This is a genomic window from Tolypothrix sp. FACHB-123 (assembly GCF_014697075.1).
GTDB lineage: Bacteria > Cyanobacteriota > Cyanobacteriia > Cyanobacteriales > Nostocaceae > Aulosira.
Map to the genome: position 1 here is coordinate 1 of NZ_JACJRE010000048.1, position 57,671 is coordinate 57,671.

Here is a 57,671-nt window from a genome sequence, read left to right on the forward strand (position 1 = left end):
CGCTCGGCTTATGGATTTAGAAACTTTGAAAACTTCCGAATTAGATGCTTGTTAAACTGGCATTTTGATTGTTAGTTTAGCATAACAAGTACTAAAGAACCGAAAATGTTTTCACATAAGCGGTTTAAATTCAATCAAAACACATTTAAAACCTTTGCAAATATTGAATTTGTAAATTTAAAATTCCAGGGATTGAGAATCTAGTACGCGCTTCGGGGCATGGCAGTGCCACTGCCCCTACAATTAACGATAATCTGTACCTCAAAAACTGACAATCTGCTGTAAATATTCTATCTATTGCCTGCTTTACTTTTTCACTAATAACTATTAATTTGCGGTCAGTAACCGCCATGAAAATTCTATTAGTTGAAGATGATGAAATTATTGCGGAATCTCTAGCTAAATCCTTGAGAAATCAGCATTATGCTGTTGATATTGCCAAGGATGGGCAAGAAGGTTGGGATTTAGCAGAGTTATTTACTTATGATTTAATTCTGCTGGATGTGATGCTGCCTAAGCTGAACGGAATTAATTTCTGTCAGCGATTGCGTGCTAATGGTAATCAAACACCTGTGCTTTTATTAACTGCCCAAGACAATAGCACAAATAAAATTATGGGTTTGGATGCTGGTGCAGATGATTATGTTGCCAAGCCCTTTGATTTTCAAGAATTGTTAGCGCGGGTTCGTGCTTTATTACGTCGAGGTGGTTCGAGTTTACCGCCGCTATTGGAGTGGAAAAACCTTCAACTCGATCCCAGCACTTGTGAAGTTACCTGTGAGGGTAAATTATTGCACTTAACTCCTAAAGAATACGGTTTATTGGAACTATTTCTGCGCAATACTCACCGCATCTTTAGTTGTAGCGCTTTAATCGATCATTTGTGGTCTTTGGAAGAACCGCCAACAGATGATACAGTGCGATCGCACATGAAAGGGTTACGTCAAAAACTTAAAGCCGCAGGAGTTGCAGACGATCCCATTGAGACGGTTTATGGAATTGGATATAAACTCAAGCCAGCAGCTAGAGAAACTTTAGCTAAGGGAAAATCCAAGTCTTCCCTGACTGACAATAATGGGCGACGGGAAAGCAAAGAGTCACAGCCAACTCAGGAAAATCATGTAATACCCAAGTGGCTGCAACATTATACCCCCGATAATAATGGGAAAAAATCGCCAGCTACTGCGCAAAATCAGGTAACAACGGGGATTAGTAAAGTTTGGCAAGAAGTATCGCAGACACTAGAAGAACGAGTAGCCACAATTGAGCAAGCTTCTACTATGTTAGAACAGGGTAAACTTTCTCAGGAAATGTGGTCAAAAGCGAAGATGGAGGCGCATAAGTTAGCCGGTTCTCTGGGAATGTTTGGTTCTGATGAAGGTTCGCGTTTAGCTAAAGAACTAGAATTATTGTGGGAAAAGGGTACTAAGCTAAAATCACAGACAAAACAGCAAATTTCTCAATTGGTTGGGGCGTTGCGTCAACAATTGCAACAGTTAAACTCTCAGTATCAGCAAGATTTACTTGCAGAAAATCAATTGGTGGATGAACTTCCTTTGCTGTTGATTGTCAACCAAGAGAGAGAATTAGCAACAGTATTGGCGACGGAAACTAATAGTTGGGCGATGCGATCGCAAATTGTTCCCGATGCGATCGCGGCTAGGGAATTCATGGCGGAAAATTCCCCTGATGTTGTCTTACTCGATTTGAGTGCTAGCGACAGCACAGAAAATACTCTCGCTTTCCTCGCCGAACTCAACGCCCGTAATTCGCCAATTCCAGTCATAGTATTAACCGATAAAGACAGTTTACTCGACCGGGTGAAAGTCGCTCGTTTGGGTGGTAGCGGGATTTTACAAAAGCCCGTATCTCCCCACCAAGTGTTAGATACTGTGACGCAAATATTACAGCGTACTCGCTCTACCCAAGCTAAGGTGATGGTAGTAGACGACGATCCCCACATTTTAGCTGCACTCCAAACTTTACTGGTACCTTGGGGATTAAAGGTTTACACCCTAGAGAATCCCCTGCGGTTTTTAGAAGCAATGGCAGTGGCACAACCCGACTTACTAATTTTAGATGTAGAATTACCGGAGGTAAGCGGTATAGAGTTATGCCAAGTTATTAGAAACGATCCGCAATGGAGTGGTTTGCCGATTTTGTTTCTCACAGCTCACAACGATACCAAAACCAGACATCAGGTGTTTCTTGCAGGTGCCGACGACTACATCAGCAAGCCGATTGTCGAACCAGAACTGATGACAAGGATATTGAATCGCCTAGAGCGATCGCGCTGGCTGCGTAATTTAGCCGAACTTGATAGCTTAACTTTAGTTGCTAATCGACGCAAATCTACAGACGATTTAAACCGCTATCTGCAATCGAGCGAACGCCACCAACAACCATTTTGTTTCGCTATTTTAGAGCTAGACAACCTCAAAGAAATTAATCAAAAATACGGACATGCAATAGGCGATCGCGTTTTATCTCGACTCGGTGAACTATTACGCCAGACATTTCACACTCAAGATGTAGTCGGGCGCTGGGGCGGTACAGAATTTGTTGTTGGGATGGCAGGTATGACTAAAACAGATGGCGAGCAACGGCTGTTAGAATTGCTCAAAAGCTTACGTCAAATAGAGTTCACTGCTACCAATGGCGAGAATTTCCATGTCTCCTTAAGTACAGCCGTTGTTGACTATCCCCAAGACGGTGCCAATTTACAAGCACTCTATCAAGCGGCGGATGCAGTTCTAGAAAGGCAGAGGGCAGGGAGCAGGGGGGACAAGGGGGACAAGGGGGACAAGGGGGACAACTTGTACAGACGCGATTAATCGCGTCTCTACCCAATGCCCAATGACGCCAGTTGCTTCAACGCGGGAAACCCGCGCAACGCACTGGCTCCCCAATGCCCAATGCCCCATACTTAATCGGAGGCTACATGTTGGAATTATTACACACATATCTCACTGCCAGCCCCTTTATCCCCCACGGGCATTGTTATCTGTGGAATTCAGGGCTGGTATGGTTACATGTATTATCTGATGCCCTAATTGCCCTGGCATATTATTCGATTCCTTTAACGTTGCTTTATTTCGTCTACAAGCGTAAAAGCTTGGCTTTTAAAGGCATATTACTGTTATTTAGCGCTTTTATAATCGCTTGTGGCACAACTCATCTCATGTCAATTTGGACACTGTGGCATCCAAATTATTGGGTAGCTGGTGTGATCAAAGCGATTACAGCAATCATTTCCGTTTACACAGCTTTCGTGCTAGTGAACTTATTGCCTAAAGTACTAGAAATGCCCACCACAAAGCAGTTAGCAGCAACTAACCAAGAACTGCAACAGCAAATTATTGAACGCCAACACATAGAATCAGAACTAAGGAATATAACAACGCTAAAACGTGCAATTTTAAATAGTGCTAACTACACCATTATTTCCACTACGCCAGAAGGTATCATCCTCACGTTTAATAAAGCGGCGGAACGATGGCTAGGATATGCAGCTAGTGAGGTAATTGGGAAAACAACTCCAGCCATCATCCATGACAAAGATGAAATTGTCAAAGTCGCCCAAGAACTGTCTCAAGAATTGGGTGTGAATATTGAGCCAGGTTTTGAGGTATTTGTGGCGAAGGCGCGACGGGGAGAAATAGATGAGCGGGAATGGACTTACATCCGCAAAGACGGTTCGCGCTTTCCGGTGTTGCTATCAGTCACAGTTTTGCGTGATGCTGACAATCAGATTACAGGCTTTCTGGGCATTGGTAGCGATATTAGCAATCGCAAAGCAACTGAAGAGGCTCTGCGCCAGAGCGAACATCGCTATGTTACCTTAGCCCAAGCCGCACCAGTAGGGATTTTCCTGACTGATGCCTCTGGACAATGTATATTTATGAATCAGCAAGCTTGTGAGATTATTGGAGCTAATGCAGAGGAGTTACTTGGAGAAGGCTGGATAAAATTTTTGCATTTTGAAGATCGTCAGCGCGTGATAGAGCAATGGTATCAAAATGCACAGCAAAATCTCCCTTATAAATCCGAGCATCGTTTTCGTAATCCTCAAGGCAAAACCACTTGGGTGTTAGCTCAGGCAGTAGCGGAACATGGCAGTTTAGGAGAAGTTACAGGCTTTATTGGTACCATCACAGATATTAGCGATCGCGCTTTAGCAGAAGCCGCACTCAACCAAAGCGAAGCCACTCTCCGCAGTTTCTTTGATAGTGCGCCGATGCTGATGGGAGTTGTGGAGGTGCTAGATAATGATATTCTCCATATTTCTGATAATGCCACCGCCGCCAAATTTTATGGAATGACACCAGCGACAATGCAAAATCGCCGAGCTAGCGATATGGGTGCGCCACAAGATTATATTAACCAGTGGATTGAAAATTATCGCGCCGCCGAACGCCGTGATGCGCCAGTTCGCTTTGAATATGCTCACGAAACACCTACGGAAACAAAATGGTTATTGGCGACAGTTTCCGCAATTAAAAGTGATCGCAATCGGCGTCAGCGATTTTGTTATGTAGTCGAAGATATTAGCGATCGACAACAAGCTGAAGAAGAACTGCGTTACCTCAGCCAAGCTTTAGAATGTGCAGTTGAGGGTATTTCCCAGTTAGATACTCAAGGACGTTATCTCAAGATAAATCCCGCCTACGCTAACACTGTTGGTTATCAACCAGAAGATATGATTGGTATGGAATGGGTGTTAACTGTTCACCCAGAAGATTTAGAAAAATTGAATGCAGCCTATCAATTTATGCTCACCAACGGCAAAGTGGAAGTAGAAGCCAGAGGTGTGCGTAAAGATAAATCGATTTTTGATAAGCAAGTGGTGATGGTGAAAGCTTTCAACCGCCAGCGTCAATTCATTGGGCATTATTGCTTTATGAAAGATATCAGCGATCGCCGGGAAATTGAACGCCTCAAAGATGAATTTGTTTCCGTCGTCAGTCACGAATTGCGCACACCGCTAACTTCCATTGCTGGCGCTTTAGATTTATTAGCCGGTGGCGTTCTTCAAGCCGAACCAGAAGAAGCGCAAAGAATGTTAGATATTGCGGCTAGTAATACAGAACGCTTGGTGCGTCTAATTAACGACATCTTAGATATCGAGCGCATCGAGTCAGGTAAAGTGCAAATGACTCAGGAACTGTGCGACGCTGGCGAGTTAATGACGCAATCCATCGAAACTGTCGAAGAAATGGCAGAACAAGCTGGAGTAATATTATCAGTTTCGCCTGTATATGCACCAGTTTGGGCTGATCCTGACCGGATAATTCAAGTTTTCACCAACTTACTCAGCAATGCAATTAAATTTTCCTTGCCAGCTGCAACGATTTGGCTAAGTGCCGAAATTGTAGCAGAAAAAATCCAATTCCAAGTTAAAGACCAAGGTCGAGGTATCCCCCCAGAGAAACTAGAATCTATCTTTGAACGCTTTGGACAAGTTGACGCTTCCGACTCGCGCCAAAAGGGGGGAACAGGGTTAGGGTTAGCAATTTGTCGCAGTATTTTGCAACATCATCAAGGCCAAATCTGGGTGGAAAGTACCTTAGGCGAAGGTAGTACTTTCTTCTTTACGCTGCCCATTCTTTCAGAGGCAAAAACTAGAGAAAAAGACAGAGAAAATCTGGAAAATACTGCCCTATCTTTGTTAATCGCCACTTCTCCCCATTCCCCTTTAGTACTAGAGTGCGATGACGATCCTGGCGTGCGGATTGTCGTGCAAACCATGCTAGAACGCCAAGGTTATCGCGTCATAGTCGCCGCATCCGGACAAGAAGCTGTCGAGCAAGCCAAGTTATACCATCCCGATGCGATTATTCTCAACTTAATGATGCCAGGAATGGATGGTTGGGAAACCTTGGCAATTCTGAAACAGCAGCCACACACCCAAAATATCCCCGTGATCATTCTGAGTGGTTTGTTACCCGATGCGAATAAAATTTTGCCCCACAGTATTAGCGATTGGATTGTCAAACCACCCAATCCGAAGCTGTTGTGTAATGCCTTAGAAAAAGCTACAGTAGCCCAAAATCAAGGTATTAAAGTATTAATTATCGAAGATGACCTCGATTTAGCCCAGGTACTGATAGCTTTATTCAATCGTCACGGTATTACTACCTTTTACGCCCAAACAGGCAAAGAAGCAATCCAAATTAGTCAGAACATTTTACCTGACTTATTGGTACTGGATTTAGGATTGCCAGAAAACGACGGTTTTGCGGTAGTTGATTGGCTGCGTCAACATCAACGTTTGTGTCAAATACCCTTAGTTGTCTACACAGCCCGTGATTTAGATGAGAGCGATCGCGATCGCTTAAAGTTAGGACAAACCCTATTCTTTACTAAAGGACGGATTACTCCCCAAGAATTTGAACAGCGAGTCATAAATTTACTCAACCGCATGATTGGCGATCGCAGCGAAGTCAGCCAGAACTCAATATAATTACTGGTGCTTTTACTCCAGACATGTATGACAGATAACATTCTGCGTGATTTACCGCCTGAGTTTGCACCATTGCGATCGCTCCTAGAAACAAACTTATTACCTTACATCAAAATTATTACTGATGAAGTTGGATACTTAGATTCTGCTGAGGACACAGATCCATTAGAACCTTGGCAAAGTAAAATTGGCGGTCATCCCTATCTTCCCAAAGATACAAGCTATCCTGTCGATGGCGAAACTGGTGAGATGATGATGTTTTTAATGCAGGTAAACTGCGCCGATTTACCAATAATTGACGGATTTGCTCTGCCTCGACAGGGAATTTTACAATTTTACTCCGGCTTAAATGTCCCTATGTGTGAGCTTAGTCCAGAACAACACCACATCCTCTATTTCCCAGAAATCTCCCAAGATAAAAATAACTTAGTCACTGACTTTAGCTTCTTAGCCAGTACCAGCGAGCAATTAGAATGGTATAGAGATATTTATGCTTTAAGATTTGTCTTACAGCAGGATGTGTTTTGGCAAGCTCGCTCTTTATACGATTCCCTGAATATTCCTGAAGAACTCACAGCACTCAGTCGGGAATTTGATGAATGGATTTGGAACTATGAACAGGAAAACAACCTTGTAGAACAACGTGGTAATAAGTTAGGCGGGTATGTAGAGCTGCATTCTTACGTTGACGAAACCATCGAAGGCGCAAAGGGAAGATTACTGTTAGAACTTAATCACCCCTCTGAGGTTGATGACAACTTCTACTTTTTTGTGGAAGACTGTGATTTAATCAACTTGGATTTTAGCAAAGTTGAATCTTATTTCTTTCGTCAATAAGAGATTGATAAGACTCATCTTTTTTGATTCCCTGTTCCCTACATACAGCAGATTGCCAGTGGGTGAGGTACTGATTATCGTTGATTGTAGGGGCACTGGCACTGCCATGCCCCGAAGCGCGTACCTCATTTACCCCAAATATGCTGTAATTCATCAACCCCAATCAAGGCAAGAGTCTCAGCTGTGCAGTTTTTGGAATAATTCATTCTTTCTAGGCAAATTTTCCATGACTACAAAACGGATTCTTATTATTGATGATGAATATGATATCAGGGCAGTAGCTGAACTCGCCTTGAAAACAGTAGGTGCTTGGCAAGTTTCTACCGCTGCTTCTGGTAGTGAAGGAATCGCCAAAGCAGTTGCCGAACAGCCAGATGCTATCCTCTTAGATGTGATGATGCCTGATATGGATGGGATCGCTACCTTTCAAGCCTTACAAGCCCATCCACTCACCCAGTCAATACCCGTGATTTTGCTGACGGCGAAAGCTCAAGCCACGGAAAAACGGCGATTTGCAGAACTCGCAGTTAAAGCCATCATCACCAAGCCTTTTAAAGCGATGAAATTACCTGCGCAAATCGCTGCGGCGCTCAACTGGTAGCTAAGAAAAATTCTTGGCTAATTTCTTTTCATCTGCACAATTTCTGCATTTTTGAGTTTTACAGTTAAAGGCAAGTAGGAAACCACCAACTTGATAACACCTAAATCCAGGGTGGAGTACAAATTCACCTCCACCTTACTTCCTCCCCTTAAACGAGTTGGTTAGATTGATTTGCTGTAACTCATTGGTGCAATTGTATGCAAGACTTAGAACTATTTCACTTCCATCTTGAAAGAGCAATCTACATCTTAAATTTCCAAGATAAAAAATTGGCAGAATGTTGGGTAACTCAGTTACACAGCAGCATGGGTTTGCAATATACAGAGTCTTTTTTAACAGCAGCAGTCCTCGAATTATCTCTTACCAATTTAGATACATTTCATTGGATTTTAGATAATTTATCTGGTTGGAAGCCCTACGCTAATTTGTTAGCAGAAGTTAGGAGATTTGTCCTCAAAAAACTCATTCAAAAAGGCTTTATTCCTAGCCAAGAATTTAGTTTTGATGCAGAAGGTAAGATTCTGCTTCATGAAAGTACAAAAGCTATCGTCATGGAAAATACTTCCGAGTCCGATAGACTCTTAATCGAAAAAGTTTTAGTCACTCCTGCTCAAGTTCTTTCACTCACAACAAAATGATGGCTAGCAAATCCGCTTCGCTTAACTTGCTCCAGCTTCTCCTACAACCAGTTCGCCGCTATCTAGAATCCTTGAAAATAAACAATTATAGATTTGCAAGGTTAATCTGCTCGCTAATTCCCGCCAGTTGCCCGTTTGAACGAGAAATTAAATTTGGCGATGGCACTTTAGTTTACATTCCGCCTCTATGTAAACTCAATCCTTTCTACGAACAGTTTGTTGCAATCCGTTTCAAAGCTTTAAGTTATTTAGCAGATGAGTGCGGTGAAGATGTGACTATCTACTGCTAACACGTTTCCCTGAATTATTTTGTCTGGTTATGCTAATTCTCTAGGAAGCAAAATAAAGAAGGATAAAAACCCCTGAATTGATTTATGGAGAATACCAAGTTTTATCAACATTCATCCCATCAAACAGACTTATCAATTATGTTGCTATAGGCGAATATGGCATTTCGCCAACTAGCTGACAAGGTTCCTCTCAATAAACCTACTATTCCTGTAAACTTTTCCAGAAATTTTGTTTGTCGGCGATATGTTTAGCAATTTGTGCTTGATTCAAAGGTATAACTGTTGTCCCAGGACGAATCGGCTGTAATAGAGAATTTAAAGTGCAAGATCTCATACTAGCTTTTCGATACACGCAACCAAAACTGATACCTGGGATGCGAAAGTAATCACCAATGTGTAATTGTTGGAATCTCATGGCAGTTTCAACCTATGAAGATAACATTTGCAAATAATTCTAGATATTTATCTAATATTTGCTCGGTCATGTCTATAGCTTAGTCAAAATAATTCTTCTCCCACAGGTCTGATTTACTATCTTTATTAGCCATAACGCCTGCTGTATAATCATTATTTTGTTTTTGATGGTGAATTTTGAATTCCTTATATTTGGCAGCCTCTTTAGTTAGATGCGCTTAACTCTGTGGCCAAACCCTCTCCCATACAGTCATAGACCATTCTCTTTTCTAGCTTTATTCTTAGCCCTCGGACTTACCTCTCCCGACAAGAAAAAACAAGATGTGCTAGAATTGTACCAGAATATAGCAATTATTCAAGAGTAAATTAGAATAATTTTGCATTTTGTCAACTATTAGGGCTAAAATCTGCGATTTTTGGAGTTATTTAGGTTATGACAACCTCACAGGAGAGGATTATCCCGACAGATCTGCGGAACGAAATGTCCCGGTCTTATCTGGAATACGCCATGAGTGTGATTGTGGGTCGGGCGCTGCCAGATGCCAGGGATGGTCTGAAACCTGTGCATCGTCGCATCCTCTACGCAATGCACGAGCTAGGTTTAACGCACGATCGCCCGTTCCGCAAATGCGCCCGTGTGGTTGGGGAAGTTCTCGGTAAATATCACCCCCACGGCGATACAGCAGTATATGACGCCTTGGTGCGGATGGCGCAGGATTTTTCCATGCGATCGCCCTTAATCAACGGTCATGGTAACTTCGGTTCCGTCGATAACGATCCCCCAGCAGCAATGCGATACACAGAATGTCGCTTGCAGGCGTTAACAGGCACCGCCTTACTTCATGATATCGAATCGGAAACTGTTGATTTTATCGATAACTTCGACGGTTCCCAACAAGAACCCACAGTTCTCCCCGCGAGAATTCCCCAGTTACTCCTCAATGGTTCCTCTGGGATTGCTGTGGGGATGGCGACGAACATCCCCCCGCACAACTTAGGCGAATTGATTGATGGATTAGTCGCTCTAATTCACAATCCAGAAATCACCAATTTGCAGTTAATGCAGTACATCCCCGGCCCCGACTTCCCTACAGGGGCGCAAGTTTTGGGGACGGCGGCGATTAAAGAAGCTTATACCACCGGGCGCGGTTCTATTACCATGCGCGGTGTCGCGAATATTGAAACCATTGAACAGCGGGGAAGACCGGAACGAGAAGCAATTATCATCACCGAATTGCCTTATCAAACCAACAAAGCAGCATTAATTGAAAAAATTGCCGAGTTGGTGAATGATAAACGCATCGAGGGAATTGCAGATATTCGCGATGAAAGCGATCGCGATGGGATGCGCATCGTCATCGAACTCAAGCGCGATGCCTACCCCAGAGTAGTTTTAAATAACCTTTACAAGCAAACCCCACTGCAAGCCAACTTTGGGGCGAATATGCTGGCCTTGGTAAACGGGGAACCCCAAACCCTGACACTTAAGCAGTTCTTAGAAGTCTTCCTCGATTTCCGCATCGAATCAATTAATCGCCGCACCCGCTACGAACTGCGAAAAGCCGAAGAACGCGACCACATTTTACAAGGTTTATTAATTGCTCTATCACATTTAGACGCCATTATTAACTTGATTCGCCATGCATCCGATGCACCCACAGCCAAAGGCGAACTCATTACTACATACGGCTTATCGGAAGTCCAAGCCGATGCGATTTTACAAATGCAACTGCGACGGCTAACAGCCCTAGAAGCAGATAAGATTCGCCAAGAACACGAAGATTTACAAGCCCAAATTGCCGACTTGCAGGATATTTTGGCACGGCGGGAACGAGTGCTGGCAATCATTGAAGAAGAAATTACCCACATCAAAACTAGCTTCGCCACCCCCCGACGCACGGTAATTACTCATGCTGAAGGTGACATTGATGACCTTGACCTGATAGCTAACGAAAAAGTTCTGATTCTACTAACAGAGCAAGGTTACATCAAACGGATGCCCGTTAGCACCTTTGAAGCCCAAAGCCGCGCCACCAGAGGTAAAGCCGCCGCCAAAGTTAAAGATGATGACACCATCGAACATTTCTTAACTTGCTGCGATCACGACAGCGTTTTATTCTTTAGCGATCGCGGTGTCGTCTACTGCTTAAAAACTTATCAAATTCCTGTGGGTTCCCGTACCAGTCGCGGTACGCCTATTGTGCAACTTTTACCCATTCCCAAGGAAGAAAAAATCACTTCCATTGTCCCAGTGGATGAGTTTAGCAGTGAAGAATTCTTGGTAATGCTCACCAAAGGCGGCAATATCAAGAAAACTGTATTAGAAGCATTTAGTAACATTCGCGCCAACGGTTTAATCGCCATTTCCTTAGAAGAAGGCGATCAACTGCGCTGGGTCAGACGCGCTAGGGTAGAAGATAGCGTCATCGTCGGTTCGCGTCACGGGATGGCGATTCACTTTAGATGTAACCACGAACAACTGCGTCCTTTAGGTAGAGCGACTCGTGGAGTCAAGTCCATGAAACTCAAAGCCGGTGATGAATTAGTCGGGATGGATATTCTCCCGGCGGCGATTCTCGACACCCTCAGTACAGACACAGAAGCCGAAACCGACATCGAAGAGATAGTAGAAATCGAAGACACCGATAATGAAGAAATCACAGAACTACCAGCTAACGGTAGTACTGGGCCTTGGGTGTTGGTAATTACAATGGGTGGATATGGTAAGCGCGTCCCAGTCGCCCAATTCCGCTTGCAAAATCGTGCCGGTCAAGGTTTAATGGCTACCAAATTCAAAAACCGCAAAACCAAAGACAAATTAGCCACCTTACAAATCGTCAACAGCCACGATGAAATTATGATGGTCACCAATCGCGGTATTATTATTCGGCAAGCCGTGAATGCAATTTCCGTCCAATCGCGATCGGCTACAGGCGTCAGAGTACAGCGCCTAGACGAAGATGACGCCATCACCGGAGTAGCCATAGTTCCTCCTGATACTGGCGATACAGGCGAATTAGAAGAAGTAGAATAAACCTAACCAAATCAATAGGTAAGCTATCAAACCGCTTGGATGATGTAGCAGCAAGGGAAACTTAATGCTGAACAACTACCAAGCGGTAATTATTTATTAATTAATACCAATTTAAAACAAGAATGCAGCAGATTGTAGGGGCATGGCAATGCCATGACCTCTAAAATATATAATGTGCCGCAAACACTATTATTTCTAAATTTTGAATTGGTATTCAGCTATGGGAATTGATGAAATACTTAAAGCTCATCGCGAAGAGATTTTACAAATTGCTGCGAGATACGGGGCTTATAATGTGCGAGTTTTTGGTTCAGTTGCTAGAAAAGAAGCAACACCAGATAGTGATGTGGATTTTTTAATAGAACTTGAACCACAACGAACCTTATTAGATCAAATTGCGTTGATGCAATCCTTAGAAGAATTGCTGAAGCGTAAAGTTGATCTAATTGAACCTGACAATTTACATGAATTGATTAGAGAGAAAGTGTTACGGGAAGCCGTGTTTTTATGAGAGACGATCGCTTGTACTTGAGCAATATTAAAGAATGCATTGAACGCATTGAATTTTATACTTGTGATGGTAAAGAAGCATTTTTGTAAACCATAATAATTCAAGATGCAGTAATTAGGAATTTTGAAATTATTGGGGAAGCTACAAAGCGTTTATCTCCAGAAATTAAAGCCGCTAATCCAGATGTACGTTGGCAGCAAATAGCTGGTTTTAAAGATATACTAATTAATGATTATTTAAAGTTAAATTTAAATCGAATTTGGGGTGTGATAGAGCAAAATTTGTCTCAACTCAAAACAACTGTTGAAGCTATTTTGCAAGACTTATGAAGTATCAAATAAAAAAGCTTTTTTCATCTGTTAGCCTTTACATTTTATCCCTCATCAGTGGGGTATTAATGGGGCTGACTGTAGCTCCTGTAGGTGCATGGTTCCTTGCATGGATAGCCCTCGCGCCCCTCTGGGTATTAATTGTTAAACATAGCAATCAATTAGAAGCTAAAAGGCGAAAATTTTTCCTTTTCCCTTTATTTTGGGGTATCGGCTATCACGGATTAGCTTTATTCTGGATTACCGGTATTCATCCAATGGATTGGCTGGGCGTTCCTTGGTTAGCGAGTTTAGCAATTACCAGTTTTTGTTTGACATTCGTTACCCTTTGGGGTGCAGCAATAGTAGTTACTTGGGCAGCTTTAATGGGGCGTTTCGCCACCCAAAAACCACTTTTACGAGTGCTAATTGGCACAGCTATCTGGTGCGCCCTAGAAGGAATATGGAGTGCAGGCGCTTTATGGTGGAGTTCGCTTTCATACACCCAAAGCCCGCACAACTTAGTAATTTTACATCTCGGTCAACTCGCCGGGCCGAGTACCATCACCGCCGCCATCGTTGCCTTCAATGGCTTAATAGCTGAAACATGGATTCATCGCCAAACCTCTTCCTCTGCGTCCTTGGCGTCTTGGCGGTTCATTAATAAATACTTTGCACTAGCGATCGCATTATTCATCAGCCTACACCTAATCGGTTTTAGCTTATACAACATTCCCCTCAGCAAAACCCTAGAACAAGCCTTAAAAATAGGCATCGTGCAAGGTAATATTCCCAACATTATTAAACTAAAACCAGAAGGATTACAAAGAGCGATCGCAGGTTACACCAATGGATATTTAACTCTAGCAGATCGCGGAGTCGATGCTGTCCTCACCCCAGAGGGAGCCTTACCATTTTTCCAGCGTGACTTAAGCCGAACCCCCATCATCGCCGCAGTCAAAGAAAAAGGCGTAGTCGCTTGGATTGGTGCATTTGGAGAACGGGGGCGCAGTTACACCAATAGCTTATTTACCTACACAGCTAAAGGTGAAGCTTTCAGCCGCTACGACAAAACCAAACTAGTACCCCTGGGTGAATATATCCCTTTTGAGGCGATTTTAGGACAAATTATTCAACGCCTCTCACCCCTAGACGAACATCAAGTACCCGGTTCGCCAAATCAAGTATTTGATACCCCATTTGGGCGCGTAATCGCCGGCATTTGTTACGATTCAGCCTTTTCTTATCTCTTCCGCCAGCAAGCAGCAGCCGGAGGACAATTTATTCTCAGTTCCTCCAACGATGCCCATTACACAGCAGCCATGCCCTACCAACATCATGCACAGGATATCATGCGGGCGATAGAAACAGATAGATGGTCAATACGGGCGACAAATACAGGATATTCCGCCTTTATCGACCCTCACGGTAGAACCTTGTGGATATCTGAATATAATACCTATCAAATTCATGCCGAAACCATATATCCCAGAGAAACACAAACCTTATATGTGCGTTGGGGAGATTGGTTAACACCCTTATTATTGGTTTTGAGTTTATTGGGCTGGTTTGTCTTAGGGGCTAGGGGTTAGTGATACCAATTTGAAAAAAGAATACGACAGATGGTAGGGGCATGGCATTGCCATGCCCTCTAGAATATATTGATGTGCCGCAAACATGATTTAAATTGCTATGAGTTTACCTCATCTGCCCTGTATCCAATTTAAATTGGTATGAAATGGTATGAGGAATTATGTTGAGAGAGTGATGGCGATCGCAATTTAGAACAATAAAATCAAAGGGTGAACCAAACTACAGGGATTGTAAGTCATGGAAGACTTTCCACAACGCAAGCTGCTATCTGCCCTCAGTCATGGAGCGATATTTTTTAGCTCAACAATTGTCTCCATTGGCATACCCATCGCTATTTTATTACTCAGCAACGACCCCATTGTCAAAGATAATGCCAGAGAATCCCTAAATTTTCACATCAACCTTTACATTTACGGAATTATCTTTGGCTTGCTAGTTCTCGTCGGCATTGGCATTGTCTTATTAGTTGGTTTATGGGTAGTCAGTATTATCATGCCAATTATTGCCATCGTCCAAATTTTAGGCGATCGCGATATCTCCTACCGCTACCCCTTTATTTTCCGCTTCGTTTAACAAAAAACACCCCCTCGCTCGGTCACTGAGCGCAGTCGAAGTGACCTACCGCCACTCCCCCTGCAACGTAAACGCCGCCCATTCATAGGGACTTCTCCCCTCTTGCCACAACTTCAGCTGCGCCGCACGCAACGCCTCAGCAGGCTTTTTACCTTGCTGCAACATCTGCTTATAAAACTCCTGCATTAATATTGACGTACCTTTGTCGCTAACTTGCCACAGCGACACCCCTACCCGCGCCGCACCAGCATACATCAAGCCGCGTGTCAAGCCTACCAATCCCTCACCATTAATATTTTTACCTAATCCAGTTTCGCAAGCACTCAACACAATTAACTCTGCGGGATAATCTTGGTTAAATAAATCTGCTAACCGCAAATGTCCGCGAATATTATTACCTTTTTTATCCACTAAAGACAGTACAATTCCCGACAACTCCGGTTGGTCTTGATTGACAAAGCCGTGAGTAGCAAAATGTAAAATACGGAATTGATTTAAAGCGCTGTTAGTTGCCCAATTATAATTAGCATCAAAATCTAAAGCTTGAGCCTTACTTTCTGCTGGTATCAGTTTTAAAATTTCTTCAGCTTCTATCGCCGTGTTGATTAACCTAGCCCAACCTTCACGCTTGAGACTTCTGGCGGAACGTTCTAAGGCGGAACGTTCGAGTTCTAATTCTAAACTTGATTGAGATTTGTCTGATTTAGTTGATTTTGTTGATGTCCCTGCCACTCGTGGATCGTTAGCACTGTATACTGGGTCAGCAAGAATAGCTAAAGCTTTAGGTGCAGGCTTGCGGTTAGCGAGTTGTTGGCGTTGAAATGCAATAGTTGATGCCGAAGGTAGACTAATAATTTCATGGTTAGCTAATAGCGGTTGATAATTCCAATTTTGCGGTTTAACTGGCGAACAAACACGAATACCACCAGCATTAGAACATTCAACTTCCTTTGGTTTTTCTGGTTCTGCTTTGGGTGGTGTGGAACTCTGTGGAGAATTTAAATCAGCCAAGGCTGTAAACGGAATATATTGCAAAGCACCATCAGCAACAATAACTAAGCGTTTTTTACTCAGTTTATCTTTTGCGGGTGAGAGAATTAATTGACTGAGTGCTTTAGCAGCAATATTAATTTGCTGAGTTTTAAGATTAGCACAAGGATTTTCTTTATCAGTTGCAGAAGGCGGTTTAGAACTATTTTGACTAATTAAACAAAATAAATTGATCGCGCTTTTTTCTATATCTTGTCGTTTGGGAAGTTCGTAAGTATGAAGAGAATTAGGACTTACCACCCACAAAAAGCTGCGTTCTTCTCCTAAAGAATATTGTAAAAGTAAGGTGTCTTGATCTAGTTGTTGTTGAATTTGCGGTAATTTGAGAATGTCTTTGTCTGGATCTGGGTTTTTTAATTTCGCGTAGGCTGGGTTAGAAGTACGAATTTTTGCTTGGATTTCTTGGTATTGATTGAGGAGATTTTCTATTTCTGTAGTCAGTTTTGCAATTGCGGCTTTGGTGATGGGATCGTTTTTATTGGCTGAATTTTGTAAATTTATGCGCAGGGTATCTTTAGCATCAATTTGCTGACGTAAATCTTGTTCTTGTGCTAATAATTCTGGGTTTGCGCCTTTAATAATTTTGGCGTTGGCTTCGTTTAATAATTCGATGAGGCTGCGGGCGCGGGAGCGTTCGCTGTAGTGTAGAGCTAATGCGTCGTATCCTTGTGATGGGGCTTTTTTGTGCAGTTCCATCAGCAAGTCGATGTAGAATTTGTAGTAACCTTGAACTGTAGCGAAGTAAGATGTACGAAGTTCTTTGCTGTCGATTTTGGTGCGTAAGTCTTCGATAATTTTAATAGCTGCTTCTACATTGGTGCGTGCTGCTTGAAGATTTCCGCGATCGCGCTCTAGGTAGGCGAGGTTGTAAAGAGTAGTTGCTTGCCCTGATTTATCCCCCACCGCAACCCACAGAGGCAGTGTTTTGTTGTAATAATCCAAAGCTATCTGCTTTTCTCCTAAATGAGAGTAAACTAGCCCGATATTATTCAGGATTCTAGCTTCCCCACCCCTATCGCCCACCGCCTGAGAGAGTGGGAGTGCTTTGTTGTGATATGCCAAAGCTTTCTGCTTTTCCCCTAAATCCGCGTAAATTCCCCCGATATTACTGAGGGTTCTAGCTTCTCTTCCCTTGTTGCCTACAGCACGCAGTAATGGGAGTGAATTGTTATAAAATTCCAAAGCTTTCTGCTTTTCCCCTAAATCGGAGTAAACTGCGCCGATATTATTCAAGCTAGTAGCTTCCTCACCCTTGTTGCTCACGGCACGAAACAACGGTAGCGCAGTGTTGAAATATTCCAAAGCTTTCTGCTCTTCCCCTAAAGCGTCGTAAACTAGCCCGATATTATTCAGGATCACAGCTTCTCCATTCTTGTTGCTCATAGCACGAAACAAAGATAGCGCAGTGTTGAAATATTCCAAAGCTTTCTGCCTTTCCGCTAAATTGTCGTAAACTCGCGCGATATTATTTAGGATCGTAGCTTCTCCATTCCTATTGCCTACTTCACGAAACAAAGGTAGTGCAGAACTGTAAAATTCTAAAGCTTTCTGCTTTTGCCCTAAATCCGAGTAAAGTTTCCCTAGATTATTCAGGGTAGCAGCCTCCCCATCCTTGTCACCTACTGCACGATACAACAGAAGTGCAGTGTCGCAAAATTCCAAAGCTTTCTGCTTTTGCCCTAAATCCGAGTAAACTGCGGCAATATTATTCAAGCTAAAAGCTTCCCCACCCTTGTCGTCTAATGCACGATACAACGGGAGTGCAATGTTGTAGTATTCCAAAGCTTTCTGCTTTTGCCCTAAATCCGAGTAAACTGCGCCGATATTAGTCAGGGTAGTAGCTTCCCCACTCTTGTCACCTACCGCACGATACAACGGTAGTGCATTATTGTAAAATTCTAAAGCTTCCTGCTTTTCTCCTAAATCCGAGTAAACCAACCCAATATTATTCAGAGTTCTAGCTTCTCCACCCCTGTCACCTACCGCACGATACAACGGGAGTGCATTGTTGTAAAATTCCAAAGCTTTCTGCTTTTCCCCTAAATAAGAGTAAACATAGCCAATACCAGTTAAGGTAGTAGCTTCCCCACCCCTGTCGCCCACCGCACGATACAGTGGGAGTGCATTGTTGTAATATTCTAAAGCTTTCTGCTTTTGCCCTAAATCCGAGTAAACTGTCCCGATATTATTCAAAGTATTAGCTTCCCATTGTTTATCCCCCGCTTTCTGCCACAATACCAGCGCTTGTTGCCATTTTTCTAACGCCTGTCGTAGTGATTCTGCTGTACCTTGTTCATAAAGTGCCATCCCTTCATCAAAGGCTTTTTCTGCTGCGGCGCGGTTTGCATCTTGCTGTGTTGTGGCTGGCTGCTGGGCGATTTGCGTCTGTTTAAATGTGGCTTTTGCTCCCACTGACTCGGATAATAAAACCACACTCAGCAAGCAAGTTAAAGTGTAAAGCTTAAACATAATTTGTCATTTGTAATTTGTATTTGTAGGGGCGGGTTTATTTGGATCATCGTTAATCAGCAAGGATATCTGTAAACCCGCCCCTACCGTATTTGTAATCAGGAAGGATGAGAAGGTATCCAGGGGTTTGGGTATCAATCTGTCGCTGGATAGGGGATAATTGGGATTATTAAGTTATTTTCAGAATATATACTGAGCTAGATGGGATTTAGTTTAAAGCTTGCATGAACATTGGCTGAGGCTGGTTTCAGTTTTGGCAACAAATGCAAGATAAATTCTTTGCTCATAGGTGTTGTTCCTCGCTTCACTGATATTTACCTCTCAGCAGCGAAGACTTATGCAGTTTTCGCGTTTTGACACCAAACACAGCATATTTCGCGTAAATTATGGATGCGCTTCGGGGGTATGGCATTGCCCATGCCCCTACAATCATATTGTCGGGCGATACATAATTATCACCAGCAAATGCGATCGCCTTCCCCTACGCATAATCTCTAATGTATTAGTATTTTTATTTACCCCATTTGTTTTCACAACCATTTAAAAAACGAATGCGACAAATGGTAGGGGCATGGCACTGCCATGCCCTCTAGAATATATTGATGTACCAAAATCCTAATTTAAATTAGTATCAAAATAAATGCGTAGGCGTAGCCCAACCAAGGGATCGCCAAAAACAACAAAGCCTAGCTACACAGTCGCTTATTGTTGAACATTGCCATTTTTGAGCAAGCAATATACCTTTTCACCTGCGGAAAACACCAAAATGAGTGCGTGATTTACCGAAATGAGAACTCATTAAGGCATTTCACCTGCGGAAAACACTAAAATGAGTGCGTGATTTACCAAAATGAGAACTCGTTAAGGCTTAACGAGAAGGTGAAATGGTATTTCACTTGCGGAAAACACCAAAATGAGAACTTGTTAAGGCTTAACGAGAAGGTGAAATGGCTTTTTGCTTACTAAAAACCTGTAAATGAGTACTTGATTTAGGTAAATGAGAAGGCGATCACCTTTTTTGTTTACACAAAATATATAAATGAGTACTGAATATGTGTAAATGATAAAGCTAGTCCATTTTGCCCCACAAGGAACGATGCATTAATCTAACCAAGCAGGGGTAATTTTTCGCGCAAAAATCTACCCTATCGCCACCAGCTTGGCAGCAACTTTACTTATATACTCAATTGTGGTATGTGTGAGGTTGAAGCGATCGCCTAAATCTGGAAATTACTCAAATCATCCACTAAGAGCAAAATAAGGTATCTCTCGTATCCCTTCCTGTAGTGGGATTAGTACCTTTAGCAGCTTTACATAATTTTTTTTGCTCATCGGGACGTAGCAGCACATCTGTAAAATCTGCGCCATCAATAATCGCGCCATCGAATTTCGCATTCGCCGCAAAAGCACCTTCCAACACCGCATTAGTTAAATTGGCTTTAATGAAGCGAGCCGAATCTAAAGTAGCGTTGGTAAGATTAGCTCCCTTAAAATTAGCTGATTCCAAATTTGCAGCAAAGAAACTTACACCACTCAAATTAGCATTACTAAAGTTGCTCTGTTTGAGATTAGCTTTAGTAAAACTAGAGTCTGTTAAATCTCTACCTGAGAAATCAGATTCTATCAAAATTTCTTTATTGTATTCCAATGCCAAAGCCGTAGGCGCAACACCTATAATTGCTGTGACGCCAACTAATCCCCACAGCAAGACACTGAGTACAGTTGTCCAAATCCGCACAGTTAATTTTTGATTCATCATATTTTTAACCAATGACCAACCCTCCTGCATCTCATTATCCCGACATTGGTCACTTAGGTGAAGACCTAGTAGCACAATGGCTGCAATCTACAGGTTGGTTAATTCTCCACCGTCGCTTTTCTTGCCGATGGGGAGAAATTGATATTATTGCCCAATATGATGATGGCAGAGTCGCTCAAAACTCAACCTTGGCATTTGTCGAAGTTAAAACTCGTAGTCTGGGTAACTGGGATTTTGGCGGGAGAAACGCTATCACCCTCAAAAAGCAAACAAAACTGTGGCGGACTGCGGAAATGTTTTTAGCCACATACCCCGAAAAAGCAGATTACCCCTGTAGATTTGATGTCGCTATTGTCTCCTGTCAATCAGTCGCAAACAATGTCTCTCAAAGAAAAAGTACCCAGAAACCTCTAGCTAGTTCATTAGTCGCTGGTTACGAATTCCAACTCCAAGAATACATTGCCGCTGCTTTCGACTCCATAGCATGACAATATTTATGGGTTCTATGGGTTCGCAAATGGTAGGGCACGGCGTATATAAGATATCTGTATAGACGGGATTCTTGCAAATGCCGTGACCCTACTTGCCGATTAATGTATTTTGTGGTAAAGCCTTATGGCTCGCGAAACTCATGCCAAAGTTTCGGGACAGTAGCCTAATCCACGAACAAACTGTTGGCGGAATGCCTCAATTTCTTCTCGTTCTGGACTACCATGAGAAACTATGGCTACTTGGTAGCGACGCATCACGTCTACAGGACATTGCCCTGCTTCTAAACTCCAAAGTGCCATTTGTACCCGCATTGGTGGCTCGTAGCTAATTCCTAATTCATTCAGGAATGCCCGGAAGTCACCATCAACTTGGGGGGAAACTTGACCTTTAAGTTTGATCCTTACCACCCAGCCATCTATTTGGTGAATCACGGTAACGAAAGAAACAGGCATCTGGGGTCTGCCGTGCAGGTATTGTACGACCCTCAGAGTTAGACTGGCATTTGCCAGGTAATACAAGTATTCCATGTTGGTGCTTGGGATCAAAGCCAATCCTACATATCTATATTCCTCAATAAATCCATGTTTCCGGTAGGGTAAAAGCCCCCGTTTTTAGATAGGGAGGTTTACCCAATTTTTATATTGGGATTTCCGTGTCACGGATTAGTATTAATACTTAATATTTAGGAATGAAATTGAGCAGCTATTCCCTAGAGTTACCTAAATCAGGAAAACTCACTCTCGATTCCAGGAAAGCAGAGTAAATCGCAATGAAGCATCAAGTAACACCAAACAACGTCAACAAACCTTTGACTCCAGAAGTAACAAATGTGGAATTAGACTGTTCATTAGCTGGTTATGATTATGACCTGCCGCCCGAATTGATTGCCCAAAATCCAGTAGTGCCTAGAGATAGCTCTCGCCTACTGGTAATAAATTCCCGAAGTATACACCATATTTTTAGAGATCTGCCAGAAATTTTACAATCCGGGGATTTACTGATAATGAATAACAGTAAAGTGATACCCGCTCGTCTATATGGCCGTAAATCTACGGGTGCAGAAGTAGAGGTTTTACTGCTAGAAGAGCGGCGACATAACTGTTGGTTGGCTTTAGTCAAGCCGGGAAAACGCTTCAAACGCGGATCGCAAATTATTTTTGAACCACATAAAGGTAGAACAGGAGGAGATGGGGAAGCAAAGTTTCCCTCAACCCTGACAGCTACAGTCATAGAAACAGATAAAGCCACTGGCGGAAGGCTATTGCAATTTGAGTTACCAGAGGAAGTTTCTCTGGTGCAAGTTTTGGATGTATTTGGTGAAGTCCCTTTACCGCCCTACATTACCGCCTCGGAAGCTGACGACGAACAGTATCAAACAGTCTATGCCAAACATCCAGGAGCGATCGCGGCACCAACAGCCGGGTTACACTTTACGCCAGAATTACTGGAAAAATTGCGCGATCGCGGGATTAATCAAGCTTTTATTACCTTGCATGTGGGCGTGGGCACATTTCGCCCCGTAGAAGTGGAAGATGTCACCAGCCACCAAATGCATGAAGAATGGATTGAAGTTCCTGCTTCCACAGTCGAGCAGATTCGGGCGACGAAAGCCGCAGGTGGAAGGATTATTGCTGTAGGAACAACAGCAGTACGCGCTTTAGAAGGTGCAGCCCAATCGGGAAGTTTACAACCATTTTGCGGCAAAACTGATTTATTTATCTACCCTGGTTACAAATGGCGCGTAGTAGAGGGACTAATTACTAATTTTCACCTGCCACGCTCTAGTTTGTTAATGTTGGTGAGCGCTTTAATTGGTAGACAAAGATTATTAGACATTTACCAAGAAGCGATCGCATCTCGATATCGTTTTTATTCCTTTGGTGATGCCATGTTAATTTTGCCGGAAGCAGTCATAAATTTAAATTCCTAGAACCGAATTTAAACTTTTTAAATTTGACTGTTAATTTTTCATGTTGTGGTGGGTACTTTAAATTTAAGGATCTAAACAACAAGTAAAGGCCTGCCACTCATGTTTAAACAACATCAACTTCCCCAGTGGTTTCGTAGTTTGTCTCAAGTAGCGCTGCACCGGCAGTTGCTTTCAACTTCTGTGGCATTTTTGGTATTGGCTGCACCAACAATAATTAATTTACCCGGAAGCAAACTCTTGGCTCAGAACGTTGTGAGTAAGGATCTGGATGCAGCCAGTTTTTTCCAGCAAGGAGTCACCCGCTATAACCGCCAAGACTTACAGGGAGCAGAAGACGCTTTCCGCGCAGCTTTGCGGCGCGACTCTAAACTAGCGATCGCCAGAAATTATTTGGGCAATATTCTCTTAGAGCAAAACCGCTTGGATGTTGCGGTACAAGAGTATGCAGAGGCGATTCGCTTAAATCCTAATTATGCTGATGCTCATTACAATCTAGGTTTAGCGTTACATAAACAAGGTCAAAGAGAAGCAGCGATTACAGCTTATCGTCAAAGCTTGGCGATCGATGCCAAAATGGCAGCCGCCCAATATAACTTAGGGTTGGCACTTTACCAACAAGGACAAGTACCAGAAGCGATCGCAGCTTACCAGCAAGCAATTAATCTCGATGGGCAAAATGCCAATGCTTACTTTAATTTAGCGATCGCTCTCCAAAATCAAGGTGAACTTCCAGAAGCGATCGCGGCTTATCAACAAGCTTTGCAACGAGATCCTAGCAATCCCACAACTTACAATAATTTGGGCAGCTTGATGGCCATGAATGGGCAAACAGCTGAGGCGATCGCAGTTTACCAACAAGCTATTCGTCAACATCCCAAAAATGCTGTCGCTTTCTACAATTTAGGCGTGACTTTATATAATCAAGGTCAAATTAAACAAGCCAACAGCGCTTTTAAACGCGCCCGCAAAGAATACGAAGACCAAGGTAACATCGCTCAATCTGAAAAAATTGGCGAGTTAATCGTACAAATTGCCCAGATGTCAGCACCTCAGACAGCCCAAGCTAGTCAAGCATCCACTCCTGCGGCGGTATCAACCTCTACAACTTTACAACAGCCAAATCAACCACAAGTACCGCAAGCAACCCCAGATGTTCCTGTAACTGTACCAATTTCTGCTCAACCACAGCCAACATCAATGAAACTGCGCTAAACCTAGTACACCAGAGGCAAAAGGCAGTTCTCCTTGTAGTTTGTTGATATGAGTTGAGGTTGTCAATAATCAATAGTCAATAGGGTGTTTAACATTGGCTGTGGACTGTTGACAACCCTAACTTGTATCGAAAGTGACGGAAAACTCCACCCCCTTGTGGGTGGAGTTTTTCATTTAACGTGCGCTTCTGTTGAAGAGCACGTTTATTTATTGTGCGGTGGATATTCCAGAAAAGCCACGGCGTAGGAGTTCTCTTGGTGTTCCCCAAGAACAAACCCACGGTCAACATTTCGAGTGAGCTTCAGTGCAGCGCTGTCAACAGTCCTCATAATGGATTATGCAACTTAAAAGCAGAATAGCTTATTTGCCAAAAATTGACTTACTGAAAACTTTATGAAGTAACTATATTCTCAGCTTTGTCTATTAACTATTTGTACTAAATATGTACGTATAAATAAACACAAATGTATAACTTGTGCTGCTCAGTTAGACCATTTAAAATTTAGCACAATTGCTTGAAAGTCTACTGTTTTATGATGGAGCATTGTGTAAATTAACAATCTAATTTACGGAAAATTTAGATTAACAGATTGGGATTTATAATTATTTTATAAAGCTAGAGGAATACTGTTATCTAGCCCTAGGATAAAGATTATTTAAATTTTAGCAATAATGTCTATAATAAATGCACCTAAAAAATATTGAGGTGTACAATATTTTTTATACAGAGATGGTTAGTTGCATCATGTTTTTGTACATAACAGTTTCAAAATGCTTTGAGAGCTAGAGAATTAATGTGGAATTAGGATGTTCCCAATTACCTCCGGTTTAATAAGTAAGTTTAGAACACAACTCTTTTACGGCTTTTTTTCCTAAGACAATGAGGTTACTCATCCCAAAAATCATGGGATAAATTTTTAGTCTCTGCATAAAAACTTAAACCTTTAATACAGAGAAAGATACATTTTTACGAAATTATCAATTCAACATTTGGAGGTGAATAAAGGATTAAATATGTAGATTTAATTCGTGGAGAAAACTAATAAAATTTAACTCACCTAATTGATCGCGAGGTATTAACAGTCTAATGAAGGGAATGAATAAATTTAGTCGAAAAAGTAAAAACTTAAAATACCAAAGTTATGGCAATACAGACATTTTTATTTAGAAGTCTTAACTAATTTTCTCATAGCTAGATGATAGCTAAATCCCTTTCTGATATCGAGAATCAGTTTGTATTGCTGACTTTCTCAGGCGCGATCGCACAGTACATCTCCAACTAAAACACCGTTACCAGAGCAACGTTTAAAAATAATGATTTCCTCAAACTTGAATGTGAGATGTTATGGTATTATGTTTCTTCCAGAGTTTTTTAGGAACTGATTCTCAAGAGTTGCCTATATGCTTTTGTTAAAGAAAAACTTAGGAAATTTCGATTGAGTTAAAAGTATGAACGCCCATTGATTTAAAAAATTTAATCATCAGACTTAGCCAAGTTACTTTTGCCGCTATACCTTCCTTTAACGGCAAGTGTGCGCTATTTGTGCTGTCACAACAGCAACCATTCAATTCTGCCTTTTATATTTTATTGGAAAATGAACAACTTGCGAGAAAACTAGCATTTTTATTACTAATGGCATTCCTTGTTTACTGACACTAATTCTAAGAATATTCTCTTTTTATTCTTTAGTTAGATGTTTCTCATGATGTTAATAGATAGCAAATAGCATGATAATGACAAATAAAAAGTGGGCCGTAAAACGTATAACAGTTAATCTTGCTGCACAGGAAGCTGAAAAATTAGAACAATATTGTCAGCAGACTGGTAGACCTGCAACCGATGTTATTCGGGAACTGATAAGAGGTTTATCCACCTCTGAAGACAATAAATAAGCCAGCAGGATAGGAAGTGTTTGCCAGAAATCCGGAAAATACTTAATATTAACTCAGTATTTTCCGCACAAGTACTGAGTTACTTAATCCCTTGGCTTGAGGGATTGATCAGCTATTACTCATGACTTAGGACTACTAAGCAGTGAGATTGTGTAATCAGACACTTCTATAACCCTAAATGCTAATTAACTGAATCTCAGTAGCAAATTCCGACACCAGGCCAGTTACAATCTGTAAAGAAACTGAAAAGGAACGACGGAATGCGCGTTGCAATCGTAGGTGCGGGGCTAGCAGGGCTAGCAACTGCTGTTGATTTAGCAGATGCTGGCTGTGAAGTAGAGATTTTTGAGTCCCGTCCGTTTGTGGGTGGAAAAGTTGGCAGTTGGGTAGATAGCGATGGTAACCACATAGAAATGGGGTTGCATGTATTTTTTGGCTGCTACTATCAACTGTTTGACTTAATGAAAAAAGTGGGGGCCTTAGATAACTTACGCCTGAAAGAACATAGCCACACTTTTATCAACAAAGGAGGGCGCACAGGTGCTTTAGATTTTCGTTTCTTCACAGGTGCGCCTTTTAATGGGTTAAAAGCATTTTTCACGACTTCCCAACTATCATTACAAGATAAATTACAAAATGCGATCGCCTTAGGTACTAGCCCCATAGTTAGGGGTTTAGTAGACTTTGACGGGGCGATGAAAACCATTCGCGATTTAGATAAAATCAGCTTTGCCGATTGGTTTCGCCGTCACGGTGGTAGTCAAGGTAGCATTAAGCGGATGTGGAACCCCATCGCTTATGCCCTAGGCTTTATTGATTGCGAAAATATTTCTGCGCGTTGTATGTTGACAATCTTTCAGTTCTTTGCTGTGAGAACTGAAGCTTCTATATTGCGGATGCTGGAAGGTTCGCCCCACGAGTACCTGCACAAGCCAATATTGGAATATTTAGCGGCTAGGGGGACTCAAGTTTATACCCGTCGCCAAGTGCGGGAAATTCAGTTTGCGGAATTAGATAAAGAAACCCGTGTCACTGGTATTGTAGTTGCCCAAGGCGAACAAGAGGAAGTAATTACAGCTGACGCTTATGTCTTTGCTTGTGATGTGCCGGGAATTCAGCGTTTAATACCACAAGAATGGAGAAAATGGTCAGAATTTGACAATATTTATAAATTAGATGCAGTACCCGTAGCCACAGTCCAACTCAGGTTTGATGGCTGGGTAACAGAACTCCAAGATGAGGCAAAACGCAAACAGCTAAATCAAGCTGTAGGGATAGATAATTTGCTTTATACTGCTGATGCTGATTTTTCTTGCTTTGCGGATTTAGCACTGACTAGCCCGGCTGACTATTATCGTCAAGGGCAAGGTTCTTTGCTACAGTTGGTACTGACACCTGGAGATCCGTTTATTAAACAAAGCAATGAAGCGATCGCCCAGCATGTACTGCAACAAGTACACGAACTGTTCCCCTCATCGCGCGAGTTAAATATGACTTGGTACAACGTAGTCAAACTGGCGCAATCTCTCTACCGCGAAGCGCCGGGAATGGATCTGTACCGTCCCGACCAAAAGACACCTGTACCTAATTTCTTCTTGGCAGGAAGTTACACCCAGCAAGATTATATCGATAGTATGGAGGGAGCCACAATTTCCGGGAGGCGGGCGGCAAAAGTGATTCTGGAGAATGTGAAAAAGTAACCCACTGCAACAGGCGCTGAGGGCGCAGAGGAAGAAAAATGTCAGACTGGTTAGAGCATAGTGTACAGGTAGAAGTAGAGGCTCCGATAGATTTTGTCTGGAGTCTCTGGTCTGACTTGGAGCAAATGCCAAAATGGATGAAGTGGATTGATTCGGTGAAGATATCGCCAGACGATCCAGATATATCTATTTGGAAGTTGAGTACTGGCGGTCTGGACTTTAGTTGGAAATCCCGGATTCTGAAAATTATTCCCAATCAAATTATTCAGTGGGAATCGATTGATGGCTTACCAAATCAAGGGGCGATTCGCTTTTACGATCGCCACAATAGTAGTATTGTCAAACTCACCATTTCTTATGCCATTCCGGGTATCATTGGCAAAATTATGGATAATTTGTTTTTGGGGCGGGCTGTGGAATCGACAATTCAAGCTGATTTGGAAAGATTTCGAGAATACGCTTTGAATGCCAAAGCTAGTTGATATGTAGTAAAAGCAGGCAGTAAATTAATTACTGTCTAAATATGAAAAATGCGGCAATTTATTCTGGGCTATTCAAAATTAAGAATTAAGAATCAAGACAGGACAAGCATTTGGGGCTGTATATATGTCGAATTCTTTTTTCAAATTGGTCTAAGTTCTAGAGCTATGAATTAGCTCCTCATACCATAACGGCAATTATCCAAAAAGCATCAACACCGAAATCAGCAAAGTTCTACGCTAGTAAAGATACCAGCGACTATCACCAAGTTGGGTCGCTAAATAGATTAATGGTTAATTGTTCGCGTCCGGGTGGTACGGCTGTAATACAAGCGCGGATGGTTTTGCCATCTTCTAATTCCACAGTGCAAGCGTGACAAGTACCCATGAGACAGCCAGTGGGGATAAATATCCCCGCCCGATCTGCTACTTCTAAGAGGGGTTCCCCGACTTCAGCATTGACTGTGACATCATCTGGTAAAAATTGGACGCGAACACTCATTAAATAGCAACCTCTCTAGGATAAAAAGGGTGTTAAGTCTAAATGATTTTCAATCTCGCTGGCTAGGGAATCTAAAGTTTGCTCTCGCTGTTCGCGGTAGTTCGCGACACCAGTAGGCAGAGATTTTAAACCCCGTTGTTGACGCAGACGGTTTAACCAAGCGCGTCGCCAAGGCCCATTGTCAAACAATCCGTGGAGATAAGTACCCCAAACTGATTGACAACTATCCACTAACCCTAAGTTAACATCATCAAATAGGGGTTGGAAGGCTTGGTTATCTGCTTGCTGTTCGATACGCGATCGCCCTTGATGAATTTCAAATCCATAAACTGGTAAGCCCATTTGTGGGAAATTCGAGCTAACTTGGCGCTGACGGGCGATTTTTTGCCCTGTAATTACAGTTCTGATGGGTAATAAATTTAATCCTTGGTATCTACCTGCTTGTCCTTCTATGCCTTCAGGATCGGCAATCATCTGACCTAGCATTTGGTAGCCGCCGCAGATGCCTAATACTGTACCACCAGAAGCGGCATAGTGTTGGATTGCTTCTGCCATACCGCTTTTTTGCAGCAGTATCAAGTCAGCAATTGTAGTCTTGGTACCGGGGATAATTACGGCGTCTGGGTGACCTAATTCTTGCTTGGGGTTGAGATATCTTACTGATACGGTGGGTTCTGATTCTAAGGGGTCAAAGTCGGTAAAGTTAGAAATTCTCGGTAAGCGTAGGACTGCTATATCTAAGTCAGCTTGGCTTTTATGAGGTTTTCTTTCTAATAGATTGAGAGAATCTTCTGCGGGTAACATGTGTTCCAAGTAAGGAATTACACCAATCACAGGGATACCCGTCCGCGCTTCTAACCATTGTATGCCTGGTTCTAACAGCGATCGCTGTCCTCGGAACTTGTTAATTACTATACCTTTAATTAAATCACGTTCTTCCTGGTCTAATAACTCTAAAGTTCCAATTATATGGGCAAAAGCACCACCTCGGTCAATATCAACTACGAGTATAGTTGGTGCATTTAAATATTTTGCTACCCGCATGTTTGTTAAATCGCGGTGCTTCAGATTAATCTCCGCCGGACTGCCAGCACCTTCACAAACCAATATGTCAAATTCTGTGCCTAAATGTTGTAGGGATTCTTCGATTGTTCGCCAACCAAGCTCAAAATATTGCTCGTAGTAATCTGCTGCACTGACTTTACCTACAGGCCTACCCTTGAGAATGACTTGGGAGGTCATATCACCTTGGGGTTTGAGTAAAATTGGATTCATTTCCACCCAAGGGACAACTCCCGCCGCCCATGCTTGGACTGCTTGGGCGTAGCCAATTTCTCCACCGCTAGCAGTAACATAAGCATTTAAAGCCATATTTTGACCCTTAAAGGGAGCAACTCGCCAGCCACGCCGCGATAAAATGCGACAAATTGCTGTAGTTATTAATGATTTCCCTGCATGGGATGTTGTCCCCACAACCATAATTGATTTCATAATGACTTTCGGTTTTGCAATATAAGGGGCAGAATTTTTAGGTTGAACGGTGATCTGACAATTCGCTTGTCAACATTTAACAAGCCAGGGAGTTGATATCAGCACGGAAGATAGAGATGTTGAGTCACTAACACCAGAGTATACCTTAGTGCTGATGATATCCTCTGTTACCCCATATCTATTGGTTAATCCGTACCTTCACTGTACGCACTCAATTAGAGGCTAATGATAAAGGCTTTATAAATGGGGTCGATGCTTCCGTATATATTGTTCCCTTTTAGTTGCTGATGCTAACTTTTTAATTAGGGCATGGGGCATGGGGCATTGGGCATTGGGTAAGAGTCAACACTTCGACAGGCTCCCTTCGACAAGCTCAGGGCATCGCAGTGCGGCGCAGTCAACCGTCAACAGTCAACTGTCAACAATATTCTTCTGCCATGAGGATTTTCAATCTAGAAAGGTAATCTCCACCAACGGGCGATCGCATTTTGTAGGCGATCGCTTAATAAGGGATGAGGCCAGGTTTGATTTTGGTATTTTTCGGCTAACTTTTGACCTAGGGGTGTGAGGCGGTAACTATCTGTAATTCCTTGTCCATCAACTTCACGGCGCAATACACCTACTTGAATTAGCCAATCTAAGGACTGATCGCAGGCTAATTCTGATAAAAAACGTTTGGTGTAGCCATTCTCGATCCCATTATTTTGAGCGATCGCACTCAATGATATGCTTTTTTGTTGCATTGCCGCCAATAAAGCTGGATTGAAGGGAGAACAAATAAGCGATCGCTCGGCTCGTTCTACAGTAGTTTGAGGATAAGCAAAAGTTTTTGGGGTTTGAGGATTAGCAACAGGCATTTTGAATTGTGGGATTGTGTGATGGGCTTCAATAGTCATTGGTCATTGGTCAAGAAATTTTTGGCGATGAACTATAGACTTTTGACTAGTAATTAACTTAATTATTGTAAATTATTGTAAAATTTCAAATGCCCCAACAATCTCAAACAGGGAAGGTTCATTATGCCTCTAGCAGTCGGTAGCGATGCACCTGCTTTTACCGCCAAAGATACTAACGGCAATACTGTCTCTTTAGCTGATTTTGCTGGTAAGACAGTAGTTTTATATTTTTACCCTAAAGATGATACTCCAGGTTGTACCAAACAGGCTTGTAGTTTCCGGGATGCTCAACCGGATTATCAAGGTAAAAATGTTGTAGTACTAGGAGTAAGTGCAGATGATGAAACTTCTCATCAAGCATTCACCTCCAAATATAATCTGAATTTTCCTTTACTGGCTGACACAGATAAAAGTCTAATCAAGGCTTTTGATGTTGATGGTGGTGGTTACGCTAAACGTGTAACTTATGTCATTAGCCCCGATGGGAAAATTATTCATGTTGACGCCAGCGTGAATACAACTACTCACGCCAGTGATGTTTTAGCTGCTTTAGGGCTATAACAATTTTCCATTAGAAAATACCCAAATTTTCGGGGCACGGGAGAGAAAGATTTTTGCGCTTGACAGAAATCTGCTCTGTTCCGTGCCCCTATTAGTAAATAATTGATTTTTTGGGATTGCTTTAGTTTTTTACTGGTACTGTGGGATCTACTGTATTTTCTGGGAGTCTGATGATCGGTAAATTTTGGGATGAAGTTCCTACGTTACCGCCATTTTGAATTGCTTGTTGTTGTCTTTGTTTAAAGAGGAGGGCGGCTTCATCTAATTGTTGGTTCTGTTGCTCAGAGTTCCAATTCAATGTTCCAAAATTTGCCTGATGTATCAGGTTAAACATGTTGAACTCTGTACCACCGTTACTAGAGAATGGATCGCCATTATTCTGGCTAGGATCGCTGTTAGTGGAATCAATTGTACCGAGTTGAGCCAAGGTAGGCTGAGCGATCGCGAAACCGGAGAAGCTAACGCCGACAACCGTAGCAAGGGCGATTTTTGTCAGGGTGAGAAACATTTTTTCCATGAGGTTTTTACCCTAAAGTTGTTGCAAGTGAATCATGCTTATATCTTAAGCAAGAGTTCGTCTGAGTTGGGGTTGAATACTTAATAAAGCGACGACAGCAAAGCCCAGCAATATTAGTAAAGCGCCACCAAAGGTAACAGCACCCCAAGGGGCTTGCATGACTACGCTACCCAATCCCCAACTGCTGTGAAGATACAGATAGCGGATTGGTTCAATAGCGTAACTCAGAGGGTTAAGAGTGGCAACTACCTGCAACCACTGGGGCATAAAGGATAATGGTGCTAAAGCCGTACTGGCAAACAATAGCGGTAGGTTGGTGACAAAAATTACGGCGATGAGTTCAATGTGTCCTGGGAGGGCAAAAGCCAAGCCGAGAGAGATAGCGGTGACACCCAAAGCCAAGAGGAAGACAATTAACGCGATCGCACCTAACCCAGCTAAATCGGGTAAACCTGCGCCTAAAAATGCTGCTGCACCTACAATTACCGCCGCTTGTAGTAAACTTTGGCTGATAATAAAAATTGCCGATGCAAAGACAATTGAAAACCGCGATGCTAAAGGCGCTACCAGTAAGCGATTTAAAAAGCCAAACTCGCGGTCAAACATTACAGGTAATCCAGCGTTTAAGGCTCCTGCAAAAGCTGTAAAAACAATTACGCCAGCAGATAGAAATTGACCGTAATTTGTCGTACTGCCAAAAAGTCCTTTGGGAGCATTTTGGAATAATGCACCAAACAGCACCAGCCACATTACAGGCTGAACAATTCCCGCCGCCAAAGTTGAGGGACGGCGTTGTAATTGAATAAACAAGCGACGAGTTAAAGCTAAAGTCTCTTGAACTAGTTCGCCAAAGAAATTAGGTTTAGCCTCAGCGTAACCTTGCGGTGATGTGGCTGGTTGCCAATTTATCTCAGATTTAGGAGTAACGCTCATAATTATTAGGGAATTGGGCATGGGGCATGGGGTATGGGGGATTGGAAACAATTTTAGATTTTAGATTTTGGATTTTAGATTGAATTCCAATCCAAAAGACGCTCGCGGACTCGCTAACGCTACGCTAACGTAAATCCAAAATCCAAAATTTCTTGTCCTCCTTGTCCTCCTTGTCTTCCTTGTCTTCCTTCCAGTCTTTATCTCATATTTTGCTTTTTCTCGGCTTTGGGATCGCGATTGGCTACGGCTGCGAGTTCTGCATCCATTAAGGTGCGTCCGGTGGCGGCGAGGTAGACATCATCTAAGCTGGGGCGAGATTGGGCTATGCCAAAAATGGGCAAGCCTGCTGTATTTAGGGCTTGTTGAATGGTGATTAGCGCATCATTTTGCGGTGTTACCACTAAGTTTAGGGAATTACCTTGAGCAGTGTTGATAATTACTTCCTGCACTAATGGCAAAGTTTGCAGGAGGTGTTTGGCTTTTTCGGCTTCCTCGATGGGGGAGAACTCGCGGATGCGCAAAGTGATGCGATCGCCTCCTACTCGATCTTTTAATTGTGATGGTGTACCACATGCAATGACTACACCGCGATCGATAATCGCCACGCGATCGGCTAGGGCGTCAATCTCTTCTAAATAATGGCTAGTAATTACTACCGTGGTTCCAGAGGCGCGTAACTTCCGCAAAAACTCCCAGACAATAAAACGGCTTTCTATATCCAGTCCCACTGTTGGCTCATCTAATACCAAAACATCTGGTGCATGAAGCAATCCAGCTGCTAAATCTAGGCGTTTGCGTAACCCGCCAGAATAAGTTCCAGTTTTTTTATCAGCGTATTCTTGCAAATTGAGTAAATCTAATACTGTCTCAATTCGCTGTTTCCCTACCGCGCTGGGGAGGTGATAAAGCGCAGCTTGCAGTTGCAGCAGTTCTCTACCAGTCAACACTTTATCTAAAGCAACTTCTTGAGCCACATAACCAAGCTTTTGTCTTGCTACTCTGGGGTTAGCTAACACCGAGACTCCAGATACTTCGATTTTGCCAGCATCCGGCGTGGTGAGCGTACACAAAGCGCGCAGGGTAGTAGTTTTGCCAGCGCCATTGGGGCCAAGCAACCCAAAGATTTCTCCAGATTCTACTGTAAAGGAGACATCTTTGACGGCTTCAACCGTGCCATAGCGCTTTTGCAGATTTTCAATTAAAACGGCGGGAGCCATGACAGCTAATCCCCAACGATACAAATCTCAACAAAGTCTATATATATTGTAGTTGAGGAGTGCCAGTTAAATAGTTGAATGGGAACATCCCACCAATCTCAGCATAGAGGTATGTCTTGCTGCTTTTATATGCAGTACAGTCAAGGTAGAAGTTTTGCGCATTTGAGATGTTCGCAAATTAAACTTCTATCCTTGTAGAGAAAGTTGATTCTGCCATGCTATCTAACTCCTGTACAAACAGTGTCCTGGCTCCAGGTGTTTTGCGAAAAGTGCATCATATTGCACTTAACGTGAAAAACATGCAAGCTTCCCGACATTTTTATGGGACTATTTTAGGGTTGCATGAACTCACAGGTGATGAAGTACCCGCCACATTAGTTGAACTTGTTGCAGCTGGGAAAGTAGCTAACTTCATTACTCCCGATGGCACAATTATTGATTTATTTGGCGAACCAGAATTATCACCGCCAGATCCCAATCCCGAGAAAAGTTTTACTAGAGCCTATCATTTAGCTTTTGACATTGAGCCGCAGTTATTCGATCAAGCTGTAGCAGTAATCAAAGATAATCAAATTGCGATCGCTCACGGCCCTGTGACTCGTCCTACTGGTAGAGGCGTCTACTTCTACGATCCTGATGGCTTTATGATTGAGATTCGTTGCGATCCGGAAATTAGTTAATAGTTATACCGCAGCAACTCAGCATCAGATATCTGCATTGGCAATGTATTGATGAATTAGCAGTAGAGAAAAGCGATCGCTCATTACATTGAAAACAACTATTATTCTCCTTGTTTCCTGCACCAGTCTGGAGATTGCTACCATTTATCTTTGCTCTCAGTTAAATTGAGAATTTCCATTTTCGATGTTTATGAAGCTACGCACATACATGCTAATAGGGTTATTACTCAGTCTACTTCTCAGTACTGTGCCGATTTCTGGCAATCTCACCAACGCTGTCACACCCCCAGCCGTAGCACCTGTATCTACTCTTTCGCTCTCCCAAGGAGTGAACAAAACGGTATTGGATAATGGCTTAACAGTACTAACGAAAGAAATACATACAGCTCCTGTAGTTAGTGTGCAGGTATGGTATAAAGTAGGTTCTCGGAATGAGGGTAAGGGAGAAAGTGGCATTTCTCACCAATTAGAACATTTGATGTTTAAGGGTACAAAAGAGCGCCCGGTGCAGTTTGGGCGGCTCTTCAGTGCTTTAGGCAGTCAATTTAATGCCTTTACTAGCTATGATGAAACGGTATACTTTGGCACAGTACGGCGAGATAAACTAGAAGCACTGCTGACTTTAGAAGCCGATCGCATGACCAATTCATTAATTGGCACTGAGCAACTAACCAGTGAAAAGCGGGTAGTTATATCTGAGTTGCAAGGGTATGAAAATTCACCGAGTTATCGTTTAAATCGGGCAGTGATGCAAGCGGCTTTTCCTAACCGTGCTTATGGCTTACCTGTAGGCGGGACAAAAGCCGATGTAGAGAAATTCACGGTAGAGCAGGTACGCAATTATTACCAAAGGTACTACAGCCCGGAAAATGCCACGCTGGTAATTACCGGAGATTTTGCCACAGAACCAACAATCAAGGCTGTGAAAGAAACTTTTGGTCAGGTCAAGCCAAGAGTGAAAAAAGACTTAGAAATGCAGGAACCACAGAAAACCGTGAGTGCTGTAGCTCGACAAAAATCACCACTTGTGTTAAGGGAACCAGGAAGTGCCGCATTATTACAAGCTGTTTATCCTCTACCAGATTTAAAACATCCTGATGTTCCGGCAATTGATGTCATGGATATGATTTTGACTGGTGGACGTAGTTCTCGCCTTTATCAGGATTTAGTAGAATCTGGACTAGCTAGTTCTGTGAGTGGTAGCGCCGCAGAATTAATAGAACCGGGTTGGTATGAACTGAATGCAACAGCGGCTCCAGGTCAGGAATTAGGCAAAATTGCCCAATTAATGCAAAAATCTTTGGCGAAACTGCAAAAACAGCCAGTAACGACTGAAGAATTAAACCGCGCTAAGACCCAACTTCAAGCTTCATTTATTTTGGCTAACCAAGATATCACCTCTCAAGCTAACCAACTAGGGTATAACCAAGCGATTGCTGGAGATTATCATTTTGTGGAAAAGTATTTAGCGGCGATCGCTAAAGTGACACCCCAAGATGTCCAACGAGTGGCAAAAACTTACCTCAACCCAGCTAAACAAACCATCGGTTTCTTTGAACCAACTCAACCAGATGGCGAACAAGCTGCTAGTGGTAGTTCCGGTCGTACTGTCGAGAATTTTAGCCCTGGTCAACCTGTAGATCCGGCAGAATTGGCTAAATATTTACCTCCGGCGACTTCTACTACTAGCGCCAGCCAGCAAGTCCTACCAGAACAGTTTACTTTAGCCAATGGTTTACGAGTCCTACTGTTAGCTGACCACAGCGTACCAACAGTTAATTTAAGCGGACAAATTGATGCTGGGACTGTATTTGATGGGAATCAAAAAGCTGGGTTAGCAAATATCACGGCTAATAACTTGATGAATGGGACGCAAACTCAAAATGCTTTGACTTTAGCAAAAACTTTAGAAGATAGGGGCGCAAGTCTTGATTTTGTTGCTAGCCGCGAAGGCGTCAACATTACTGGTCAAGGACTATCAGCGGATCTGCCAATATTAATTCAAAACCTGGCGGATGTGATCCAAAATGCCACCTTCCCCACAGACCAGTTAGAATTAACTCGTCAACGGGTGTTGACTAGCCTGAAAGTCCAACTTGATGACCCCCAATCCTTGGGAAGAAGAGCGTTCCAGCAAGCAATTTACCCAGAAAATCATCCGTTCCATAGCTTTCCTACTATCGAAAGCTTAAACAGTATTACTCGCGATGAAGTACTGCGCTTCTACCGGGAACATTATCGCCCAGATACGACAACGATCGCTTTAGTGGGTGACTTTAAGCCAGCCCAAGTTAAAGCCTTACTCAATCAAAGTTTTGGAAAATGGCAAGCTCAAGGTAAACCACCACAACTCAATTTACCGCCTGTAGAGTTACCTGCAACTTTGACACGCCTAAATCAGGTAATTCCAGGTAAAGCCGAGGCGGTGACCTACCTTGGTTATAATGGCATCTCCCGCAAAGATCCGCGTTTCTATGCAGCTTTAGTGCTGAATCAAATTTTGGGTGGCGATACCTTATCTAGTCGCTTAGGTACCGAAGTACGCGATCGCCAAGGTTTAACTTATGGTATTTACAGCGCCTTTGCTGCGGGAATTAACCCCGGCCCCTTCTTAATTCAGATGCAGACAGATCCCCAAGATGCAGAAAAAGCGATCGCTAGCACCCTAGCTTTACTCAAACAGCTGCGGGAACAAGGGATAACTGAAGCAGAATTGAACACCGCCAAACGCTCAATTAGCAACAGCTACCCTGTAGAGTTAGCGAATCCCAGCACTGTCGCTAGCATTATTTTGGATAATGATGTCTACGGGCTTTCACCTCAAGAAATCCAAGATTTTCCCCGCCAAATCGAGTCTGTAACTATGCCAGATGTACAAAAAGTCATTCAGGAATTAATTAAACCAGAGAATGTAGTCATTGTGACTGTCGGTTCTCCATCTACCTTACAAAAACGCAGTTAATTAAACGCTGCGGCAAACTTCATCCGCTCACAGGGAATAGGGCATTAGTTTATCTTTATACCCTATTCCCAACTGTCACAGATGGGTAAGGGCAATGCCGTGCCCTCTAGAATATATAGATGCATAGCCAAAGATTATTGGAATTAGTATAAGTCAGTGTAAATAAACAAAAATATATCAAGAAATGTAAATAGCCTTGAAACCCTTACCAATGACAAATGACTATCTTCAATTGCACAGATCTATTTAATATTTATTGTGATGGGCTTGTTTTTAGTAACACAATAATAAAAACTAAAAATAGTAATTCTCAATTTACAAATACATTAGGTGATACAAGCATTTAATCGGGGTTTAGTAGTAGTAGTAGGAGTAGCGACTATTACTACTTTCACAGCAATAAATCTACCAGATGTCGCTGCTCAAGATAAGACGAAATGCATCAGCCAAATCACCGGAAAAGCAGGAAATGTCTTCTCCGGTGATTGCATTCCTAATGGGCTATGGATTAACCCCAGCTATGGTGCAGAATATGCCCGATTGATGCGGATCGCAATCCAAGCAGCTGCTAATAAGGATGATTACGATACGGCTATTATTAATTTTTCTAGAGCACAAAGGATTTCCGGCGTGACAGATTCCGAAGTACGTCGTGGGTTATTGGGCGCAATTATGGCGAAATCAATTCAGAAAAATCCCGTACAAGGTTATTTTCCATCTAGAATTTGGCTATTAGTTACCGGGGAATTTAGCGAAGGAGGGTGAGTTAATAGGGGCTAGGCTAGGTTAAGAAAGGTTGTCTCTACTAGCTGACTCAATCTAAGCCAGAAGATAATAGCGACGAATGTCTGGCGCAGACGCAACCAAGCCATCTAATTTTGCTGCGGCTTCTTGCAGATGATTTGAATCTAGATGATTATTTAAAGCTTCGTTAGAAGTCCATTCTTCAACAAAAGTAAAATCTGTTGGATCGTGCTGATTTTGCAAGAGTTCGTAGGTGATAGCGCCTGTTTCCTGTCGGGTTGGTTCAATTAATTCCAACAGAACTGCTTTGAGTGCTTCTACTTTATCGGGTAAAGCTACAACACGGGCTACAACGCGAATGGTTTGGTTAGTCATTTGTTAATTATTCTGTGATTACTGGAAAGATGCCATTTTAACTAAGCTTTTTATGATATTAATATCATATTATCTGTGATAAATTAATTTTTATTTAGCAGATTTTAATAGCTTTTTAAACAATTAAACTTATTTAAGTTACTAGTTGATTTTATATTTAACTAAACTAAATGTATTGTAAATAATCTAGCATTCTCTGAAGTACAAAGGCAGATACATAGAGCTTTGTTAAAGCTGAATAATCTAGTAATCTCAATAAGAGTTTTCAAAATTTTAAAAACAATTATGTAAAATTAATTACATAATGACTTGTCTCATACCCAGACTTGAGTTGCAAAGCTTTAAATCCTAGGAGTTGTAACATCTTTCAGTAATGGATGAACGTTTCCTGACTAACTTATCTTTTCATCCTAGAGCTAGATACATATATAGAATATTATGTCAACTATGTATATGCCAGATGAATATGTGTGTAACTTATAAAAAAACCAGATAAGTATATGGTAAAAGGATATCTATAAGCATTTCCACTAACAAATATGAATTTTGTTTTTGAGTGCATCTCCCAAAGTTCAAGACATTCACAGTCTTTAGCTAGTTCTGATCTCTGTGAACGGATAAAAGCAAGATTAAATCTCTCAGATGTATATAGAGTAGGTATTTGAGCCTTAATTTTCTCAGAAAATAGTCAAAATCAATATTTTTCGCTCAAACTCTTATTTTGTAAGGTTTACAGCCGATTTTCTTGGAATTAATAAAAATTGTCAATCAGTCTGAAATATCAGCTTTTATCGAAGCTTGTGAAACAGGCTATTGAACTATGTCATCAGGTACAAAAGTTATCTGATGATTTCGAGTCTCCAAAAAAGAATCAGGGTAAATATATCTACATATTGTGAGGTAGCTATGACAATTGATCGAATTGTGAGATTAAAAATTGAAGCATTGATTGTTATTGTATAAAATATTTGAAATTGCCAAGGTTAGTAATAATCTGCAATCAATGCTTTTTTTTCCTTTTGAAAACTAGTAAATAGCTTAAAACACCTTTTTACAAAAATAAGGTGTTTAATTTGCTCAAAATATCATCGTATTGCTAGAGCTAACTACAAGATTAATTTGTAGTTTGACAGAGATGTTGATTTTGAGTAATTTTCTCAACTTTGAGATGGGATATAAACAAGACTCAGAGTTGAAATACTCAATGTTTCTCATTAACTAAGTACATAGTCTGGTTCCGCAATTTATGGTCAAACCTTTGCAACAGTTGTAAAGGTTGCTTGTGTATCTTCAATTAAGCAGCCAATCATGTTTTGGCATATTTAGTACTATTTTCGAGACAAAAACTAGGATTTTCAAATTTTTTAGTTTTGGAATAGGTAATCAATGCATATATTACGCCTTGCAAGAGACAACTTGCCCATCATTTGCTACCTCGCAACTGATGCTCATAGCTTTTTCAGCATTTTTCATGATGAGCTAGTTTGGGTGATTGTTTCTGATATTTGCTAGCTCACACCCTTGAAACAGAGAATTTTCAATCTATACAAGTGAGGAGGAAATCTCATGATTCATAAAGCTTCTGTTGCATTATCTAATCTGTTGTTAATCTTGGTGACGCAATCTGCATTTGCACATCCCCAGCCAAAACCGCAACCCAATCCCCAACATAATCCCCAGCCAAAACCACAACCTAATCCTCAACATAATCCTCAGCCAAAACCGCAACCCAATCCCCAACATAATCCCCAGCCAAAACCGCAACCTAATCCTGAATCGAATCCCAAACCTAATCCTGAATCAAATCCCAAACCTAATCCTGAATCAAATCCCAAACCTAATCCTGAATCAAATCCAAACCCCAATCCTGAATCGAATCCCAAACCTAATCCTGAATCGAATCCCAAACCTAATCCTGAATCAAATCCAAACCCCAATCCTGAATCGAATCCCAAACCTAATCCTGAATCGAATCCCAAACCTAATCCTGAATCAAATCCAAACCCCAATCCTGAATCGAATCCCAAACCTAATCCTGAATCGAATCCCAAACCTAATCCTGAATCAAATCCAAACCCCAATCCTGAATCGAATCCCAAACCTAATCCTGAATCGAATCCCAAACCTAATCCTGAATCAAATCCAAACCCCAATCCTGAATCGAATCCAAACCCCAATCCCAATAATCCTCAAGGTAATCCCCAACCCCAACCAAACCCTCAACCCAATCCGGAAACGCCAGTAGAAGATAAAGGTAAAAACGTTGGTAATTTAGTTCCTATTTCCATACAACTTACTGGAGCTAGAAGGGTACAAGTTGGTCATACAGATGTTTCTGGTTCTGTATTTGCTGGAGGTGGAACCTTCTCTAGTGCTGGAGTTGAAGGTACTGTGAGCTATCGCTTATCTAAAAATACGTTTCTTTTTGGACAAGCTACATACAATCCTGTAGCACCATCTAAAGCAATTGGAGTAGGAGGAGTGACCACTGGAGTTGTATTTAATGCACCTGGAAAGTCTATTCGCAACAACAGCTATATCGGGGTTTATAGTAATGTCGTCGGTTTTGGAAACACCGGCGGAGATGAGGTTTCTCAGACTGCTTTTGGAAACTTAGGAATTATCGGAGGGGTTCAGCGTCCAGTTGGCGAAAAAGTCTCGGTATTTGCTCAAGCAGAAGCGGCTCAACGCTTGTACTCCCTTGCAAAAACTTCGCAAGGTCAAGCAGCAAGAGTTTCTGGAGGAATGGCTGTGGCTCTATCTTGTGCATCTAATGTCAGCTTAGTCGGAGACTATACTGTTGGCTCTAACCAAGACTCGGAATGGGGTCTAAGAGGGGTCTGGAATTTCGACTTTTTTGGGACTCCTTGTGGAATGAAACGGATTAGTGCCTCTTCTAACGTGGTCAAAGTTACTAAATACCTTGTTACTCTCATTGGAGCTAATCCATCTGCCAATGAGATTAGAAAGGCTGGGCTAACTCCTCCTAATGCCAATCCTGAAAGATATCGCCTCCAATCTGAACGTTGGAGAGGAGAAAAAGCGCAGGTTGTTGAAGAGTTGATAGTTGATGCTGTGGAAGTAGAGAGTATGCCCGACAAGATCCTCTTTGTCCGCAAGCCTATATCTCCTCAAGCCTTGGAAAAAGCCCAACAGATTGCAGCCGACCGGGAACCCAAACAAGCCTTTGAAGAGATTCGTAACCTTCTTCAAGCTGAAGAACGAGATAAGAATTTCAACCTGGAGGAAGAAGCGAAAAGGATTGCTCAGGAAAAAGGAATGGCTCTTTCTTCTGTACAGCAACTTGGATATGCGTTCACTTACCAAAATCGCCTGATTGGTGTGGTGGATAGTGACTTGTCCCAGCCTTTTGTGGGAACACCACGAGAGGCTTCTCCTGCGGAGTTAATGGTTGTGAACGAAATTGTCAAAAAAGGGAATAGTATTTTGCCCTCTCTAGCAACAGGTTACACAACAAAAGGAACAACCATCGGAGGAAACAGCATCGTCAATGGTAATTTGCTTCCACCTGGAACAAGAGTTCAAGTACCTAAGAGAAAAGATGTGATTATTCCCACTTCTAGTGTTGAATCTACTCAGATTGAGTGGAATAGGATTGAGAAAAAGTAGCGATTTGAAGAGGGAAAGGCGGTTATAAATGACAGCCTTTCCTTTTCCTTTCTGGCTAAATTCCCAGACTGCGAGCAGCAACCATGTAGCGAAATATATACTCTATGAGTTCAATATGATTACGGGCTGCTGTGGGGGAAGATGCCCAAACTGTGACACCATGATTGCGGATCAGGAGGGCTGGAATTTGTGGCGGATTATTGGTAAAGCGGTATTGAATTTCTGCTGCAATGCGGGAAACTTGCAAATGATTTGCGAAGATGGGGATTAGACAGCGAGGATTGTCCTCGTAAATTCCTAAGCCTTTGAGCATTTCTAAAGGTGGTAAGGATAGGTAATCTTCTGAGGTAAAGTGGGCAACTAAATTAGACTCAATTGAGTGTATATGGTAACAGGCTTGTGCTTCTGGGAAAAGGGAATAAAGTATCTGATGAATAGCAGTTTCAGCAGAAGGTTTGATATCAGTTGATGATGCTTCTATTTGATCACTTGTATTAATAAGGACAAAATCGCTTAGTAATAATTCTCCTTTAGAACGACCGCTAGCTGTAATCCAAAAACTACCGTCGGCTAGGCGGATAGAAAGATTTCCCGCTGTTCCAGCCATCCAACCTTGCTGGTAAAAACTGCGGGCGGTGTTGATGAGTTCCAAGCGCGGATCTGTGAGGCTGGGGGTTGTCATAAAATGAGAGTTATTTCCACAATTTCACTAAATATTCGCGGATTTGTGAGAAATTATCCCAAGGAATGTAGGGTTTTTGTTGCTCTTCTAAATACTCGGCTAGGCGATCGCGTGCGAAAACAACAGAAGCTTGCATTCCCATATTTAAATCAGTCAAGGAATCACCGATCGCAATCTTCTGATAGGCTGGATATTTGGACATGACTTCAACTTTGGCGACTAGTTCCGTACCTCCCTCATAAGGGGAAATGACTTTTAAATGGGAACCAGTAGTGTCTACATCTACCGCATGGATCGCATGAACCCTTTCCACTAACCTATCAAGGACAGTTTCTACCATTCCCTGCAACCCACCAGAAATCACAACTAACGGTACTCCCTGAAACTCCAGAAAATCAAGCAGTTGGACAAATCCTGGGCGGATTGGTTGGGTTTGGGTAAATTCTAAAATTTCGGTGTAGCGTGAAGCGGGAATTGATTCCAGAATTTGTCTGACTCCCTGTCGCAGTGTCAGTTGTCTGGCATACATCTGGGGCAGTAATTTTGCTGATAGTTCTGGTGCAAATTTTTTTAACACCGCAACGAAGGTTTCTTCGGTTGTAATCGTCCCGTCAAAGTCGCAAAAGACAATTCGCCTCAAGTCTCATCCTCCCAGTTTCGATTGTTTTTCCTATTTCACCTTACAGCCTGGGGAATGCGAATTTCTTTGGCTGTATACTGAGGAACCCAGCCTTCCGTGCTAATAAAATAACGCACTGCTTTGACTCGCTTGGCTGGCGTAAGATGAAACCAATGTTCGGTATTGGCGGGGACGTTGATGTATTCTTGTGGTTGCACTGTCAGTTCTACTTGGCTACCATCGGGACGGACAAAGCCAAAAACTGCTTCGCCATCGATGATGTAGCGGACTTCATCATCAGCATGGGTGTGGATCTGGGCAAATTTAACTAGTAACTCATCTAAGTTGGGAATTCCGGGATGCAGTACAATCAAATCTCGTGACTGATAGCCAGCTGAGAGTTGCAATTGCTGAAAATAGCCATCTAATGCTTGCAGTACTTGTTCTTTTTCTGCTTCATTGAGGCTATCTTGGGCTATTAATTTATGTAATTGGCGATCGCTTCCCACATCCCACTGATTGAGTTGAATATTCAATGATGCCAATTCTCGTGTAATCTCTGGTAAATCCTGGTATTGAGTGCCATTTTCGAGTTTTAGAATCGCCATAAATCTTCCTCAAAAGCGATCGCGCCTACATCTGTTCAAAATCGCCCATCTCTCGGTTCCGCATTTAGCTGCTTTTTAGCAAGTTTCAATTGTCTCCAGAGTCTGTGAATTTGTTCGTAAGCTTCTTCTGGAGAAATTTTACCACCTGTTTGCAAATCGCAAATATAACTCACTCGCTGGGAGAATTCTTGGAGATTCGCATTAAAAACTACTTAATTACTAAATTCAATTTTTGAGAAAGATAGCAGATGAATATTACTACCCATCTGCTACAAAGTAACGGAGGTATAAATTTGATTACTAGTACTTTGATTGAAGAATTTTTTGGCAATGCTATTTTAATTTTGAAAAATATTAGTTTTTGTTAATAAACTTTTATGTAATATTTCACAAATTCTGACAAATTACTGTTACTGCCGATACAACAATATTCATCAGCTATCGCTTTTACCAGATAGTATCCATTCTTGTGGATGGTAATGGACGATAATAGCTGCATAAGTCTTATCTTCATAAACTACGGTAAAACGACAGATATACTGTATTTTAATCTAGACTAAATACTATCTCATATTTTGATGAGTCTAGCAAGAGGGTTTTTCTGAAAATTTCTATCGCGAAGAGGACAAGCCGGATAGTGATTTCGGGTATACTCGTTTACTTATTAATAACCTTTTGTTAAATTAGCCTTAACTTATTGAAGTTCGACATTTATACCAAAAGTGTGAGTAGCCTCCAGCCTACTAAGAATAGGCATAAAATTCAGTTCTATCGCTAGGAGCAATATGGCAATGGGGCCGATGTTAATTCATGCTGATGATTGGCTACATATAGGATTCAGACTGACTCTAGCCTTGTTAGTAGGCTGCACGATCGGTTGGAATCGTCAGCAAGGAGGTAGACCAGCAGGGATGAGAACTTTTATGTTGGTGAGTATGGGCGCTGCCTTATTCGTCATGATTCCTTTACAGGCTGAGGGCGATAGTACTTTTGCATCTACCAATGCATTGAGTCGCACAATTCAGGGTGTAGCCACTGGTGTGGGATTTCTCGGTGCGGGATTGATTCTTCAAGAGTCACCGCGAAAATCGACTGCGCCAAAAGTACGTGGCTTAACTACAGCCGCCTGTGTTTGGACTGCGGCGGGATTAGGTGCAGCTATTGGCTGTGGTTTGTGGCAAATGGGATTATTAGGAGGAATATTGACTTTAATTACCCTAAGTGGTGTAAAAAAGCTCAAGCGCACATTTTTTAGTCATAAAGGTCATCATAAATCTGGAACTAGAGAAGAATCACTTAATTCTGTAGATGATGATGATGATTAATCTCACATAACCTTACCAATGACCTTTAACACACTAGATGCAATCATCCTGGTACTATATCTACTGGTTGGTTAAAAATGTGAATTATTATGCTATACCACTTAGATTTTCATGTAGAGTACCCTGATGATGTATCTCAGAAAGAACTGTTTGCAATATGGGCAGAAGAAGCGGATGCGGCGCTCAAAGCCAAAGAGGCAGGGGTAGTTGTAGACTTATGGAAATGTGTTGGTACCAGAAGGGTAATTGCGATTGTTAATGTTCCCACTCCTGATGTGCTGGATCAAATTCTCTTAGATTTACCTATCATGCAGAAAAATGGTCAGCGCGTTCAAGTGGAGGTAACTCCCTTGAGAAGATATGAGGACTTTGCAGCCGATTTAAAAGCGCGTTTAGATCGCAAATAATTAATTTAACTTTATGTTGATGGCGATCGCATCTTTGCTCAATCCGATCGCCTAAGTAATTATAAAGTTGCTACCAGTTCCTTTAAGCGATCGCGTCCATCGCGAAAAACTGACCAACCATCCCCGACTAATACAGCTTCAACCTCAGTCAGTGCTGCTAATCTCTGCACAGATGCCACTGCTTCCTTGGGATTCAGAAGCTTTTCATGGGGTAACATGGTTAATGTCCCGGCTTTGTGCGCCCTGACTAAATCTCCTGTAATTAAAGTTGTTTCCTCCAGTAATAGTGCTAATTCACCTGGGGTTTTAGAACCTTGGAGTTCAATCACCTTTAATCCTGGAACCACCTCTTCAGCATCAACCAACCAGCGATCGCAAGCGATGGGGAAATTATCTTTCTCACCTACTGGCCCTGCTATTTTGGCATAAGTTTGATTGGCAATTTCTGGAGATGACCTGACATGATCGGAATTTGTCAGTACAATCCAAGCTACACCACCAAGAGACTCGATGTGATTCCAATCATGATTTGATAAAGCCACTGGATCGATCAGGATATTACCTTGGGGACGAATCCAAGCAATCCCATTGAAATCAATATTTCTGGCGAGATTAAAATGAGACCAACCATAGAGATCTGGACGGTGCAGAGATTTCATGTTGATTTTGGGGCAATGCCTGCAATTACTCAGTATCGGTAAATTTAGGTTGGAAATCAAGGTAGTAATAGAGATTAATTTTTGGGGAAAATAAATTTATGTATGTAGGGAAGGGAAGGAGGACTAATGACTAATGACTCAAGAACGTTTGACGGGATTCATCCAGGCTTCTAGACGACTAAATGCTTGAGAAGACAGCAGTGTTAAGCATAGGTAAACTATAGCCACAGCGAAGTAAATTTCAAAGGCGCGATAGTTATCTGCAACAATCAACTGTCCTTTGCGGACTAATTCTTCAAACCCAATTACAGAAACTAAGCTAGTATCTTTCAACAAACTGATAAATTCATTCCCCAAAGGTGGAATCATCCGTCGGAAGGCTTGGGGAAAAATTACATAACGCATGGTTTGGAAAGAACTTAAACCTAAGGACTGTGAAGCTTCTGCTTGTCCTGGTTCAATTGATTGAATCCCAGCGCGGACGATTTCTGCAATATAAGCGGCGCTATTCAAACTTAAGGCGATTACCCCTGCAATTAAGCGATCAAAGGAGAAAGTCAAACCAAGTTCTTGGATGAGTGCAGGTATGCCAAAATAAATCATAAAAATCTGCACGAGTAACGGCGTTCCTCGAAAAAAATCTACATAAGCGCGCGCCAGCCAACGCACAGATGCGATCCGGGAAAGGCGAATAATACCCAACAGGGAACCGCCAACTAAACCCAGCACTACAGAAAGTACTGTGAGTTGTAATGTCACCAAGACCCCTTGTAAGAGTAGGGGAAAAGACCGCCAAATTATGTTTAATGAATAGAATAAGCCAGTTGTATTACCCGTTTGCTCCTCAAAAGGTGATGTGGCTGGTAAGGTTGGGGGTTCGGCTTTAAACCACTGACGATAAATTTGGGCATAAGTGCCATTTTTGAGGATTTTATCGAGTCCATTGTTAATTAATACCAGGTTTGCTGAATTTTTTGGTGTGGCAATGCCATAATATTCTTCTGTTACCAATTGCTCTACTACCTTTAACCCTTTCAAATTACCCGTATTAATGGCGTATAAAGTAACTGGGGCATCGTTAATAACTGCATCGACATTATTATTGGCTAATTCTTGCAGGGCTAAAGGTGCAGAATCAAAACTGCGAATTTTGGCACCGGGAATACTCTGAGCTTTTTTAGCTGCGGTTGTGCCAATTTGTACAGCAATTCTTTTATTTTTCAGGCTATCCAAGTTAGTAATATCTTGATCGTCAGCGCGGATAGCGATCGCTAACCCTGCTTTAAAATAAGGGCGAGAAAAGGAAACTGTTTTGGCTCTTTCTTGGGTAATGGTAATTGAACTAATCGCCGCATCTACGGTTTTGGCTTGCAAAGCCGGGATAATGCCATCAAAGGGTATGCTTTGAAAATCAATTTTAAAATTAGCCGCCACTGCGATCGCATTAATTAAATCAAGGGAAAAACCTTGCGCCTTACCACCACTTCCAAGAAACTCAAAGGGTGGAAATGCTGGTTCATTAGCAATCCGCAAAGTTTTTTCTACACTAGGATTAACGCTACAACCAACAAGTAACAATAAACTCAATACTGTAGCCACTAACGAATTTAACCAACGTACCCCAGCCAATCTAGCTATATTCATTCCCTTTTACCCTTAACTCTGATGAAAAATTCCACATCCGCGATTACTTTTGAGAATATCGAAAAAAGCTTCGGTTCCCTGAAAGTTCTTCAAGGAATTACAGGTGAAATCAATCGCGGAGAGGTAGTGGCTGTGATTGGTTCTTCTGGCTGTGGTAAAAGCACTCTACTACGATGTTTCAATCGTTTAGAAACCATTAATCATGGACGCTTATTAGTTAATGGTATAGATTTATCCCAATCTGAGATTAACTATACTCAATTGCGGCAACTCAGAACCCAAGTGGGTATGGTTTTCCAACAATTTAACTTGTTTCCTCATCTGAGTGTACTGGAAAATCTCACACTTGCTCCCCGTAAAGTTTTGGGGAAAACAGCGAAAGAAAGCGCTCAATTAGCAGGATTGTATCTGGAAAAAGTCGGTCTTTTTGATAAAGCCTCGGCTTATCCCGAACAACTTTCTGGGGGACAAAAACAACGTGTAGCGATCGCGCGGAGTTTATGTATGAATCCGCAGATTATGCTGTTTGATGAACCCACCAGCGCTTTAGATCCGGAACTAGTTGGGGAAGTGCTCCAAGTCATGCAGCAATTAGCAGCGGAAGGAATGACAATGGTCGTCGTTACTCATGAAATGCAATTTGCGCGAGAAGTTGCACACCGAGTCATATTTTTAGATCGAGGTGTTGTGGTTGAACAAGGTTCCGCTCATGAAGTTTTGACTCATCCTCAAAGCGATCGCCTACGTATTTTCCTCAGTCGTCTGAATGCTGTTTAAAAGTTGTCAAAACTTAGATTTAAAGATATTCACTTAAAAAGTCAAAGGGATCGTCTTCCCAACAAGGTTCAGGAATCATCAACAGTAAACTATTGCGGATATCAGCTTCAATTTCATCACTATCTTCCCTGTCAAATAATTCAGTCATCGCTTTCCAGTCACGTTCTTCTAACGATCTCAGTGCTGGAGCATATACATGTAGATTTACTGGATAATTCACACTTTCAATTAGGGTTGACTGTCGCCAAAAATTGTTTTAATTGTTGATAAACAATCATATTCTAACTTGGACATTACGTCGTCACAAGGAATCATAGAAATCCTCATACAACTAATTAAAAAACTTTAAATCAATTTTTTTGAATTAAAATTGATGGGTATCACCCCTGATAATTCTTCAAAAAAATTTAATATTATTCAAATAATGTAATTATTGATACTTTTTATTAAATAATCTATCCGTAATTTAGTGGTGAAATAATCAACAAAGCCACGACTTGAAGCCGTGGCTTTGTCAAAACGGAAAAATTTTCCTTATAAAGACTCTAAATAGCTCAAAAGGTCTGCCATTTCTTGAGCGCTAGGTTGGAATTTTGGCATTGGTGGCGTTTCTCCACTAATTACTTGGTGAATTAATCCATACCGAGACTTGTGTTTAGAAACGCTTTGCAAACTGGGGCCTACTCGCCCATCTGCTTGCCAACCATGACAACCAGCACAATTAATTTGAAAAATAGCGTTTCCTTGAACAGGATCGCCTCTAAGGGCTAAAACACTTTTGACATAGGGATCGGCAGCTTGAACCATTTGAACACCAAAAATGCCCAAAAAGATTGCTAGCACTACGGCAAGAGCCAGCAAAGCGAGCCGCTGAATTAGAGTTTCAGGTTTGGTAATCTGGTTATCCAAAAGGTTTGTAGTTAAAGTTGAGGTGTGCTAAAAGTTTTTCATTTCCTACACATAGCTTAAAAGTTCTTGATGCTGTCTGCAAGCGCAGATCGAGATTTTCTTGTCACTGTTCTCTGTCCAAAATCCTGTAGGGAGCCGGATTAACCTCAATTTGGTAAAATCAAAAACAGGAAACGAATGTTTAATAATTGCAAAGAGGAGATTTACAGTGGTTGAACCCCTGCTCTCAGGTATTGTTCTTGGTTTAATTGTGGTTACCCTGGCTGGCCTGTTTTACGCTGCCTATAAGCAATATAAGCGCCCTACTGAGCTAGGAGGCTAGGATTAGGGTATGGGGCATGGAGCATTGGGCATTGATAATTCATGTTTTCTCCTCTGCTTCCTCTGCCCCTAATTCCACATATCTAAAAAATGTCAACCCTGTATTGCCATAAACTTTCTGGCGGCAAATTTCCCAATTGGCAATTACTGGAGTCACCCAATCTTGGGAACTGTGTTCAGCGGCGAGTTCGCCGTCAGAATTTAAAAGTTGATAATCTGCGATCGCTTCTAAAACCGACTGATACAATCCACTAGCGTAAGGTGGATCGAAATATATTCTGTCAAATTGTTTGCCTGATAAATTTTTTAGCTGCTGGAGCACATCTCCGCGTAATACTTTCCATTCTTGGTCAGCCTGAGCTACCCGCTGCCAATTTTCTTGAATAAGATTACAGGCACGGCTCGATTGTTCAATGCCGATGACTAAGCTGGCTCCTCTACACAAAGCCTCTGCACCCATTGAACCACTACCAGCACACAAATCTAACCAGCTACAACCTGCTATCTCTCCCTGCCAAATATTAAAGACAGCTTCCCGTACCCGCGCACTCGTGGGTCTGGTATCTTTACCAGGTAATGTTTTTAGCTGGCGATTACCGTAAATTCTCAGACTCATTTGTCATTGGTTAATTGATCATTAGTCATTAAGTCAGCAGCAAAAATTATCAACTGACAACTGACAACTGACAACTAACAACTGACAACTAAATAAAATTATATTATGCGGCAACTTCTTCTCGGACTTGAGCAACAAAATTAGACAGTATTTGCAATCCAATATTCGATGATTTTTCGGGGTGAAATTGCACTGCCATCAGGTTATCACGGGCGATCGCAGCGGTGACTGTTTGAGTACCGTGGGTAACTATTGCAGCACGAATTTGCGGATCTGTTGGTTCAACATAGTAAGAGTGAACAAAATACACCCAAGGTTGGGATGGTAAATGCTCCCACATAATACTTTTTGGCTGAATTATTTCTAGTTGATTCCAACCCATGTGCGGAATAGTGATATCGGGTTCGGGAATAAACCGTTTCACTTTTCCTTTGACAATTCCCAGTCCTGGTTGAGTTCCTTCTGCACTTGATTCAAAGAGAATTTGCAATCCCAAGCAGATACCCAAAAATGGTTTACCAGATGCGATCGTATCTTTAATAGGTTGTTCTAAACCACGCGATCGCAGGTGTTGGACAGCTGGATCAAAAGCACCTACTCCGGGTAAAACGACTGCATCTGCTTGTTCTATTTCCTTAAAAGAATGAGTGATTTTAGGAGTAGCTCCAGCTTTTTCCAAGCCTTTGCAAACTGAATGCAAATTTCCCATCTCGTAATCTACGACCGCAATCACTGGCATTGACCTGCTCCTTGTAAATTTATTATGGAGGCTGATTCTATTTTAAATAATATTTCTTATGAAGAAAAGATTTCTATTAACTTCTTTTGACACTTGGCTAAGCGATCAACAGTCAAATTCTTCCGACGATCTATTACTAGAAGTCACCAAACTTGAAACCCTACCGCATCATTTGACTTTTTTACGTCAGTTACCTGTAGATGTGCAATTGGCTAGCGATCGCGTAATTCAAAAAATCAACGAACTCCAACCAGATTCCATTATCTGTTGTGGGATGGCGGCTAGCCGGACGCAATTAACAGTGGAATTTTGTGCTAGTTGTCAAGAAAGAGTTTTGCAAACAAAAGTGGATTTAGAAAAATTAGTGGCTGGTGGTAGGGGAATTGAGATTAGCCACGACTGCGGCAAATTTGTCTGTGAGGGTCTTTATTATTCCGTATTGGATCACCTGCGTCAATCCCAAATCCGAGCCAATTGCATCTTTGTTCATGTACCAGTTTTGCAGCCAGAAAATTTGGTAAACATTGTGGCAGATTTCGTATTAATAATTAACAAACTGGCACTTTCATAAATTTGTCAGCGTCTTGATGAGGGAAAAAATAGTTAAATTTATGTTGCCATTGTTACTAAGTTTGAGTCTGGCTCAATCAATTTCGCCTGCACAACTACCAGCAGAAGTAGTACAACCACAAATTGTCCGTCCTTTACCAGGAAAACTTGATTCAGTGCCGGTTTTTAATAGCAATAGTCCAGAATTGGTATTGAAAGAAGGAATTTTACTCTCTACCTTTCCCCCAGATGGCAAAAAAGTGCCAACAGCTCATTTAAATTTTCCCTTTCAAGGCAGATTCGATGTTTTTGCTCACCATATTGCCAAAGCTGAACCCGCAGAAAATTTACGCTCTTTATATTTAGGTATCCTATTGCATAATCCTGGTGCGACTCCAGTAACTATAAATGTGTTGCAAGCAGCTAGTTATTTGAGTCAACCAGATGCACCTTTTATTCAGTTACCATCTTTTAGTAACAATATCTTAGGTACGGTTTTTTCCGGCCCAGGCGATCGCATTACTAATGAAGTACTTAGAGGTAGGCGACAAGAAATTTTTCCGGCGCAAATAGTTATTCCCCCCAGGGAAAGTCAGATGTTACTAAATTTACCAATTCCGGTGAAAGAACTTACCCCTCCCTTGAATGGACGCTCTACTTTGATGCGGCTGCGAAGTAACGGTACAGTTTATGCAGCTAGCCTCGCCATGTTTGCACAAACCAATAGCGATGGTAGCGAGCGAGCGCCAACTTTAGCAGAGTGGCAAAATTTACTGAATAATAGTGATGTGGCTGGCCCCAGAGATAAAGTCCCCACGCCTTTAGAAGAGACTGGTAAACCCCGCATTTACGGTCGTGTATCTGGAGTTGCCAGTGGTTCCCAGTGGCGCGCCTTATTGGTAGATGAACCCAAAGCCAAATACCTGACAATTCCCCAACCGGGACAAGCCTTCTCTTACGCTTTAAGCACCTTGCATGGTGGTACCTTGGGAACTAATCAAATTCAAAGTGCAAAGATGCTGGTGCGCTATCCTGACACCGCATATCGCGCTCATGGCAACTATGGCATTCAATATAGTTTGAAATTGCCACTATATAATAATAGTCAAAGTCCACAAACTGTGACTGTGTCATTTCAAACACCGATAAAAGAGGATCAATTAATCAAACCAGGATTACGCTTTTTCAATACCCCAGCCAAGCAAGTATTTTTCCGGGGTACGGTGCGGGTGCGTTATAAAGATGACCAAGGTAAGGCGCAAACCCAATTTGTACACCTAATCCAAACCCGAGGGCAAGCAGGAAAACCCTTAACTAGATTAAATATGCCAGCAGGCGATCGCCGCTTGGTACAAGTAGACTTTATCTATCCCCCCGATGCTTCCCCACCGCAAGTATTAACAGTTGCAACTCAAGCTGAAAATCGGTAATCAACAAATTAAGCGATCGCCATTGAAGATATGCCTCCAGGCGATCGCATTAAAATGACACTTTAATTATCAAGAATTTATCAACAATTTTAAGTAATTTTTTTGACTAAGAGGTAATTTATCAAGTATAAATCCAATTAATATGAGGGAGTCACTCGCATTTTTATAGTTATTCTACCCAAATCTAAATTGCAGACTGTCTCCCTTACTGAGGTTTACTTGATAAATGACCTCTTAGCTAATTTATTTCTAAAGAATTAGCAATTTGTTATGACTTAGGCCTGTATTCACTACCGTCAGCACGAAAACCTTTTTGTTGCAAAATTACCTGATTATTACGCAGAATTGTCAGTTCCGTATCAGCCCCAGGAATAAATCTTACTTGATAGGTAGAGCCATCTTTGATGGCAATGTATGTTGTCCAGTAGTTCTTAGTATCATTGTTGGGTAATTTGGCAGCAGGAGCACGTTCTGTAACTTCAGTTTTGTTGTCATAGACATTCATATATACCTGATCCTGTTTGTAAATTCTCACGGTTTTGGCATCGGTCACAAAAAATACTAGTGTTTGTGCATCTGTAGGATTTTTGTCTGGTGATGATGGTTTGCTAACTAAGGTAATTACATCTTCCCGTACCCAGCCAACGTCTTTCGCTTGCGTACCAAATTGCACTTTGTACCAAGTACGAGTATCTCCTGAAGGCTTTTGTTTATCTAAAATTTTGACGCGATCGCCTGCTTTTCCTTGGCGTATAATATTACCTTCCTTAATTAAGGGAGCAGAACGAATATTAACCACATTCGTGTTAGAAGTATTTGTCTTCAAAACGCCTTCATTTGGGAGAATTTGGTTGGAATTTGTCATGTTCTTACTCAGCCAAATTTGATTTTTTGACAATGGACGCTTCAAATGATACTACTGTGTCACCAAATAGGGAAAAAATATACTTAAATTTCTTAATAATGTACCCAAGTGCGAGCAGGTAAAAGCCCTGGAATATTTCTTACTTGCTTGTATGATTTTTTAATCAGGACTGTAGCCCTTGATTTTTCAGCACCCTTGATAGTCAGTAAATTATTTAAAACCCTTTGCTACTTTTTTTTGTCCCTTCCCTTGTGGTTTAGATTTTTGCACTTCTCCTAAGGCTGCTTGAAATAAGTTATGCAGATGTACAGGAACGCTAGCAATTTCTGGTAAATCTGGCTCTAGAGGTTTGTTAAATTCTTGTAACAGAGCATCTAAATCCCTACTCAACTGAAAATCAGCACGTTGCAAAACTGTTTGCAGTACATTTTCTAATGTGTGAGGATACTCTTGGGCTAATCGATACCAAATAAAAGCATTAATACTTTTATCTTCTAAATAAAAGCGAATTAGTTTTTGCGCACCTTCAATATTTTGCCAATCTGCTGCTGATAAGATGGTTTTTATTTTACTATATGTTGGTAAAAACATTTGTCCCCAACGAGGATGAGAAATCGCTGTCACCTGTTCTGCTTTCTTCAATTCACCAGGTAAATCAACCTTTGGCATTACCATCTTACTGCTGCTATTATTTTTAAATATTTCTGACGCTAAATTCGCATCAGCACCCATTTCTTTGACTGCTGCTTTGATTTCCTCTTCATTAATTCCTGCTTCTTGTACTAATTCATTTAGAGGCTTAGAGGTGTCAATACCTGTAGCTGCTAAATACTTCTCAGTAATTAATTCTTGAAATTCACCTATTTTCTTATTTAGTTGATATCCTGGTAGTGTGATTTCATCTGTGCCAAAAAATTCTACAAACTGCTGATGATATTGGAAAACTGATTGCCAAGCTTCTTCTAGCAAATCTGGCGCATCACTGTAAAGATGATTTTTATATTCTTCTTTGAAATTACCAATAGCTACAGCTAGTTTAGGTTTACCCAATTTACCCATAATTGTATAGTTACTAAAAAATGTCCAGTAACTATCAGTAACGGGAGAAATGCGAGTTAGCAGAATTTCTCCTTCTTTAAATCGAGATGTTTCTTGTAGGGTTTGGATATTATTAGGTTTAACGATGTAATATTTATCAGTCAACCAGTTCCTTAACTCAAAGCCATCAGGTAATATCTTCGTAATGGCAAATAAGCCCATGAAGCTACGATGCCAACTAGCAACTAAATTGCGATCGCTTTGAGGTAGATCGGGATGGCTATCGATAAATAAATCTAGTGGTGACTTATCGCCTACTTTCCCTTCTGTAATAAAGCTATCAATTACTAAGTCTTGCTGTGCAATGTTACCATTACCTGTGCGTAACTTTCCGGCTGCATAAGTTTCCAAAGCCTGTGCTAAATCACCTTCTGCGTCCAATACAAAATCTACCACAGCTTGTTTAAGTACGTGCGCTCGCCCTAATATTGCATCCACAAGTTTATTTCTCTAACCAACAGAGGTAGATTAGAGCCTTTGAGACTATTAGCGCATCTAGCTATTGCTAGATTTATGAAGATGCAGATTCAGCAAATTTAGCCAAGACTATATATTACCCCTATTGTGTCACTCTCCGAAAACATTGGCCATTTCTGAATTCTAGAAACTTTATATAGCAAGCGATGTCTAGCTTGAAAAGTTCAGATCTAAGGAAGCCTTATCTCCGACTTTTCGTTACGAAGGGCTACGCCTACGCGCAATTCTTTTCTAAAAACAAATACAAAACCTATTTTTTCTAAAAGTATAGCTTGTATTAATTGCCGAGGTTTCTCGCGATCGCCCTCCGGGAAAGTGACAAAACAGAAGTAATTACTTTTTCTTGCCTAGATTTTGTTGCCGCTTCCGCAGATATCATGTCAATAATGTATTGACAAACTACTAGTAGGGACTATTATGTATTATGTTCCCGGACGAGAGCGAAGACGATCGGGTATATGATGGCGATCGCCTAATATTTCTAATAAAGGGCCATTAACATCAAATTTAACCATACTTACCGACGCAACCAAAATATTCACCCGATAGCGATAGCGTCCCAAATCAATTCCCAATAAACTGCAAAGCATAATCCGAATCGTGGCTTTATGGGAAACTACTAAAACATTTCCTTGGGGATGTTTTTCTTGAATTTCAGCAATCACAGGCATAGAACGGTTAGCAATATCTACCGCAGTTTCTCCACCTAGTGGTGCATTCCAAGCTGGTTCTGTCAACCAGTTTACATAGTTTTGGGCGTAATTCTCTTGGGCAAACGATTTACTCTTGGTTTCCCATTCACCGTAACTACCTTCTCTAAGTCCCTCACGCAACTGCATATCCATACCGATAGCATCACAAAATGGCTTGGCAGTTGCAATTGTACGTTTCATCGGGCTAACATAAACCGCTTCCCACTTCAATTTTTGATAAACATCGGCAAAACTTTCTGCCATTTGTATCCCTTCTGTTGTCAACTCCGCATCAGTTTCACCGCAAAAATTACCACTTTGACTAAAAGTAGTTTCTCCATGTCGCAGTAAATATAAATTGAGTGTCATAGCTTGTATCGCGATTGGAATAAAGGAGTTTGTGCAAAAATAAACTATCATCAATCTCGCAATCGAGTATGTGACACCAGGACAAAGTCATCAACTAAAAAAGTCAATCAACGACAAAATTTTGAAATCGA

The 57,671-nt window shown here is 41.7% G+C and carries 52 protein-coding genes; 28 read left to right on the forward strand and 24 right to left on the reverse strand.

Features of this window, described 5'->3' with window-relative positions; genetic code table 11:
• The first annotated feature begins 350 nt into the window (after positions 1-350).
• The 6 genes from H6G41_RS25265 (at position 351) to H6G41_RS25290 (ending at position 8,829) form a co-directional block, all read left to right on the forward strand.
• Entirely contained in the window at positions 351-2,834 is a 2,484-nt protein-coding gene (locus H6G41_RS25265) for a response regulator (RefSeq protein ID WP_190749779.1), read from the forward strand.
• 347 nt (positions 2,835-3,181) lie between these two features.
• Entirely contained in the window at positions 3,182-6,463 is a 3,282-nt protein-coding gene (locus H6G41_RS25270) for a PAS domain S-box protein (RefSeq protein ID WP_190749865.1), read from the forward strand.
• Between the two features lie 27 nt (positions 6,464-6,490).
• Positions 6,491-7,300, forward strand: a complete 810-nt coding sequence (locus tag H6G41_RS25275) for a DUF1963 domain-containing protein (RefSeq protein ID WP_190749781.1) — start codon at positions 6,491-6,493, stop codon at positions 7,298-7,300.
• Positions 7,301-7,526: 226 nt separating this feature from the next.
• The gene (locus tag H6G41_RS25280; protein ID WP_190749783.1) at positions 7,527-7,901 is read left to right on the forward strand and encodes a response regulator; all 375 of its coding nucleotides are present in this window, start codon (positions 7,527-7,529) and stop codon (positions 7,899-7,901) included.
• Between the two features lie 197 nt (positions 7,902-8,098).
• Positions 8,099-8,539 carry a hypothetical protein gene (locus tag H6G41_RS25285; protein ID WP_190749786.1) on the forward strand — a complete coding sequence of 147 codons (441 nt, stop codon included), beginning with the start codon at positions 8,099-8,101 and terminating at the stop codon, positions 8,537-8,539.
• Positions 8,536-8,829: a Mo-dependent nitrogenase C-terminal domain-containing protein gene (locus H6G41_RS25290; RefSeq protein WP_190749788.1), complete on the forward strand. Its 294-nt coding sequence runs from the start codon at positions 8,536-8,538 to the stop codon at positions 8,827-8,829. The genes H6G41_RS25285 and H6G41_RS25290 overlap by 4 nt, the downstream gene beginning before the upstream one ends.
• Before the next feature lie 202 nt (positions 8,830-9,031).
• On the opposite strand, the gene H6G41_RS25295 is transcribed toward H6G41_RS25290, so the two are convergent.
• Positions 9,032-9,244 (reverse strand): hypothetical protein, encoded by a 213-nt coding sequence (locus H6G41_RS25295; RefSeq protein ID WP_190749789.1) that lies wholly within the window; start codon positions 9,242-9,244, stop codon positions 9,032-9,034.
• Positions 9,245-9,676: 432 nt separating this feature from the next.
• On the opposite strand from H6G41_RS25295, the gene gyrA reads away from it, so the two are divergent.
• The 5 genes from gyrA to H6G41_RS25320 all read left to right on the forward strand — a co-directional run bounded on the left by gyrA (position 9,677) and on the right by H6G41_RS25320 (position 15,262).
• Positions 9,677-12,277 (forward strand): DNA topoisomerase (ATP-hydrolyzing) subunit A, encoded by a 2,601-nt coding sequence (gene gyrA / locus H6G41_RS25300; RefSeq protein WP_190749791.1) that lies wholly within the window; start codon positions 9,677-9,679, stop codon positions 12,275-12,277.
• A 220-nt stretch (positions 12,278-12,497) separates the two neighbouring features.
• The gene (locus tag H6G41_RS25305; protein WP_190749794.1) at positions 12,498-12,788 is read left to right on the forward strand and encodes a nucleotidyltransferase family protein; all 291 of its coding nucleotides are present in this window, start codon (positions 12,498-12,500) and stop codon (positions 12,786-12,788) included.
• Positions 12,789-12,886: 98 nt separating this feature from the next.
• Positions 12,887-13,117: a HepT-like ribonuclease domain-containing protein gene (locus H6G41_RS35370; RefSeq protein ID WP_308796446.1), complete on the forward strand. Its 231-nt coding sequence runs from the start codon at positions 12,887-12,889 to the stop codon at positions 13,115-13,117.
• Entirely contained in the window at positions 13,114-14,688 is a 1,575-nt protein-coding gene (gene lnt / locus H6G41_RS25315) for an apolipoprotein N-acyltransferase (protein ID WP_190749796.1), read from the forward strand. The genes H6G41_RS35370 and lnt overlap by 4 nt, the downstream gene beginning before the upstream one ends.
• A 238-nt stretch (positions 14,689-14,926) precedes the next feature.
• On the forward strand, positions 14,927-15,262 hold the full coding sequence (locus H6G41_RS25320; protein WP_190749798.1) for a DUF4870 domain-containing protein: 336 nt from the start codon (positions 14,927-14,929) through the stop codon (positions 15,260-15,262).
• Between the two features lie 45 nt (positions 15,263-15,307).
• Here H6G41_RS25320 and H6G41_RS25325 read toward each other — a convergent pair whose 3' ends face one another.
• Positions 15,308-18,781 carry a CHAT domain-containing tetratricopeptide repeat protein gene (locus tag H6G41_RS25325; RefSeq protein ID WP_190749800.1) on the reverse strand — a complete coding sequence of 1,158 codons (3,474 nt, stop codon included), beginning with the start codon at positions 18,779-18,781 and terminating at the stop codon, positions 15,308-15,310.
• 1,246 nt (positions 18,782-20,027) lie between these two features.
• The gene (locus tag H6G41_RS25330) at positions 20,028-20,537 is read right to left on the reverse strand and encodes a pentapeptide repeat-containing protein (RefSeq protein WP_190749867.1); all 510 of its coding nucleotides are present in this window, start codon (positions 20,535-20,537) and stop codon (positions 20,028-20,030) included.
• Between the two features lie 14 nt (positions 20,538-20,551).
• Here H6G41_RS25330 and H6G41_RS25335 point away from each other — a divergent pair, with 14 nt between their 5' ends.
• Positions 20,552-21,028 (forward strand): YraN family protein, encoded by a 477-nt coding sequence (locus H6G41_RS25335; protein ID WP_190749802.1) that lies wholly within the window; start codon positions 20,552-20,554, stop codon positions 21,026-21,028.
• A 141-nt stretch (positions 21,029-21,169) separates the two neighbouring features.
• Here the strand turns inward: H6G41_RS25335 and H6G41_RS25340 are convergent, their stop codons facing one another.
• Positions 21,170-21,559: a hypothetical protein gene (locus H6G41_RS25340; protein ID WP_045868874.1), complete on the reverse strand. Its 390-nt coding sequence runs from the start codon at positions 21,557-21,559 to the stop codon at positions 21,170-21,172.
• A 242-nt stretch (positions 21,560-21,801) separates the two neighbouring features.
• Here H6G41_RS25340 and queA point away from each other — a divergent pair, with 242 nt between their 5' ends.
• From queA to H6G41_RS25365, 5 genes are all read left to right on the forward strand, one after another.
• Positions 21,802-22,962, forward strand: a complete 1,161-nt coding sequence (gene queA / locus H6G41_RS25345; protein ID WP_190749804.1) for a tRNA preQ1(34) S-adenosylmethionine ribosyltransferase-isomerase QueA — start codon at positions 21,802-21,804, stop codon at positions 22,960-22,962.
• A 99-nt stretch (positions 22,963-23,061) separates the two neighbouring features.
• Positions 23,062-24,174 carry a Wzy polymerase domain-containing protein gene (locus H6G41_RS25350; RefSeq protein ID WP_190749806.1) on the forward strand — a complete coding sequence of 371 codons (1,113 nt, stop codon included), beginning with the start codon at positions 23,062-23,064 and terminating at the stop codon, positions 24,172-24,174.
• A gap of 1,728 nt (positions 24,175-25,902) precedes the next feature.
• Positions 25,903-26,067: a ribbon-helix-helix protein, CopG family gene (locus H6G41_RS25355; protein ID WP_190749808.1), complete on the forward strand. Its 165-nt coding sequence runs from the start codon at positions 25,903-25,905 to the stop codon at positions 26,065-26,067.
• 260 nt (positions 26,068-26,327) lie between these two features.
• Positions 26,328-27,767 (forward strand): 9,9'-di-cis-zeta-carotene desaturase, encoded by a 1,440-nt coding sequence (gene zds, locus H6G41_RS25360; RefSeq protein WP_190749810.1) that lies wholly within the window; start codon positions 26,328-26,330, stop codon positions 27,765-27,767.
• Between the two features lie 38 nt (positions 27,768-27,805).
• The gene (locus H6G41_RS25365) at positions 27,806-28,249 is read left to right on the forward strand and encodes an SRPBCC family protein (RefSeq protein ID WP_190749812.1); all 444 of its coding nucleotides are present in this window, start codon (positions 27,806-27,808) and stop codon (positions 28,247-28,249) included.
• Positions 28,250-28,508: 259 nt separating this feature from the next.
• Here the strand turns inward: H6G41_RS25365 and H6G41_RS25370 are convergent, their stop codons facing one another.
• From H6G41_RS25370 to H6G41_RS25380, 3 genes are all read right to left on the reverse strand, one after another.
• Positions 28,509-28,748, reverse strand: coding sequence for a 2Fe-2S iron-sulfur cluster-binding protein (locus H6G41_RS25370; RefSeq protein ID WP_190749814.1), 240 nt, complete (start codon positions 28,746-28,748; stop codon positions 28,509-28,511).
• 15 nt (positions 28,749-28,763) lie between these two features.
• The gene (cobQ, locus tag H6G41_RS25375) at positions 28,764-30,239 is read right to left on the reverse strand and encodes a cobyric acid synthase CobQ (protein ID WP_190749816.1); all 1,476 of its coding nucleotides are present in this window, start codon (positions 30,237-30,239) and stop codon (positions 28,764-28,766) included.
• Between the two features lie 452 nt (positions 30,240-30,691).
• Positions 30,692-31,096, reverse strand: a complete 405-nt coding sequence (locus tag H6G41_RS25380) for an Npun_F0494 family protein (RefSeq protein WP_190749869.1) — start codon at positions 31,094-31,096, stop codon at positions 30,692-30,694.
• A gap of 162 nt (positions 31,097-31,258) precedes the next feature.
• Between H6G41_RS25380 and H6G41_RS25385 the strand changes: the two genes are divergently transcribed.
• Positions 31,259-31,696: a peroxiredoxin gene (locus tag H6G41_RS25385; RefSeq protein ID WP_190749818.1), complete on the forward strand. Its 438-nt coding sequence runs from the start codon at positions 31,259-31,261 to the stop codon at positions 31,694-31,696.
• 121 nt (positions 31,697-31,817) lie between these two features.
• On the opposite strand, the gene H6G41_RS25390 is transcribed toward H6G41_RS25385, so the two are convergent.
• The 3 genes from H6G41_RS25390 to H6G41_RS25400 all read right to left on the reverse strand — a co-directional run bounded on the left by H6G41_RS25390 (position 31,818) and on the right by H6G41_RS25400 (position 34,363).
• On the reverse strand, positions 31,818-32,213 hold the full coding sequence (locus H6G41_RS25390; RefSeq protein WP_190749819.1) for a hypothetical protein: 396 nt from the start codon (positions 32,211-32,213) through the stop codon (positions 31,818-31,820).
• 45 nt (positions 32,214-32,258) lie between these two features.
• Positions 32,259-33,146 carry an ABC transporter permease gene (locus H6G41_RS25395; protein ID WP_190749820.1) on the reverse strand — a complete coding sequence of 296 codons (888 nt, stop codon included), beginning with the start codon at positions 33,144-33,146 and terminating at the stop codon, positions 32,259-32,261.
• 197 nt (positions 33,147-33,343) lie between these two features.
• A complete protein-coding gene (locus H6G41_RS25400; RefSeq protein ID WP_190749821.1) occupies positions 33,344-34,363 on the reverse strand; it encodes an ABC transporter ATP-binding protein in 1,020 nt (339 codons plus the stop codon).
• A 215-nt stretch (positions 34,364-34,578) separates the two neighbouring features.
• Here H6G41_RS25400 and H6G41_RS25405 point away from each other — a divergent pair, with 215 nt between their 5' ends.
• From H6G41_RS25405 to H6G41_RS25415, 3 genes are all read left to right on the forward strand, one after another.
• Entirely contained in the window at positions 34,579-35,043 is a 465-nt protein-coding gene (locus H6G41_RS25405; protein WP_190749822.1) for a VOC family protein, read from the forward strand.
• 190 nt (positions 35,044-35,233) lie between these two features.
• Positions 35,234-38,005 (forward strand): pitrilysin family protein, encoded by a 2,772-nt coding sequence (locus H6G41_RS25410; protein ID WP_190749823.1) that lies wholly within the window; start codon positions 35,234-35,236, stop codon positions 38,003-38,005.
• Between the two features lie 330 nt (positions 38,006-38,335).
• Complete coding sequence (locus H6G41_RS25415; protein ID WP_190749824.1) at positions 38,336-38,770, forward strand: hypothetical protein; 435 nt, start codon at positions 38,336-38,338, stop codon at positions 38,768-38,770.
• A gap of 54 nt (positions 38,771-38,824) precedes the next feature.
• Here H6G41_RS25415 and H6G41_RS25420 read toward each other — a convergent pair whose 3' ends face one another.
• Positions 38,825-39,124, reverse strand: coding sequence for a putative quinol monooxygenase (locus H6G41_RS25420; RefSeq protein WP_190749826.1), 300 nt, complete (start codon positions 39,122-39,124; stop codon positions 38,825-38,827).
• A 1,566-nt stretch (positions 39,125-40,690) separates the two neighbouring features.
• Between H6G41_RS25420 and H6G41_RS25425 the strand changes: the two genes are divergently transcribed.
• Positions 40,691-42,754, forward strand: a complete 2,064-nt coding sequence (locus tag H6G41_RS25425) for a hypothetical protein (protein ID WP_190749828.1) — start codon at positions 40,691-40,693, stop codon at positions 42,752-42,754.
• Between the two features lie 55 nt (positions 42,755-42,809).
• Here the strand turns inward: H6G41_RS25425 and mtnB are convergent, their stop codons facing one another.
• From mtnB to H6G41_RS35375, 4 genes are read right to left on the reverse strand one after another with little or no spacing between them, the layout of a single operon-like run.
• Entirely contained in the window at positions 42,810-43,436 is a 627-nt protein-coding gene (gene mtnB / locus H6G41_RS25430; protein ID WP_190749830.1) for a methylthioribulose 1-phosphate dehydratase, read from the reverse strand.
• A gap of 10 nt (positions 43,437-43,446) precedes the next feature.
• Positions 43,447-44,076, reverse strand: coding sequence for an HAD-IB family phosphatase (locus H6G41_RS25435; RefSeq protein ID WP_190749832.1), 630 nt, complete (start codon positions 44,074-44,076; stop codon positions 43,447-43,449).
• A 35-nt stretch (positions 44,077-44,111) separates the two neighbouring features.
• Entirely contained in the window at positions 44,112-44,663 is a 552-nt protein-coding gene (locus H6G41_RS25440) for an acireductone dioxygenase (RefSeq protein WP_190749834.1), read from the reverse strand.
• A 35-nt stretch (positions 44,664-44,698) separates the two neighbouring features.
• Positions 44,699-44,836 carry a hypothetical protein gene (locus H6G41_RS35375; RefSeq protein ID WP_242038042.1) on the reverse strand — a complete coding sequence of 46 codons (138 nt, stop codon included), beginning with the start codon at positions 44,834-44,836 and terminating at the stop codon, positions 44,699-44,701.
• Between the two features lie 618 nt (positions 44,837-45,454).
• Between H6G41_RS35375 and H6G41_RS25450 the strand changes: the two genes are divergently transcribed.
• Together H6G41_RS25450 and H6G41_RS25455 are read left to right on the forward strand one after the other, a co-directional pair.
• Positions 45,455-45,988 carry an MgtC/SapB family protein gene (locus H6G41_RS25450; RefSeq protein ID WP_199316301.1) on the forward strand — a complete coding sequence of 178 codons (534 nt, stop codon included), beginning with the start codon at positions 45,455-45,457 and terminating at the stop codon, positions 45,986-45,988.
• Between the two features lie 89 nt (positions 45,989-46,077).
• Positions 46,078-46,395 (forward strand): muconolactone Delta-isomerase, encoded by a 318-nt coding sequence (locus H6G41_RS25455; protein WP_190749836.1) that lies wholly within the window; start codon positions 46,078-46,080, stop codon positions 46,393-46,395.
• Between the two features lie 59 nt (positions 46,396-46,454).
• On the opposite strand, the gene H6G41_RS25460 is transcribed toward H6G41_RS25455, so the two are convergent.
• Together H6G41_RS25460 and H6G41_RS25465 are read right to left on the reverse strand one after the other, a co-directional pair.
• The gene (locus tag H6G41_RS25460; protein WP_190749838.1) at positions 46,455-47,054 is read right to left on the reverse strand and encodes an MBL fold metallo-hydrolase; all 600 of its coding nucleotides are present in this window, start codon (positions 47,052-47,054) and stop codon (positions 46,455-46,457) included.
• Between the two features lie 138 nt (positions 47,055-47,192).
• Positions 47,193-48,698: an ABC transporter permease subunit gene (locus H6G41_RS25465; protein WP_190749841.1), complete on the reverse strand. Its 1,506-nt coding sequence runs from the start codon at positions 48,696-48,698 to the stop codon at positions 47,193-47,195.
• A 21-nt stretch (positions 48,699-48,719) separates the two neighbouring features.
• Here H6G41_RS25465 and H6G41_RS25470 point away from each other — a divergent pair, with 21 nt between their 5' ends.
• Positions 48,720-49,475, forward strand: coding sequence for an amino acid ABC transporter ATP-binding protein (locus H6G41_RS25470; protein WP_190749843.1), 756 nt, complete (start codon positions 48,720-48,722; stop codon positions 49,473-49,475).
• 19 nt (positions 49,476-49,494) lie between these two features.
• Here the strand turns inward: H6G41_RS25470 and H6G41_RS25475 are convergent, their stop codons facing one another.
• Together H6G41_RS25475 and H6G41_RS25480 are read right to left on the reverse strand one after the other, a co-directional pair.
• The gene (locus H6G41_RS25475; RefSeq protein WP_190749845.1) at positions 49,495-49,695 is read right to left on the reverse strand and encodes a hypothetical protein; all 201 of its coding nucleotides are present in this window, start codon (positions 49,693-49,695) and stop codon (positions 49,495-49,497) included.
• Between the two features lie 314 nt (positions 49,696-50,009).
• Positions 50,010-50,384: a cytochrome c gene (locus tag H6G41_RS25480; protein ID WP_190749847.1), complete on the reverse strand. Its 375-nt coding sequence runs from the start codon at positions 50,382-50,384 to the stop codon at positions 50,010-50,012.
• Between the two features lie 208 nt (positions 50,385-50,592).
• On the opposite strand from H6G41_RS25480, the gene petG reads away from it, so the two are divergent.
• Positions 50,593-50,706, forward strand: a complete 114-nt coding sequence (gene petG, locus H6G41_RS35380; RefSeq protein ID WP_190749849.1) for a cytochrome b6-f complex subunit V — start codon at positions 50,593-50,595, stop codon at positions 50,704-50,706.
• A 39-nt stretch (positions 50,707-50,745) separates the two neighbouring features.
• Here the strand turns inward: petG and rsmD are convergent, their stop codons facing one another.
• On the reverse strand, positions 50,746-51,321 hold the full coding sequence (gene rsmD, locus H6G41_RS25490; RefSeq protein WP_190749851.1) for a 16S rRNA (guanine(966)-N(2))-methyltransferase RsmD: 576 nt from the start codon (positions 51,319-51,321) through the stop codon (positions 50,746-50,748).
• Between the two features lie 103 nt (positions 51,322-51,424).
• Positions 51,425-52,060: an imidazole glycerol phosphate synthase subunit HisH gene (gene hisH, locus H6G41_RS25495; RefSeq protein ID WP_190749853.1), complete on the reverse strand. Its 636-nt coding sequence runs from the start codon at positions 52,058-52,060 to the stop codon at positions 51,425-51,427.
• Positions 52,061-52,118: 58 nt separating this feature from the next.
• Here hisH and H6G41_RS25500 point away from each other — a divergent pair, with 58 nt between their 5' ends.
• Complete coding sequence (locus H6G41_RS25500; protein ID WP_190749855.1) at positions 52,119-52,631, forward strand: peptidase C15; 513 nt, start codon at positions 52,119-52,121, stop codon at positions 52,629-52,631.
• A 40-nt stretch (positions 52,632-52,671) separates the two neighbouring features.
• On the forward strand, positions 52,672-54,039 hold the full coding sequence (locus tag H6G41_RS25505; RefSeq protein ID WP_190749857.1) for a DUF3370 domain-containing protein: 1,368 nt from the start codon (positions 52,672-52,674) through the stop codon (positions 54,037-54,039).
• A gap of 268 nt (positions 54,040-54,307) precedes the next feature.
• On the opposite strand, the gene H6G41_RS25510 is transcribed toward H6G41_RS25505, so the two are convergent.
• The 3 genes from H6G41_RS25510 to H6G41_RS25520 form a co-directional block, all read right to left on the reverse strand.
• Positions 54,308-54,904: an SH3 domain-containing protein gene (locus H6G41_RS25510; RefSeq protein ID WP_190749858.1), complete on the reverse strand. Its 597-nt coding sequence runs from the start codon at positions 54,902-54,904 to the stop codon at positions 54,308-54,310.
• 210 nt (positions 54,905-55,114) lie between these two features.
• On the reverse strand, positions 55,115-56,440 hold the full coding sequence (locus tag H6G41_RS25515; protein ID WP_190749860.1) for a hypothetical protein: 1,326 nt from the start codon (positions 56,438-56,440) through the stop codon (positions 55,115-55,117).
• 461 nt (positions 56,441-56,901) lie between these two features.
• Positions 56,902-57,540, reverse strand: coding sequence for a histidine phosphatase family protein (locus H6G41_RS25520; RefSeq protein WP_190749862.1), 639 nt, complete (start codon positions 57,538-57,540; stop codon positions 56,902-56,904).
• Between the last annotated feature and the right edge of the window lie 131 nt (positions 57,541-57,671).

Bases quoted from the DNA above. Each gene is read 5' to 3' on its own strand.
- H6G41_RS25265 (WP_190749779.1), top strand. From the start codon at position 351: ATGAAAATTCTATTAGTTGAAGATGATGAAATTATTGCGGAATCTCTA.
- H6G41_RS25270 (WP_190749865.1), top strand. From the start codon at position 3,182: ATGTCAATTTGGACACTGTGGCATCCAAATTATTGGGTAGCTGGTGTG.
- H6G41_RS25275 (WP_190749781.1), top strand. From the start codon at position 6,491: ATGACAGATAACATTCTGCGTGATTTACCGCCTGAGTTTGCACCATTG.
- H6G41_RS25280 (WP_190749783.1), top strand. From the start codon at position 7,527: ATGACTACAAAACGGATTCTTATTATTGATGATGAATATGATATCAGG.
- H6G41_RS25285 (WP_190749786.1), top strand. From the start codon at position 8,099: ATGCAAGACTTAGAACTATTTCACTTCCATCTTGAAAGAGCAATCTAC.
- H6G41_RS25290 (WP_190749788.1), top strand. From the start codon at position 8,536: ATGATGGCTAGCAAATCCGCTTCGCTTAACTTGCTCCAGCTTCTCCTA.
- H6G41_RS25295 (WP_190749789.1), bottom strand. From the start codon at position 9,244: ATGAGATTCCAACAATTACACATTGGTGATTACTTTCGCATCCCAGGT.
- gyrA (WP_190749791.1), top strand. From the start codon at position 9,677: ATGACAACCTCACAGGAGAGGATTATCCCGACAGATCTGCGGAACGAA.
- H6G41_RS25305 (WP_190749794.1), top strand. From the start codon at position 12,498: ATGGGAATTGATGAAATACTTAAAGCTCATCGCGAAGAGATTTTACAA.
- lnt (WP_190749796.1), top strand. From the start codon at position 13,114: ATGAAGTATCAAATAAAAAAGCTTTTTTCATCTGTTAGCCTTTACATT.
- H6G41_RS25320 (WP_190749798.1), top strand. From the start codon at position 14,927: ATGGAAGACTTTCCACAACGCAAGCTGCTATCTGCCCTCAGTCATGGA.
- H6G41_RS25325 (WP_190749800.1), bottom strand. From the start codon at position 18,781: ATGTTTAAGCTTTACACTTTAACTTGCTTGCTGAGTGTGGTTTTATTA.
- H6G41_RS25330 (WP_190749867.1), bottom strand. From the start codon at position 20,537: ATGAATCAAAAATTAACTGTGCGGATTTGGACAACTGTACTCAGTGTC.
- H6G41_RS25335 (WP_190749802.1), top strand. From the start codon at position 20,552: ATGACCAACCCTCCTGCATCTCATTATCCCGACATTGGTCACTTAGGT.
- H6G41_RS25340 (WP_045868874.1), bottom strand. From the start codon at position 21,559: ATGGAATACTTGTATTACCTGGCAAATGCCAGTCTAACTCTGAGGGTC.
- queA (WP_190749804.1), top strand. From the start codon at position 21,802: ATGAAGCATCAAGTAACACCAAACAACGTCAACAAACCTTTGACTCCA.
- H6G41_RS25350 (WP_190749806.1), top strand. From the start codon at position 23,062: ATGTTTAAACAACATCAACTTCCCCAGTGGTTTCGTAGTTTGTCTCAA.
- H6G41_RS25355 (WP_190749808.1), top strand. From the start codon at position 25,903: ATGATAATGACAAATAAAAAGTGGGCCGTAAAACGTATAACAGTTAAT.
- zds (WP_190749810.1), top strand. From the start codon at position 26,328: ATGCGCGTTGCAATCGTAGGTGCGGGGCTAGCAGGGCTAGCAACTGCT.
- H6G41_RS25365 (WP_190749812.1), top strand. From the start codon at position 27,806: ATGTCAGACTGGTTAGAGCATAGTGTACAGGTAGAAGTAGAGGCTCCG.
- H6G41_RS25370 (WP_190749814.1), bottom strand. From the start codon at position 28,748: ATGAGTGTTCGCGTCCAATTTTTACCAGATGATGTCACAGTCAATGCT.
- cobQ (WP_190749816.1), bottom strand. From the start codon at position 30,239: ATGAAATCAATTATGGTTGTGGGGACAACATCCCATGCAGGGAAATCA.
- H6G41_RS25380 (WP_190749869.1), bottom strand. From the start codon at position 31,096: ATGCCTGTTGCTAATCCTCAAACCCCAAAAACTTTTGCTTATCCTCAA.
- H6G41_RS25385 (WP_190749818.1), top strand. From the start codon at position 31,259: ATGCCTCTAGCAGTCGGTAGCGATGCACCTGCTTTTACCGCCAAAGAT.
- H6G41_RS25390 (WP_190749819.1), bottom strand. From the start codon at position 32,213: ATGGAAAAAATGTTTCTCACCCTGACAAAAATCGCCCTTGCTACGGTT.
- H6G41_RS25395 (WP_190749820.1), bottom strand. From the start codon at position 33,146: ATGAGCGTTACTCCTAAATCTGAGATAAATTGGCAACCAGCCACATCA.
- H6G41_RS25400 (WP_190749821.1), bottom strand. From the start codon at position 34,363: ATGGCTCCCGCCGTTTTAATTGAAAATCTGCAAAAGCGCTATGGCACG.
- H6G41_RS25405 (WP_190749822.1), top strand. From the start codon at position 34,579: ATGCTATCTAACTCCTGTACAAACAGTGTCCTGGCTCCAGGTGTTTTG.
- H6G41_RS25410 (WP_190749823.1), top strand. From the start codon at position 35,234: ATGAAGCTACGCACATACATGCTAATAGGGTTATTACTCAGTCTACTT.
- H6G41_RS25420 (WP_190749826.1), bottom strand. From the start codon at position 39,124: ATGACTAACCAAACCATTCGCGTTGTAGCCCGTGTTGTAGCTTTACCC.
- H6G41_RS25425 (WP_190749828.1), top strand. From the start codon at position 40,691: ATGATTCATAAAGCTTCTGTTGCATTATCTAATCTGTTGTTAATCTTG.
- mtnB (WP_190749830.1), bottom strand. From the start codon at position 43,436: ATGACAACCCCCAGCCTCACAGATCCGCGCTTGGAACTCATCAACACC.
- H6G41_RS25440 (WP_190749834.1), bottom strand. From the start codon at position 44,663: ATGGCGATTCTAAAACTCGAAAATGGCACTCAATACCAGGATTTACCA.
- H6G41_RS25450 (WP_199316301.1), top strand. From the start codon at position 45,455: ATGGGGCCGATGTTAATTCATGCTGATGATTGGCTACATATAGGATTC.
- H6G41_RS25455 (WP_190749836.1), top strand. From the start codon at position 46,078: ATGCTATACCACTTAGATTTTCATGTAGAGTACCCTGATGATGTATCT.
- H6G41_RS25460 (WP_190749838.1), bottom strand. From the start codon at position 47,054: ATGAAATCTCTGCACCGTCCAGATCTCTATGGTTGGTCTCATTTTAAT.
- H6G41_RS25465 (WP_190749841.1), bottom strand. From the start codon at position 48,698: ATGAATATAGCTAGATTGGCTGGGGTACGTTGGTTAAATTCGTTAGTG.
- H6G41_RS25470 (WP_190749843.1), top strand. From the start codon at position 48,720: ATGAAAAATTCCACATCCGCGATTACTTTTGAGAATATCGAAAAAAGC.
- rsmD (WP_190749851.1), bottom strand. From the start codon at position 51,321: ATGAGTCTGAGAATTTACGGTAATCGCCAGCTAAAAACATTACCTGGT.
- hisH (WP_190749853.1), bottom strand. From the start codon at position 52,060: ATGCCAGTGATTGCGGTCGTAGATTACGAGATGGGAAATTTGCATTCA.
- H6G41_RS25500 (WP_190749855.1), top strand. From the start codon at position 52,119: ATGAAGAAAAGATTTCTATTAACTTCTTTTGACACTTGGCTAAGCGAT.
- H6G41_RS25505 (WP_190749857.1), top strand. From the start codon at position 52,672: ATGTTGCCATTGTTACTAAGTTTGAGTCTGGCTCAATCAATTTCGCCT.
- H6G41_RS25510 (WP_190749858.1), bottom strand. From the start codon at position 54,904: ATGACAAATTCCAACCAAATTCTCCCAAATGAAGGCGTTTTGAAGACA.
- H6G41_RS25520 (WP_190749862.1), bottom strand. From the start codon at position 57,540: ATGACACTCAATTTATATTTACTGCGACATGGAGAAACTACTTTTAGT.